Annotated in this window: 52 protein-coding genes and 1 pseudogene; 30 read left to right on the plus strand and 23 right to left on the minus strand. The window is 72.7% G+C overall.

What is annotated here, in order from left to right; all coding sequences use genetic code 11:
- Nucleotides 1-174: 174 nt before the first annotated feature.
- Nucleotides 175-1,035 carry a DUF4184 family protein gene (locus IG94_RS0104185; protein ID WP_031031161.1) on the minus strand — a complete coding sequence of 287 codons (861 nt, stop codon included), beginning with the start codon at nt 1,033-1,035 and terminating at the stop codon, nt 175-177.
- Between the two features lie 328 nt (nt 1,036-1,363).
- Here IG94_RS0104185 and IG94_RS0104190 point away from each other — a divergent pair, with 328 nt between their 5' ends.
- Nucleotides 1,364-3,139, plus strand: a complete 1,776-nt coding sequence (locus IG94_RS0104190) for a lytic transglycosylase domain-containing protein (RefSeq protein ID WP_031031164.1) — start codon at nt 1,364-1,366, stop codon at nt 3,137-3,139.
- 31 nt (nt 3,140-3,170) lie between these two features.
- Here IG94_RS0104190 and IG94_RS0104195 read toward each other — a convergent pair whose 3' ends face one another.
- Both IG94_RS0104195 and IG94_RS0104200 read right to left on the minus strand, forming a co-directional pair.
- Nucleotides 3,171-6,017, minus strand: a complete 2,847-nt coding sequence (locus IG94_RS0104195) for an ATP-dependent RNA helicase (protein WP_031031166.1) — start codon at nt 6,015-6,017, stop codon at nt 3,171-3,173.
- 85 nt (nt 6,018-6,102) lie between these two features.
- Nucleotides 6,103-7,017: a class I SAM-dependent methyltransferase gene (locus IG94_RS0104200; protein WP_107060420.1), complete on the minus strand. Its 915-nt coding sequence runs from the start codon at nt 7,015-7,017 to the stop codon at nt 6,103-6,105.
- Between the two features lie 305 nt (nt 7,018-7,322).
- Here IG94_RS0104200 and rpsA point away from each other — a divergent pair, with 305 nt between their 5' ends.
- From rpsA to IG94_RS0104225, 5 genes are all read left to right on the plus strand, one after another.
- A complete protein-coding gene (gene rpsA, locus IG94_RS0104205) occupies nt 7,323-8,840 on the plus strand; it encodes a 30S ribosomal protein S1 (RefSeq protein ID WP_031031172.1) in 1,518 nt (505 codons plus the stop codon).
- 212 nt (nt 8,841-9,052) lie between these two features.
- Nucleotides 9,053-9,991, plus strand: a complete 939-nt coding sequence (locus IG94_RS0104210) for a PAC2 family protein (protein ID WP_031031174.1) — start codon at nt 9,053-9,055, stop codon at nt 9,989-9,991.
- A 31-nt stretch (nt 9,992-10,022) separates the two neighbouring features.
- Nucleotides 10,023-10,634 (plus strand): dephospho-CoA kinase, encoded by a 612-nt coding sequence (gene coaE, locus IG94_RS0104215; protein ID WP_031031177.1) that lies wholly within the window; start codon nt 10,023-10,025, stop codon nt 10,632-10,634.
- A 49-nt stretch (nt 10,635-10,683) separates the two neighbouring features.
- Nucleotides 10,684-11,064, plus strand: a complete 381-nt coding sequence (locus IG94_RS0104220) for a tetratricopeptide repeat protein (RefSeq protein ID WP_031031181.1) — start codon at nt 10,684-10,686, stop codon at nt 11,062-11,064.
- A 136-nt stretch (nt 11,065-11,200) separates the two neighbouring features.
- Nucleotides 11,201-11,887 carry a class I SAM-dependent methyltransferase gene (locus IG94_RS0104225; protein ID WP_031031185.1) on the plus strand — a complete coding sequence of 229 codons (687 nt, stop codon included), beginning with the start codon at nt 11,201-11,203 and terminating at the stop codon, nt 11,885-11,887.
- A gap of 110 nt (nt 11,888-11,997) precedes the next feature.
- Here the strand turns inward: IG94_RS0104225 and IG94_RS0104230 are convergent, their stop codons facing one another.
- Nucleotides 11,998-12,597 (minus strand): RNA-binding S4 domain-containing protein, encoded by a 600-nt coding sequence (locus IG94_RS0104230; protein ID WP_031031187.1) that lies wholly within the window; start codon nt 12,595-12,597, stop codon nt 11,998-12,000.
- A 139-nt stretch (nt 12,598-12,736) separates the two neighbouring features.
- Here IG94_RS0104230 and IG94_RS0104235 point away from each other — a divergent pair, with 139 nt between their 5' ends.
- A complete protein-coding gene (locus IG94_RS0104235; protein WP_031031189.1) occupies nt 12,737-13,465 on the plus strand; it encodes a uracil-DNA glycosylase in 729 nt (242 codons plus the stop codon).
- 51 nt (nt 13,466-13,516) lie between these two features.
- On the plus strand, nt 13,517-14,482 hold the full coding sequence (gene pip, locus IG94_RS0104240; RefSeq protein WP_031031190.1) for a prolyl aminopeptidase: 966 nt from the start codon (nt 13,517-13,519) through the stop codon (nt 14,480-14,482).
- A 6-nt stretch (nt 14,483-14,488) separates the two neighbouring features.
- Here pip and IG94_RS0104245 read toward each other — a convergent pair whose 3' ends face one another.
- A complete protein-coding gene (locus tag IG94_RS0104245) occupies nt 14,489-15,094 on the minus strand; it encodes a TetR/AcrR family transcriptional regulator (protein ID WP_031031191.1) in 606 nt (201 codons plus the stop codon).
- A 115-nt stretch (nt 15,095-15,209) separates the two neighbouring features.
- Here IG94_RS0104245 and IG94_RS0104250 point away from each other — a divergent pair, with 115 nt between their 5' ends.
- Complete coding sequence (locus IG94_RS0104250; protein ID WP_031031195.1) at nt 15,210-16,229, plus strand: aldo/keto reductase; 1,020 nt, start codon at nt 15,210-15,212, stop codon at nt 16,227-16,229.
- 29 nt (nt 16,230-16,258) lie between these two features.
- Here IG94_RS0104250 and IG94_RS0104255 read toward each other — a convergent pair whose 3' ends face one another.
- The gene (locus IG94_RS0104255) at nt 16,259-16,840 is read right to left on the minus strand and encodes a hypothetical protein (protein WP_031031198.1); all 582 of its coding nucleotides are present in this window, start codon (nt 16,838-16,840) and stop codon (nt 16,259-16,261) included.
- 210 nt (nt 16,841-17,050) lie between these two features.
- Nucleotides 17,051-17,878, minus strand: a complete 828-nt coding sequence (locus IG94_RS0104260) for a helix-turn-helix transcriptional regulator (RefSeq protein ID WP_031031200.1) — start codon at nt 17,876-17,878, stop codon at nt 17,051-17,053.
- Between the two features lie 163 nt (nt 17,879-18,041).
- Between IG94_RS0104260 and IG94_RS0104265 the strand changes: the two genes are divergently transcribed.
- Both IG94_RS0104265 and IG94_RS0104270 read left to right on the plus strand, forming a co-directional pair.
- Nucleotides 18,042-18,242: a hypothetical protein gene (locus IG94_RS0104265; RefSeq protein WP_052410547.1), complete on the plus strand. Its 201-nt coding sequence runs from the start codon at nt 18,042-18,044 to the stop codon at nt 18,240-18,242.
- A complete protein-coding gene (locus IG94_RS0104270; RefSeq protein WP_031031203.1) occupies nt 18,242-19,084 on the plus strand; it encodes an NAD(P)H-binding protein in 843 nt (280 codons plus the stop codon). The genes IG94_RS0104265 and IG94_RS0104270 overlap by 1 nt, the downstream gene beginning before the upstream one ends.
- Before the next feature lie 75 nt (nt 19,085-19,159).
- Here IG94_RS0104270 and IG94_RS0104275 read toward each other — a convergent pair whose 3' ends face one another.
- The 4 genes from IG94_RS0104275 to IG94_RS0104290 all read right to left on the minus strand — a co-directional run bounded on the left by IG94_RS0104275 (nt 19,160) and on the right by IG94_RS0104290 (nt 22,925).
- On the minus strand, nt 19,160-20,092 hold the full coding sequence (locus IG94_RS0104275; RefSeq protein ID WP_031031205.1) for an MBL fold metallo-hydrolase: 933 nt from the start codon (nt 20,090-20,092) through the stop codon (nt 19,160-19,162).
- Nucleotides 20,089-20,850 (minus strand): TetR/AcrR family transcriptional regulator, encoded by a 762-nt coding sequence (locus tag IG94_RS0104280; protein WP_078892155.1) that lies wholly within the window; start codon nt 20,848-20,850, stop codon nt 20,089-20,091. Before IG94_RS0104280 ends, IG94_RS0104275 begins: the two co-directional genes overlap by 4 nt.
- Nucleotides 20,851-21,033: 183 nt before the next feature.
- The gene (locus IG94_RS0104285; protein ID WP_157852211.1) at nt 21,034-22,170 is read right to left on the minus strand and encodes an alpha/beta fold hydrolase; all 1,137 of its coding nucleotides are present in this window, start codon (nt 22,168-22,170) and stop codon (nt 21,034-21,036) included.
- Nucleotides 22,171-22,211: 41 nt separating this feature from the next.
- Nucleotides 22,212-22,925, minus strand: a complete 714-nt coding sequence (locus IG94_RS0104290; protein ID WP_031031209.1) for a TetR/AcrR family transcriptional regulator — start codon at nt 22,923-22,925, stop codon at nt 22,212-22,214.
- Between the two features lie 242 nt (nt 22,926-23,167).
- Between IG94_RS0104290 and IG94_RS0104295 the strand changes: the two genes are divergently transcribed.
- From IG94_RS0104295 to IG94_RS0104315, 5 genes are all read left to right on the plus strand, one after another.
- Nucleotides 23,168-23,971: a nucleotidyltransferase domain-containing protein gene (locus tag IG94_RS0104295; protein ID WP_052410548.1), complete on the plus strand. Its 804-nt coding sequence runs from the start codon at nt 23,168-23,170 to the stop codon at nt 23,969-23,971.
- Between the two features lie 193 nt (nt 23,972-24,164).
- Nucleotides 24,165-26,024, plus strand: a complete 1,860-nt coding sequence (locus IG94_RS0104300) for an FUSC family protein (RefSeq protein WP_031031212.1) — start codon at nt 24,165-24,167, stop codon at nt 26,022-26,024.
- Nucleotides 26,024-27,415, plus strand: a complete 1,392-nt coding sequence (locus IG94_RS0104305; RefSeq protein ID WP_031031213.1) for an amidohydrolase — start codon at nt 26,024-26,026, stop codon at nt 27,413-27,415. The genes IG94_RS0104300 and IG94_RS0104305 overlap by 1 nt, the downstream gene beginning before the upstream one ends.
- Before the next feature lie 146 nt (nt 27,416-27,561).
- Nucleotides 27,562-28,251, plus strand: a complete 690-nt coding sequence (locus IG94_RS0104310; RefSeq protein ID WP_031031216.1) for a DUF899 domain-containing protein — start codon at nt 27,562-27,564, stop codon at nt 28,249-28,251.
- A 150-nt stretch (nt 28,252-28,401) separates the two neighbouring features.
- Complete coding sequence (locus tag IG94_RS0104315) at nt 28,402-28,587, plus strand: hypothetical protein (RefSeq protein WP_031031220.1); 186 nt, start codon at nt 28,402-28,404, stop codon at nt 28,585-28,587.
- Between the two features lie 6 nt (nt 28,588-28,593).
- On the opposite strand, the gene IG94_RS0104320 is transcribed toward IG94_RS0104315, so the two are convergent.
- Nucleotides 28,594-29,028 carry a hypothetical protein gene (locus IG94_RS0104320; protein ID WP_031031221.1) on the minus strand — a complete coding sequence of 145 codons (435 nt, stop codon included), beginning with the start codon at nt 29,026-29,028 and terminating at the stop codon, nt 28,594-28,596.
- A complete protein-coding gene (locus IG94_RS0104325; RefSeq protein WP_031031225.1) occupies nt 29,025-29,675 on the minus strand; it encodes an ATP-binding protein in 651 nt (216 codons plus the stop codon). Before IG94_RS0104325 ends, IG94_RS0104320 begins: the two co-directional genes overlap by 4 nt.
- Before the next feature lie 389 nt (nt 29,676-30,064).
- Between IG94_RS0104325 and IG94_RS0104330 the strand changes: the two genes are divergently transcribed.
- On the plus strand, nt 30,065-30,925 hold the full coding sequence (locus IG94_RS0104330) for a helix-turn-helix domain-containing protein (protein WP_031031227.1): 861 nt from the start codon (nt 30,065-30,067) through the stop codon (nt 30,923-30,925).
- Nucleotides 30,926-31,201, plus strand: coding sequence for a DUF397 domain-containing protein (locus IG94_RS0104335; RefSeq protein WP_031031229.1), 276 nt, complete (start codon nt 30,926-30,928; stop codon nt 31,199-31,201).
- 166 nt (nt 31,202-31,367) lie between these two features.
- On the opposite strand, the gene IG94_RS0104340 is transcribed toward IG94_RS0104335, so the two are convergent.
- Nucleotides 31,368-31,847: an anthrone oxygenase family protein gene (locus IG94_RS0104340; protein ID WP_031031230.1), complete on the minus strand. Its 480-nt coding sequence runs from the start codon at nt 31,845-31,847 to the stop codon at nt 31,368-31,370.
- Between the two features lie 212 nt (nt 31,848-32,059).
- On the opposite strand from IG94_RS0104340, the gene IG94_RS0104345 reads away from it, so the two are divergent.
- Both IG94_RS0104345 and IG94_RS0104350 read left to right on the plus strand, forming a co-directional pair.
- Nucleotides 32,060-32,692: a nucleoside/nucleotide kinase family protein gene (locus IG94_RS0104345; protein ID WP_031031231.1), complete on the plus strand. Its 633-nt coding sequence runs from the start codon at nt 32,060-32,062 to the stop codon at nt 32,690-32,692.
- A gap of 66 nt (nt 32,693-32,758) precedes the next feature.
- Entirely contained in the window at nt 32,759-33,553 is a 795-nt protein-coding gene (locus IG94_RS0104350) for a methyltransferase domain-containing protein (protein WP_031031233.1), read from the plus strand.
- Between the two features lie 154 nt (nt 33,554-33,707).
- Here IG94_RS0104350 and IG94_RS0104355 read toward each other — a convergent pair whose 3' ends face one another.
- A complete protein-coding gene (locus tag IG94_RS0104355) occupies nt 33,708-34,631 on the minus strand; it encodes a carbohydrate kinase family protein (protein ID WP_031031235.1) in 924 nt (307 codons plus the stop codon).
- Nucleotides 34,628-35,536 (minus strand): pseudouridine-5'-phosphate glycosidase, encoded by a 909-nt coding sequence (locus tag IG94_RS0104360; protein WP_031031237.1) that lies wholly within the window; start codon nt 35,534-35,536, stop codon nt 34,628-34,630. Before IG94_RS0104360 ends, IG94_RS0104355 begins: the two co-directional genes overlap by 4 nt.
- A 138-nt stretch (nt 35,537-35,674) precedes the next feature.
- On the opposite strand from IG94_RS0104360, the pseudogene IG94_RS43305 reads away from it, so the two are divergent.
- Nucleotides 35,675-36,105: pseudogene (locus IG94_RS43305) on the plus strand (VOC family protein).
- A gap of 30 nt (nt 36,106-36,135) precedes the next feature.
- Here the strand turns inward: IG94_RS43305 and IG94_RS0104370 are convergent.
- Nucleotides 36,136-36,702, minus strand: a complete 567-nt coding sequence (locus tag IG94_RS0104370) for a methylated-DNA--[protein]-cysteine S-methyltransferase (protein ID WP_031031245.1) — start codon at nt 36,700-36,702, stop codon at nt 36,136-36,138.
- An 86-nt stretch (nt 36,703-36,788) separates the two neighbouring features.
- Nucleotides 36,789-37,658 carry a glycerophosphodiester phosphodiesterase gene (locus IG94_RS0104375; RefSeq protein WP_031031248.1) on the minus strand — a complete coding sequence of 290 codons (870 nt, stop codon included), beginning with the start codon at nt 37,656-37,658 and terminating at the stop codon, nt 36,789-36,791.
- A 292-nt stretch (nt 37,659-37,950) separates the two neighbouring features.
- Here IG94_RS0104375 and IG94_RS0104380 point away from each other — a divergent pair, with 292 nt between their 5' ends.
- The 7 genes from IG94_RS0104380 to aroQ all read left to right on the plus strand — a co-directional run bounded on the left by IG94_RS0104380 (nt 37,951) and on the right by aroQ (nt 47,201).
- Nucleotides 37,951-38,829, plus strand: coding sequence for an MHYT domain-containing protein (locus tag IG94_RS0104380; RefSeq protein ID WP_031031252.1), 879 nt, complete (start codon nt 37,951-37,953; stop codon nt 38,827-38,829).
- 40 nt (nt 38,830-38,869) lie between these two features.
- Nucleotides 38,870-41,026, plus strand: coding sequence for an excinuclease ABC subunit UvrB (gene uvrB, locus IG94_RS0104385; protein ID WP_031031254.1), 2,157 nt, complete (start codon nt 38,870-38,872; stop codon nt 41,024-41,026).
- A gap of 141 nt (nt 41,027-41,167) precedes the next feature.
- Nucleotides 41,168-41,746, plus strand: coding sequence for a TerD family protein (locus IG94_RS0104390; protein ID WP_031031256.1), 579 nt, complete (start codon nt 41,168-41,170; stop codon nt 41,744-41,746).
- A gap of 245 nt (nt 41,747-41,991) precedes the next feature.
- Nucleotides 41,992-44,019, plus strand: coding sequence for a TerD family protein (locus IG94_RS0104395; protein ID WP_031031259.1), 2,028 nt, complete (start codon nt 41,992-41,994; stop codon nt 44,017-44,019).
- Nucleotides 44,020-44,274: 255 nt separating this feature from the next.
- On the plus strand, nt 44,275-45,273 hold the full coding sequence (locus IG94_RS0104400; RefSeq protein WP_031031261.1) for a TerC/Alx family metal homeostasis membrane protein: 999 nt from the start codon (nt 44,275-44,277) through the stop codon (nt 45,271-45,273).
- Between the two features lie 138 nt (nt 45,274-45,411).
- On the plus strand, nt 45,412-46,512 hold the full coding sequence (locus tag IG94_RS0104405; RefSeq protein WP_031031262.1) for a calcium:cation antiporter: 1,101 nt from the start codon (nt 45,412-45,414) through the stop codon (nt 46,510-46,512).
- A gap of 215 nt (nt 46,513-46,727) precedes the next feature.
- On the plus strand, nt 46,728-47,201 hold the full coding sequence (gene aroQ, locus IG94_RS0104410; RefSeq protein ID WP_031031264.1) for a type II 3-dehydroquinate dehydratase: 474 nt from the start codon (nt 46,728-46,730) through the stop codon (nt 47,199-47,201).
- Between the two features lie 76 nt (nt 47,202-47,277).
- Here the strand turns inward: aroQ and IG94_RS0104415 are convergent, their stop codons facing one another.
- Together IG94_RS0104415 and IG94_RS0104420 are read right to left on the minus strand one after the other, a co-directional pair.
- Nucleotides 47,278-47,934: an MBL fold metallo-hydrolase gene (locus IG94_RS0104415; protein ID WP_031031266.1), complete on the minus strand. Its 657-nt coding sequence runs from the start codon at nt 47,932-47,934 to the stop codon at nt 47,278-47,280.
- Nucleotides 47,935-47,990: 56 nt separating this feature from the next.
- Nucleotides 47,991-48,677: a maleylpyruvate isomerase family mycothiol-dependent enzyme gene (locus IG94_RS0104420; protein ID WP_031031269.1), complete on the minus strand. Its 687-nt coding sequence runs from the start codon at nt 48,675-48,677 to the stop codon at nt 47,991-47,993.
- A gap of 223 nt (nt 48,678-48,900) precedes the next feature.
- On the opposite strand from IG94_RS0104420, the gene uvrA reads away from it, so the two are divergent.
- Complete coding sequence (gene uvrA, locus IG94_RS0104425; protein ID WP_031031272.1) at nt 48,901-51,924, plus strand: excinuclease ABC subunit UvrA; 3,024 nt, start codon at nt 48,901-48,903, stop codon at nt 51,922-51,924.
- Between the two features lie 99 nt (nt 51,925-52,023).
- Here the strand turns inward: uvrA and IG94_RS0104430 are convergent, their stop codons facing one another.
- Nucleotides 52,024-52,932 carry a carbohydrate kinase family protein gene (locus tag IG94_RS0104430; RefSeq protein ID WP_031031274.1) on the minus strand — a complete coding sequence of 303 codons (909 nt, stop codon included), beginning with the start codon at nt 52,930-52,932 and terminating at the stop codon, nt 52,024-52,026.
- Nucleotides 52,929-53,981 (minus strand): LacI family DNA-binding transcriptional regulator, encoded by a 1,053-nt coding sequence (locus IG94_RS0104435; protein ID WP_031031278.1) that lies wholly within the window; start codon nt 53,979-53,981, stop codon nt 52,929-52,931. Before IG94_RS0104435 ends, IG94_RS0104430 begins: the two co-directional genes overlap by 4 nt.
- Before the next feature lie 228 nt (nt 53,982-54,209).
- Here IG94_RS0104435 and IG94_RS0104440 point away from each other — a divergent pair, with 228 nt between their 5' ends.
- Nucleotides 54,210-54,635, plus strand: a complete 426-nt coding sequence (locus IG94_RS0104440; protein ID WP_031031280.1) for a Rieske (2Fe-2S) protein — start codon at nt 54,210-54,212, stop codon at nt 54,633-54,635.
- Between the two features lie 78 nt (nt 54,636-54,713).
- On the opposite strand, the gene IG94_RS0104450 is transcribed toward IG94_RS0104440, so the two are convergent.
- Nucleotides 54,714-55,664 (minus strand): hypothetical protein, encoded by a 951-nt coding sequence (locus tag IG94_RS0104450; protein ID WP_031031282.1) that lies wholly within the window; start codon nt 55,662-55,664, stop codon nt 54,714-54,716.
- Nucleotides 55,665-55,921: the final 257 nt, after the last annotated feature.

Here is a 55,921-nt window from a genome sequence, read left to right on the forward strand (position 1 = left end):
CCACCCCGGCCACCGCCCCCGCCACCCCGGGCGGCGAGCCACGCCGCACGCCCGCCTGGCGCCTGTGGGCCGACCTGGTCCGCGGCTACCTCGCCCTGGCACTCACGCTCCTGCCACGCCCGCACCCGCGCCCCGGACACACCTTCACCGTGTTCGTCGCGCCCACCGACACCCTCACCGCGCGACCGGGCGGTCCCGGTCCGGCACCGCACCGGGACCGCCCGGGCCGGTGGGGACCGGAGCCGGACGCCACACCCTGACCGCCCCGGCGTAAAACAGCAGCGCGGGGACAAGTCCCGCACCGGCCCCGAAGCACACCGACGGGATCAGCTCCCACGGCTTCGCGACGTCGCCCCAGTACTCCCACCACCGCGTCGCCCGCAGCGCCGCCCCGGCTGCCGCGCACCCGCCGAGGAGGGCCCCGGCCCACCACCGGTCCCGTACCGAGAGGCCCGGAACGCCCCGCGGCTCGGCCCGGGGCGCCCGGCGCAGCGCCCGCACCAGGAACACGGCGAGGACGACCGCGGCCACCGCCGAGCCGCCGTACTGCAGGTACCAGTACAGCGGCGAGCCCGCCATCTCCCGGCCCAGGGCCGGGAACACCCGCATCCCCCAGCGGTCCGGGTGGGTGAACGCGTCCCACCCCACGTGCGTCAGCGCGCCCAGCACGGCCGACGCGTACCACCGCCCCACCAGCCGCGGCCGCGGATGCTCCCGCCGCGTCCCGCAGCGCAGCAGAGCGGCGACCCGGCCCTGCCGGACCCGCGGCAACAGACCCACCAGCGGTTCGCGGACCAGCAGCCACACCCCCACCAGCGCCCAGGCGACGGCCACATCGACGGTGAGCACACCCGGCAGGGAGTGCGTGACGTCCCCGAACTCCATCGCCCCGGAGAGGAAACTCGCCGCGTAATAGGTCATGTCGGGTGCGAACGACCCCGCCACCAGCACGGCCGGAACCAGCCGCCACCGGCCGGTCCCGTCGCCGCGCACGGCGGGCAGCACGGCGGCTGGGTGACTCAGAGTGAATGGCAACGCAACTCCTCATATGAGCAACCGGTGAATATCGGGCGCGAACGGGTGCCCGCGCAAAGCAAGTTGCCGTAGGGTCGCCTGCGGCACCGCACCGGTCGAACAGACGAACTCCCTGGCGGGAAAGTTGTGGTGCAACCGTTGGTGCCGGCCGGTCGTCACAGAAGCACGGACACGTAGAAGCACGGACACGAAGCCGAGCACGGCACACGACGGCGCGCACCACAACTGAAGACGGCCCGCGGCCCGAGACGGCGCGCGGGGCGAACGGCGCGAGAGCCGGACACGGACGGAGACGGACGCGCGGGCGTCCACGGGAGGGGTTCACTCTATGGCGGCGCATTTCGACAGGAGGCTGCGCAAGGCGGCGGTCACCACCACCGTCGCGGCGGTCGCGGTCGCGGCGCTGTCCGCGTCCCAGGCCCCCAACGTGACGGCCGACGGGAACGGCAGACAGACCACCGCCGACAACGCGCCGACGTCCGACGCGTCCTCCCAGGAAAGCGCCACCGGCAACTCGCCGTACTACACCGACCTCCCGCCCCTCGACAGCCCGAGCCCCGCGCCGACGATCGGCACCCCCTCCTCCCGGGGCCCGTCCGAGGCCGGCATCCCCGCCACCGTCCTCGACGCGTACAAGAAGGCCGAGGCGGAGCTGCTCCAGTCCAAGCCCGGCTGCAACCTGCCGTGGCAACTCCTCGCCGCCATCGGCAAAGTGGAGTCGGGCCAGGCGCGCGGCGGTCGCGTCGACGCCGACGGCACCACCATCGGCAAGATCATCGGACCCCAGCTCGACGGCAACGGCTTCGCCCTCATCAAGGACACCGACAACGGCGTCTACGACGGCAACAGCAGCTACGACAACGCCGTCGGCCCCATGCAGTTCATCCCCTCCACCTGGGCGTGGGCGGCCCGCGACGGCAACGGCGACGGCAAGGCGGACCCCAACAACGTCTACGACGCCGCGCTCGCCGCCGGCCACTACCTGTGCCGCAACAACTGGGACCTGTCCGACCAGGGCGACCTGGCGAGCGCGATCCTCAGCTACAACAACTCGCAGGACTACCTGTCCACGGTCCTGTCGTGGCTGGAGCACTACCGCAAGGGCACCCACGAGATCCCGGACGGCACCGGCAGCCTCCCCGGCAGCCGCAGCGACGGCACCGGCTACGGCTCCGGATCCGGCTCCTCGACGGGCGCCTCGGTCGGGAGCACCGGCCCCAGGACGCCCGGTACGGGGTCGCCCAGCCCCAAGCCGAGCCCGGACAAGCCGTCGCAGCCGGACAAGCCCACCACCCCCGGCACCGGGTCCCCGAGCCCCAAGCCGCCGACCGACCCGGAGCCCCCGGCCGAGACGCCCGGCCCCACCCCCACCGACACGGTCGACCACCTCGAGAACGCCGGCGCCACCGGGCTCACCGCCATGGCGGGCGACACCTTCACCGAGAAGATCAGCACCCGCGCCGAGACCGAGGACGGGAAGGCCGTCGGCAAGGTACGCATCCGCTTCACGGTCGTCGGCGACACGGACGCCGCGTTCACCGGCGGCGAGAAGGTCGCCGCGGTCGCCACCGACGCCTCCGGCGTGGCCGTCGCGCCTGCCCTCAAGGCGGGCGAGAAGACCGGCGGGTTCACCGTCCGCGCCACCGTGATCGGCCGCTCCGTCAAGGCCCTCGACCACGAGGCCACCGTCACCGAGCGCGTCGCCGACGCCCTCGAAAGCATCACCGACACCACACTGACGTGCACGCCGGGCGGCGAGTTCGCGGACCGGGTCGAGGTGAAGGCCACCCGCAAGGGCGAGGCCGCGGACAAGGTCGCGGTCACCGCCACCCTCGTCAAGTCGGTGCTCGACCCGACGGAGAACGACAAGGGCCCCTATTTCAAGGACACCGACGACAAGCCCGTTCGCACGCTGACCGGCCTGAAGACCGACGCCAAGGGCCTGTTGAAGCTGCCGGAGCTGTACGCCGACGACACCGAGGGCACGTACGTCCTCCGCCTCACCACGGCGGGCGGCGCCGTGCGCGACATCACCCTGAACGTCGCCGAGGCCCAACCGGCGCCGGACCCGTCCGAGGACCCGGCGACCGAGCCCGAGGCGTAGACACCGCCCGGACCGCCCGGCCCGGCGGGTCTCACCTGCCGAGCCGGGCCTTCGTGTACCGCGTCGGTTCCGCCGTGGCCGGGTCCTCGGGCCACGGGTGTTTCGGGTACCGGCCGCGCAGTTCCGCCCGTACGCCGCGGTAGCCGTCCTTCCAGAACGAGGCCAGGTCGGCGGTGACCGCGGCGGGGCGGCCGGCGGGGGAGAGGAGATGGACCAGGAGCGGCACCCCCGCGATCCGGGGCGAGTCCTGCAGCCCGAACATCTCCTGCAGCTTCACCGCCAGAACGGGCTGTTCCGGGTCGCCGTAGTCGATCCGGATCCTGGACCCGCTGGGGACGGCGATCCGCTCGGGCGCGAGTTCGTCGAGCCGCGCGGCCTCTCCCGAGGCCCAGGGCAGCAGCCGTGCCAGTGCCTGACGGGCGTCGATGCGTCCGAGGTCGGCCCGTCGCCGGGCCCGGCCCAGCTCGGGCTCCAGCCACTCGTCCGCGCGCGCGAGGAGCGCGTCGTCGCAGACGTCCGGCCAGGGCTCGCCGAGATGCCACCGCAGGAACGCGAGCCGCCCACGCAGCAGCTCCGCGTCCGCCGCCCCGCGCAGCAACCCGAACCCCTCCCGCCGCAGCCCCTCCAGCAGCGCGCCCCGTACGAGACCGGGGTCGGCGCCGGTGAGCGGCCGCGCCGCCAGCTCCACCGCACCCAGCCGTTCGACCCGCCGGGCCACCACGTCGCCGTCGGCCCAGTGCACCTCGTCCCGCTCCGACAGCAGTGCTCCGGCCGCGAGCCGCGCCGTCTCCTCGTCGACCGCCGCACCGAGCTGCACGCGCGCGTGCCCCCGCCCCACGGGCCGGTCGGCGACGGCCACCGCGATCCACGGCGCCCCGCGCAGCGCCGACGACTCCGGCAGCTCCGCGCGGGTGCCGGACACCATGAGGTAGGAGCCGCCGTCCTTCCTCGCCACCCGTTCGGGGAAGGCCAGGGCGGCCACCAGCCCGGCGACCGCGTCGTCACCGGGCCGCCGGGCACCGCTGCCGTCCGCCGAGCCCGCGGTGCCCGGCGCGCTCCGGCCGTCCACCGCGTCCAGCGCGCCGCGCAGCCGCCGCACCTCGGCCCGCCACCGCGCCGCGTAGGCGTCCCCGCCGCGCCGGGCGGCCCGGAGCGTGGACACCAGATCGTCCCCGTAGTCACGCGGTGCCTCCTCGCTCAGCAGCCCCACCACCTCGGCCACCACCTCGGAATCCCCACCACGGGAACCGCCCGCGCCGGCCCCGGCGGAACGGCCGGTGCCACCCGCCGGCGCCCGGCCCGCTCCACCCCGCCCGCCGGAACGCCCACCGGCACCCGCCGCGCCCGCGCGGAGACCCCCGGCGCCGGGCGCGTCCGCACCGACCCCCCTCGTGTCCGGCCCGCCCGCACCGGCCCGACCCGTGTCGGGTCCGCCGACAACGGCCCCCCTCGTGACCGGTCCGCCCGCGTTCGCCCCGCCCCCGCCGGAGTCGCCCCCGCCGGAGTCGCCCGCGTCCGGCCCGGTGGGGGCCGGTGCCGCCGGGGTCCGTGCGTCGAGCAGTGCCCGGCCCAGCCGGGGGTGCAGGCCCAGGCGCGCCAGTCGTACGCCCCTGTCCGTGGCCCGGCCGGAGGCGTCCACCGCGCCGACCGCCGTCAGGACCGACCGGGCCGCCGTCATCGCGCCGCCCGGCGGCGGGTCGAGCAGCGCCAGACCGGAGGCGTCCGGATCGCCCCAGCAGGCCGCCTGCAACGCGAACGACGTCAGGTCGGCCACCTTGATCTCCGGCGCCGGGAAGCGCGGCAGCCGGGCGTCCTCCGCCTCCGTCCAGCACCGGTACACCACCCCCGGCGCCTCACGCCCGGCCCGCCCCGCCCGCTGCCGCGCCGCCGCCCGCGAGGCCCGCACCGTCGTCAGCGCGCTCAGCCCGCGCGCATGGTCCACCCGCGGCTCCCGCGCCAGCCCCGCGTCCACCACCGTCCGCACGCCCGGCACCGTCAGCGACGACTCGGCCACCGAGGTCGCCAGCACCACCCGGCGCCGTGCCCCGGGCGCGAGCACCGCGTCCTGCACGGCCGCCGGCGCACGACCGTGCACCTGGAGCACGTCGACGTCCGCGAGCGCCCCCAGCCGGCCCGCGACGCGGGCGATCTCGCCGACGCCCGGCAGGAAACACAGCACGTCTCCGTCCCGCTCGTCCAGCGCCCGCCGCACCACTGACGCCACGTGCGCGAGCAGCGCCGGGTCGACCCGCATCCCGTGCGGCGGCCGCACCGGGCGCACCGGTGGTGCCCACTCGACCCGCACCGGGTACGACACCCCCTCGGCCGCCACCACCGGGGCCCCGCCCAGCAGCCGGGCCCACCCCTCCGCGTCGGTCGTCGCCGAGGCGGCCACCAGCCGCAGCTCGGGCCGCAGCGTCTCGCGCACGTCCCACAGGAACGCCGCCGCCGTGTCCGCGTCCAGATGCCGCTCGTGGCACTCGTCGAGGACCACGACGTCGGCAGCCGTCAGCTCCTGGTCACGCTGGAGCCGCTGCAGCAGCACACCGGTCGTGACGACCTCCACGCGCGTGTGCGGCCCCACGACCCGCTCGCCGCGCACGGTGTAGCCGACGCTCGCGCCCGGCCGCTCGCCCAGCAGCCACGCCATCCGCCGGGCCGCCGCCCGCGCCGCGATCCGCCGCGGCTCGGCCACGACCACGCACCGCGCGGGAGCGTCGCCGTCCAGCAACCCGGCCAGGACCAGCGGCACCAGCGTCGTCTTCCCGGTGCCGGGCGGCGCGACCAGCACTGCCGTGCCGTGCCCCTCCAGGGCGTCGTGCAGCGCGGGCAGGGCGCCGCGCACGGGCAGCGCGTCCAGGGCGTCGTAACGGATCACGCCCCCAGTGTCGTACGACGGCGGAACCGCCCTCCACGCGCGCGTGCACCGCGTGGAGGGCGGTGACCGCCCGAGGCCGACCGGGTCAGTCGCGCTCGCAGACGAAGATCGCCGTGCCCGGGATCAGATGCCCGCGCAGCGGCGACCAGCCGCCCCACTCCGAGCTGTTCCAGTCCGGCCACTCCGGCTCGACCAGGTCCACGAGCCGGAACCCGGACGTCACCACGTCCCGCACCCGGTCGCCGAGCGTGCGGTGGTGCTCGACGTACACCGCGCGGCCCTCGTCGTCCTGCTCGACGTAGGGCGTGCGGTCGAAGTACGAGGCCGACACCGACAGGCCCTCGGGACCCGGCTCGTCCGGGAACGCCCAGCGCAGCGGGTGCGTGACGGAGAAGACGAAGCGGCCCCCGGGGCGCAGCACCCGGCGCACCTCGCGCAGTACCAGCCGCGGATCCGCGACGAAGGGCAGCGCCCCGTACGCCGAGCACGCCAGGTCGAACGAGTCGTCCGCGAAGGGCAGGACCGCCGCGTCGGCGCAGACCAGCGGGAAGGAGCCGCCGATGCGCAGGGCGTGCTGGAGCTGGCGGTGGGAGAGGTCCAGGGCCACCGGACGGGCGCCCTGCCCGGTGAGCCAGCGCGAGCACTGGGCGGCGCCGGCGCCGATCTCGAGGACGTCCTTGCCCTTCAGTTCCTCCGGCGGACCGAGCAGCTCGGCCTCCACCTCGTCCAGGCCCTCCGGACACCACACGAAGCGGTCGTCGCCGAGGAAGGTGCCGTGGTCGACCTGGTACTCGTCCGCGTTCCGGTCCCACCAGCCGCGGTTGGCGCGGGAACTCTCCGTGACACCGGCGGCACGCCGGGTGGCCTCCGGCTCCTCCGCTCCGGCTCCCGGAACTGCGGACAGGGCCTCGGACGCTGCGGGCTCTTGGATGACCGGCTCCCTCGTACTAGTCTGCGCACTCTTCCGCGCCGCCCGCCTCGCGCGTCGCGCACGGGACAACAGGGGTCCGTGCGGCCTCGGGGGACAGCTCTTGTGCCGGGTATGCGGCGATCCGCCCCGGGTGTGCGGCTTCGCGCATTGACCCTGCCCGACTGCCCCCGTATGCTACAAGTTGCGCTGCGGGCCTGCGCACCTCAGACGTAGCAGGTCGCGCTCGCATCTGTTGTATGTCCCCTCGGTTCTCGAGGCGTCACCTGTGTTTTGCGGTGTCGCTTCCTTGGCTGTCCGGCTTCTGCAGAGCGAAACGGGCTCCCGGCGTAAGCAGTACCTACGACTTCAATGTCCGTACCGGAGCCCTTTCCCACATGACGAGCAGCACCGAGACCACCGCCACCACCCCGCAGGTTGCGGTCAACGACATCGGTAACGAGGAAGCCTTCCTCGCCGCGATCGACGAGACGATCAAGTACTTCAACGACGGCGACATCGTCGACGGCGTCATCGTGAAGGTCGACCGGGACGAGGTCCTGCTCGACATCGGTTACAAGACCGAAGGTGTCATCCCGAGCCGCGAGCTCTCGATCAAGCACGACGTCGACCCCAACGAGGTCGTCGCCGTCGGTGACGAGATCGAGGCCCTTGTTCTCCAGAAGGAGGACAAGGAAGGCCGCCTGATTCTCTCGAAGAAGCGCGCCCAGTACGAGCGTGCCTGGGGCACCATCGAGAAGATCAAGGAAGAGGACGGCATCGTCACCGGTACCGTCATCGAGGTCGTCAAGGGTGGTCTCATCCTCGACATCGGCCTCCGCGGCTTCCTCCCGGCCTCCCTGGTCGAGATGCGCCGCGTCCGCGACCTCCAGCCCTACGTGGGCAAGGAGCTCGAGGCGAAGATCATCGAGCTGGACAAGAACCGCAACAACGTGGTCCTGTCCCGCCGCGCCTGGCTGGAGCAGACCCAGTCCGAGGTGCGCCAGACGTTCCTCACCACCCTCCAGAAGGGTCAGGTCCGTTCCGGCGTCGTCTCCTCGATCGTCAACTTCGGTGCCTTCGTGGACCTGGGTGGCGTCGACGGCCTGGTCCACGTCTCCGAGCTGTCCTGGAAGCACATCGACCACCCGTCCGAGGTTGTCGAGGTCGGCCAGGAAGTCACCGTCGAGGTCCTCGACGTCGACATGGACCGCGAGCGTGTCTCCCTGTCGCTGAAGGCGACCCAGGAAGACCCGTGGCAGCAGTTCGCCCGCACCCACCAGATCGGCCAGGTCGTGCCCGGCAAGGTCACGAAGCTGGTGCCGTTCGGTGCGTTCGTCCGCGTGGACGAGGGCATCGAGGGTCTGGTCCACATCTCCGAGCTGGCCGAGCGCCACGTGGAGATCCCGGAGCAGGTCGTCCAGGTCAACGACGAGATCTTCGTCAAGGTCATCGACATCGACCTCGAGCGCCGCCGCATCAGCCTCTCGCTGAAGCAGGCCAACGAGGCCTTCGGTGCCGACCCGTCGGCGGTCGAGTTCGACCCGACCCTGTACGGCATGGCCGCGTCCTACGACGACCAGGGCAACTACATCTACCCCGAGGGCTTCGACCCCGAGACCAACGACTGGCTCGAGGGCTACGAGACCCAGCGCGAGGCCTGGGAGACGCAGTACGCCGAGGCCCAGCAGCGCTTCGAGCAGCACCAGGCGCAGGTCATCAAGTCCCGCGAGGCGGACGAGAAGGCCGCTGCCGAGGGTGTCGACACCGCGGGTGCGGCTCAGGCCACGTCCGGCGGCGGCGGCGGTGGCGGCGGCGGCTCGTACTCCTCCGAGGGCGGCGACAACTCCGGCGCCCTGGCGTCGGACGAGGCGCTGGCCGCGCTCCGCGAGAAGCTGGCCGGCGGCCAGAGCTGAACGCGCCGTCCGCTGACGCTCAGCGGTAGGCCCAGAGGCTGACCGAGGGGCCGCACCTTTCGAGGTGCGGCCCCTCGGTGCGTGTGCGGGCCCCGGTGCCGCCGGGGCACCGCGATCACGTTCGGAGCCCGCAAGATCGGATCCCCGTCCTCCGGGAATGCCGCACCCCGCACGGGTGTTGTGACAGACGAACTCGAGGAGGGGCGGTCACTGTGCTTGATCCGCAGGACTTGTACGCGTGGGAGCCGAAGGGCCTGGCGGTCGTCGACATGGCACTCGCCCAGGAGTCGGCCGGACTGGTCATGCTGTACCACTTCGACGGATACATCGACGCCGGCGAGACCGGCGACCAGATCGTCGACCGGGTGCTCGACTCCCTGCCGCACCAGGTCGTCGCCCGCTTCGACCACGACCGGCTCGTGGACTACCGCGCGCGCCGGCCGCTGCTGACCTTCAAGCGGGACAGCTACACGGACTACGAGGACCCGACCCTGGAAGTGCGCCTCGTCCAGGACGCGACCGGCGCGCCCTTCCTGCTGCTGTCCGGCCCCGAGCCGGACGTCGAGTGGGAGCGTTTCGCCGCCGCCGTCGGACAGATCGTGGAGCGGCTCGGCGTCCGCCTCGCGGTGAGCTTCCACGGCATCCCCATGGGCGTCCCGCACACCCGGCCCGTCGGCATCACGCCCCACGGCAACCGCACCGACCTCGTACCGGGCCACCGCAGCCCGTTCGCGGAGGCCCAGGTTCCGGGCAGCGCCGAGGCGCTCGTCGAGTACCGGCTGATGCAGGCCGGCCACGACGTGCTCGGCGTCGCGGCCCACGTCCCGCACTACATCGCCCGCTCCCCGTACCCGGACGCCGCACTGACCGTCCTGGAGTCGATCACCGCGGCGACCGGCCTGGTCCTGCCCGGTATCGCGCACTCCCTGCGCTCGGACGCCCACCGCACCCAGACGGAGATCGACCGGCAGATCCAGGAGGGCGACGAGGAGCTCACGGGGCTCGTCCAGGGCCTGGAGCACCAGTACGACGCGGCCGCGGGCGCCGAGACCCGCGGCAACATGCTGGCCGAGCCCGTCGACATCCCGTCGGCGGACGAGATCGGCCGCGAGTTCGAACGGTTCCTGGCGGAGCGAGAGGGCGACGGCTGACGCGGTACCGGCACGCCCTAGGCTTCCCCTCATGCTGAGAGTTGGCCTGACCGGCGGGATCGGCGCCGGCAAGAGTGAGGTGTCGCGGCTGCTCGTCGACTGCGGGGCCGTGCTGATCGACGCGGACCGGATCGCCCGTGAGGTCGTCGAACCGGGTACCCCGGGGCTCGCCGCGGTCGTGGAGGCGTTCGGTGCGGACGTCCTCACCGAGGACGGCCGCCTGGACCGGCCGAAGCTGGGCTCGATCGTCTTCGCCGACCGGGAGAGACTGGCCGCGCTGAACTCGATCGTGCACCCCCTGGTCGGTGAGCGCTCCCGCGCCCTGGAGGAGGCCGCGGAAGCCGCCGCCGAGGACGCCGTCGTCGTCCACGACGTCCCGCTGCTCACCGAGAACGGCCTGGCGCCCCTGTACGACGTCGTGGTCGTCGTGGACGCCGACCCCGCCACCCAGCTCGACCGGCTGGTCCGGCTGCGCGGCATGAGCGAGCAGGACGCCCGGGCGCGCATGGCCGCCCAGGCGACGCGTGAGCAGCGCCGGGAGATCGCGGACCTGGTCGTCGACAACGACGTGCCGCTGGAGGAGCTGCGGCGCCGCGTGCGAGAGGTGTGGGCCGAACTCGCGCGCAGGGCCCGCACGGAATAGCGGCTCCGGCGCGGGCGTTGATCCCTTCCAGCGAGGGAAGGACTCTGCCGTGCCCGAGACCAGCGGTTCGACCGGACGTACTCCGGAGACAGACGTCATCGACTTCCGTGCCGCCGAGCAGCTGCTGGCGGCGCGGGACCCGCAGGGCGCGGTGAAACTGCTCGACGGTGTCATCGGCGCCCACCCCGAGAACACGGCCGCCCGTCTGCTGCGTGCGCGTGCCTTCTTCGCCGCCGCCCAACTGCGACCGGCTGAGCTGGAGTTCACCGTCGTCCTGGAGCGTGAGCCGGACAACGCGTTCGCGCACTTCGCCCTCGCCCGCACCTACGAGCGCCGGGGCTGTCCCGACCAGGCCCGGCGTCACTTCCGGCTGGCGGCCGCCCTGGACCCGAAGCCGGAGTACCTGCAGCAGGCGCGGTTCGACTACTGACGTCCGCGCCTGCCGGCATTCAATGTCCGTACGCACCGGACGACGGCGGCTCCCGTGTTCACTCGGCCGGGTGAACCCATGCGCGTGTGGGAACGGGTGTGCGGTCGCGGTCCGTTGGACGGGCATGGAGCTGAGAATGCGAGAGGGACACCAGGGGACGGGACCGGGAGCCATCACCCCGGACGGCTGTGCCGTCGAGCTCTATGCGCGGCTGCCCGCCGGCCCGGAGCCGGAGATCGTCGCCGGCGCCGTGCCCGCCGGCGCGCACCTCCTGGAGCTGGGCTGCGGGGTGGGACGCATGACGCACCCGCTGGTGGAGCGGGGCTTCACCGTCACCGCCGTGGACGAGTCCGCCGAGATGCTGGCGCGCGTGCGCGGGGCACGGGCCGTACGCAGCCCGATCGAGGAGCTCGACCTGGCCGAGCGCTTCGACGCGGTCGTGCTGGCGTCCTTCCTGGTGCACAGCGGGGACGCCGACGTGCGGCGGGGGCTGCTGCGCACCTGCGCGCGGCACGTCGCGAACGACGGGTGCGTACTCGTCCAGCGCGAGGGCGCGGACTATCACACGAACCTGCCGCGTGAGCGGGTGGACCCCAGCGGCTTCACCGTCCGGATCCTGTCGTCGGATCCGGTGGGGGACGGCGTCAACTCGGTCCGCGCGGAGTACGAGTTCCCGGACGCGGTCTGGACGCAGACCTTCCGGGCCCGCCCCCTGACCACGGAGGCGTTCGAGGCGGCACTGGGGGAGGCGGGGCTCGGCGTGGAGCGGTACCTGACCGACGACGGCACGTGGGCGCGGGCGGTCCCGGTGCCCCGGGGGTAGCGGGGGCCGGCGCAACGCCTCGCGGGCGCGCGGCTCGGGACAGGACGCCTGCGGGCCGGTTCACTCCGGTAAGGACGCCTGCCGGCCGGTCCAGGGGAGGGCGTCGCCGTTCAGGGCCTGGTCTCGGCGTCCCGCCGGGCGCTGGCCAGGCCCTCCAGTCCGCGCAGCCGCTCCATGTCGCGGCGGTCCCGCTTGGTCGGGCGGCCCGCACCGCGGTCGCGGATGCCGGCGGGCGCGACGGCCTCGCGGGGCGGGGGCGGCGGGGAGTTGTCGACGTAGCACTGGACGGCCACCGGGGCGCCGACGCGCTTGCGGATCAGCCGCTTCACCACGACGACGCGTTCCCGGCCCTCGTGCCGCAGGCGCACCTCGTCGCCGACGCGCACGGAGTTGGCTGGCTTCACCCGCTCGCCGTTCACCCGGACATGACCGCCGCGGCAGGCGGTCGCGCCGAGGGAGCGGGTCTTGATGAGACGGACGGCCCAGATCCAGCTGTCCACCCGGACGCTCTCGCCGTTCTGCGGCCGGGCGGCCTCGGCAGCGGCGACGGCGGCAGCGGTCTTCGGATCGGCGGTCTTCGGATTGGCGGTCTTCGGGCCGCCGGTCTCCGGGTGGGCCGTCTTCTGGTCCGGTGCCCGGCCGGCGGCAGCGGCACCGTCCTGGGACGCGGCCCTCTCGCCGCTCCTGCCCTCGTCATGCTCGGAAGCCATGGGGCCGAGCCTAACCGTCCGCACCGACCGGAGGGACCGCAATATCCAACCGCGATATCCACGGGCACCCGGGGTCGGCGGCGGGGAGCCGGGGCCGCCGCGTACCACGGTCCCGTCCGGCCGGTCTTACGGTGGACGCATGGAAACCGTCGGCCTGGACGTACTCGACCAGCGGATCGCCGGGTGCCGGGCGTGCCCCAGGCTCGTCGAGTGGCGCGAGGAGGTGGCCCGGACCAAGCGGGCGGCCTTCGCCGACTGGACGTACTGGGGCCGGCCGGTGCCGGGCTTCGGGCCGCCGGACGCGCGCCTGCTGATCGTCGGGCTCGCCCCCGCGGCCCACGGCGCCAACCGCACCGGGCGGATGTTCACCGGCGACCGTTCCGGAGACGTGCTGTACCAGGCGCTGTACGACGTGGGCCTCGCCTCGCAGCCCACCGCGATCCATGCCGACGACGGCCTGGAACTGTACGGCGTCCGCATCACCTCACCGGTGCACTGCGCCCCGCCCGCCAACAAGCCCACCCCGGCCGAACGCGACACCTGCCGTTCCTGGCTCGTCCAGGAGCTGGGACTGCTGCGGCCGACGCTGCGCGCCGTGGTGGTGCTGGGGGCCTTCGGCTGGCAGGCCACGCTGCCCGCCTTCGCGGGGGCCGGCTGGACGGTGCCCCGTCCCCGGCCGGCCTTCACGCACGGCGGACACGTGACACTGGACGCCGCGGACGGGCCCGGCCTGCGGCTCTTCGGCTGCTTCCACGTCAGCCAGCGCAATACGTTCACCGGCCGGCTCACCCCCGCGATGCTGCGCGACGTGCTGCGCACGGCGGCGGAGACGGCGGACCTCCCCGTCGCCGGACGGGACCCCCGGTAGCGCCGGGTAAAGGGGATGAGGGAGTCGGTCCGGCACCGTTACGGTGCTCCGATGAGCCTGTATCCGGAGATCGAACCGTACGACCACGGCATGCTCGACGTCGGCGACGGCAACCACGTCTACTGGGAGACCTGCGGCAACCCGCACGGCAAACCCGCGGTGGTGCTCCACGGCGGCCCGGGATCCCGCGCGAGCCCCGGACACCGGCGGTTCTTCGACCCGGCCGCCTACCGCATCGTCCTCCTCGACCAGCGCGGCGCCGGACGGTCGCGGCCCCGCGCGAGCGCCCACGACACCGACATGGGCGTCAACACGACCGCCCACCTGATGGCGGACCTGGAGCGGCTCCGCGCCCACCTGGGCATCGAACGGTGGCTGGTGTGGGGCGTGTCGTTCGGCTCGTTCCTGGGGCTGCGGTACGCGCAGACGCACCCCGGAGTGGTGACCGAGCTGGTGCTGACCGGGGTCGCGACCGGTTCCAACGCCGAAGTGGACCTCCTGACCCGGGGGTTGGGGAAGCTCTTCCCCGAGGCCTATGAACAGTTGCTCGCCGGGCTGCCGCCGGACGAACGCGAGGGCAACCACGCCGCCGCCTACCACCGGCTCCTGGAGTCCCCCGACGCCGCGGTCCGCGAGCGCGCCGCACGCGCCTGGACCGACTGGGAGACGGCGACCATCCCCGCCCCGCCCCGGTCGGTCGCCCGCTACGAGGACCCCGACTTCCGCCTGGGCTTCGCCCGTACCGTCACGCACTACTGGGGCAACGACCACTTCCTCGGCGACGGCAACGACGAGGGCGTGGTCCTCCGGGACGCCCCTCTCCTGAAGGGCGTCCCCGGCACCCTGGTCCAGGGCAGCCTCGACTTCGGCAACCTCCTCGGCACCGTCTGGCGGCTCCACCACGCCTGGCCGGACAGCGAACTGGTGCTCGTCGACGAGGCCGGGCACGACGCCGGGGCGGTGGGGGACGAGGTACTCGTCGCGGCGACGGACCGGTACGCGCGCGGCGCCGCCTGAGACCGGTCAGCCGCCGTGCGCCGGTCGCCGCCCGCCCCCGAGGAGGCCGTCGGCGAACACGGCGACCATCCGCCGGGGTTCGTACCCCGGCCGCTCCACCGGCACGGGCATGCACAGGTTGGCGACGGCGTAGAGCACGTCGTCGGCGCTGACGTCGTCGCGGACGACACCGGCGGCCACGGCGGAGTCGAGCAGCGCGGCGAGCGCGGGCCCGACCTTGGCCAGGAAGTAGCCGGGCAGTTCCTTGTAGGCGGGGTCCCCGGAGTGCAGGGCGGGGGCGAGCCCGCGCTTGCTCCCCAGGAACGTGGCGTACTGGCGCAGCCACTCCTTGAGAGCGTCGCCCGGCTCCTCCTCGGCGCCGAGCCGGGCGCCCAGCGCGGCGATGGCGTCGATCCCGCTCTCCACGACGGCCTTGACCAGGTCCGAGCGCAGCGGGAAGTGCCGGTAGAGGGTGCCCACGCCCACCCCCGCGAGGTCGGCGATCTCCTTGGCGGGCGCGTCCACGCCGGTGGTGTCGAAGACCGTGCGAGCGGCGTCGACGAGGGCGTGGAGGTTGCGCTGCGCGTCGACACGCCGGCGGCGCCCTCCCGGGGCTGGGGACGAATCGGTCATGGTGACTCCAGTTGCGTATCCGGAAAGGCTTTCCGTATCTTGTTCCGGAAAGCCCTTCCGTTTCTCTCAGTCTACGGTGCCGGGCGGCACCGGGCTGCCCTCTGGAGGATCTCTCATGCAGTACCGCACTCTCGGCCGCACCGGGATCAAGGTCAGCCCCTATGCGCTCGGCACCCTGATGTTCGCCACCCGCATGGGCAACGAACCCGAGGAGTCGGCCCGCATCATCCACCGGGCGCTGGACGCGGGGATCAACTTCCTCGACACCGCCGACGCGTACGCCGACTCCGAGGAGGTCGTCGGCAAGGCCATCGAGGGGCGCCGCGACAACGTCGTCCTCGCGACGAAGTTCGGCCGGCCGGTGGGTGAGGACCCCAACCAGCGCGGCACCTCCCGGCGCTGGATCGTGAAGGCCGTCGAGGACTCCCTGCGCCGGCTGCGGATGGACCACATCGACGTCTATCAGATTCACCGCCTGGACCCCTCCACCGACTTCGAGGAGACGCTCTCCGCGCTCACCGACCTGGTCCGCAGCGGCAAGGTCCGCGCCGTCGGGTCCTCCAACACGCCCGCCTCCGAGATGGTCGAGGCCCAGTGGGTGGCGGAGCGCCGCAACCTGGAACGCTTCCGCACCGAACAGCCGCCCTACTCCCTGCTCAACCGCGGCATCGAGCGCGAGGTCCTGCCCGTCGCCCAGCGCCACGGCATGGGCGTCCTGGTCTGGGGACCGCTCGCCCAGGGCATGCTCACCGGCCGTGTGCGCAGGAACCAGGAGAACCCCCTCCTCCGCGCCGGCCTCGCCCGGCACCTCACCGACGAACGCCGCATCGACGTCGTCGAACGGCTCATTCCGCTCGCCGAGGAGGCGGGCCTGCCGCTGACCCACCTCGCCCTGGCCTTCACCATCGCCCACCCCGGCGTCACCAGCGCCCTGGTCGGCGCCCGCACGGCGGCCCACCTCGACGACCTCGTCGCCGCCTTCGACGTCCGCCTCGACGACGACCTGCTCGCACGGATCGACGAGATCGTGCCTCCCGGCACCGACGTCACCGCGCTCGACCAGGACTACCGGCCGCCCGCTCTCCTCGACCCCCACCTGCGCCGCCGCCCGGCGACGGAGCGCGCCGCGGCCTGACTTCAGCACCCGCGGATCGCGGGCGGAACCTATTGACCGAGGTCGGGAAGCTCGTGCCCGCACACCTTCTCGGCCGCCTTCCGCCCGGCGTCCCACTGCCTCTCCGTCGGCCCGAAGTCGATGACGTAGCCGGCCCGGGGCTCGTTCTCCGCGATGTAACGCCCCACCGCGGTGCCGGCGCCCGCCCACTTCGTCAGGGCCGACCGCAGTTCCCCGTGGGCCCGCGGTGCGATCAGGCGCAGCTCGGCGGCGAAGTTCCGGTAGGTCGTCGCGGTGTCCGCCCGGACCACGGAGTCCTCCTCGTTCTCGTCGCCGAGGGCCAGGGCTCCGGCGATCAACTGGTTGCGGGCAGCCGTGTCCACCGTCCGGCAGACCTCGGCCGCGGGGCCGGCGACCGGGGACGCGGCAGCCGTCGCCGCGGACCCGGAACCCGACCGCGGGGGAGAGGGAGAAGGGGTGGGAGAGGTGGACGGGGCCGCCGACACCGGGGCCTCCTCCCGCTCCTGCGCGACCCGTTCGGAGGGGCGGGAGGAGGACTGGTCGGAGCACCCGCTCAGGGCGAGCACCAGCACCGCGGGCGCGGCGAGCGCCGCAGTGAACGACTTGCGCATGGATCGCCTTCCGTCGCCTGTGATCCGCTCCCACGAGTACAGGCCCGCCGGCCGTTGTTCAGCAGCCCCGTCGCCCGTCTGAACAACTCCCGTGGTTCCTGGGCACGGATGGTGTGGTCGCGGGTGGGAACCCGGGCTGAACCCACTGGGCGCCGCCTTGCGTAGCGCCTGCACAGGGGTGGCGTCGGCAGTCGTCCAGGGAAAGGGCAGTCAAAGGCACTTCAGCGCGGCAGCGCTGGGGCTGCCGGCTTGAGCCGTGTACATCATCAAGGAGAAATCCGAGCCGGGCAGGCTGAGGGTGTGGCGGTCGAGCTCCAGCTCGCCCAGCGTCGGGTGGCGCAGGATTTTTCGCAGGCTGGGCACGGGGCGCACATCGTGGCGACGCCAGCTGTTCGCAAAATCCGGATCGTGGGTCGCGAACTCGTTGATCAGCCCTGCGAGCACGCTGTCTCGGGGGCGCCGAACGCTGGCTGCGCGCAATTGAGCTGCTGCCTGCCGTGAGAAATCCGTCTCCGAACCGGGCGCGCCGGTGCAGAGAGTGTCACGGAATCTCGCCGAAAGGCGCGTGAGGTTGCGCTCGTCAGGGGTGAGTCGAGAGAAGTCCGTGATCAGTGCCGCGGCCGCCGCGTTCCAGGCGACGATGTCCTGCCGGTCGTTGGCAATGTAGGCGGGAATGCCGTCCAGTCTGCCGAGTAGCTCCTGGACATCCTCGGGCACACGCTCCGACGCGCCGTCGTTCTCCGCCGGCAGGACCTGACCGGCCAGGCGGGCCAGATGGTCACGCTCGGCTTCAGTGAGCTGGAGAGCCGTCGCCAGCGCGGACAGCACCTGCGGTGAGGGCCGGGGCGCCCGTGCCTGTTCCAGCCGTTCGTAGTAACTCACCGACACCTGGGCCAGGGCGGCCACCTCTTCGCGGCGGAGTCCGGGCGTGCGCCGGGCACGCGGGCTCGGCGGACGTGTCGCTCCGGCCTGCGGGTCCCCCGGTCGCAGGCCCTCGCGGCGGCGGCGTAGGAAGTCTGCGAGCCCCTCACTACTCACTCTTCCATGCTGCCACAGGCAGGGACGGACGAGCCTCGCACTGCTGGTCCGGGGTTGAGCTGTCCGTTCCGCATGCCCGCATCCGCTGTGCATGGTGGCCCGGTCGGTTTGTCGACCACGAGGAGAAGCAGTGTCCAGCACACCCGAGGGAACATTTCGCCGAATGATCGACCTGATGCCGGCCAAAGCCATGAACGCCGCCGCAGATCTGTGGGCGCCGGACGGAACAGTGGAGTGGACGGCCGCCGGCCGCACCGCGGCCACCTCACGGCCCCACCGCCTGGACCACTTCGTCGTTCTCACGGTCCGCGACGGGCTGATCGACTCGCTCGAGATCGACTCGGCCGACGGGAAGGGCGCCTGATGCCCGGAGTGCTCGTGACCGGAGGAACCGGCAGGACCGGCAAGGCGCTGGTGCGCATGCTCCGCGACGCCGGCGTGCGGGCTCGGGCCGCCAGCCGGAACCCGGCCGCAGCCGATCCCGACGCGATCCGCTTCGACTGGAGCGACCCGGCCACACATGGACCCGCGCTCGAAGGGACGGACCGGGTCTTCCTGCTTGCACCGGTGGAGAGTGTGGACCCGCTGCCACTGGTCGAACCCTTCCTGTACCGAGCGCAGCGGGCCGGCGTCCGGCGCCTCGTGATGCTCGGCTCAGCCATTGTGCTGCCCGGCGCACCGAGCGCCGTGGAGTTGGCCGCTCTGGTTCGGGCCCGGCCCGGGGGTGTTGTACTCCGCGCGTCGGGCTTCATGCAGAACTTCCTGCGCCCGCACCCACTGGCCGAGCGCATCCGTCGACTCGGTGAGATCCGCACCGCGGCCGGCGACGGCGCACTGGCGTGGGTCGACGCGCGGGACATCGCTGCCAGTGCTGCCGCGCTCCTGGCTGACCCGGGCACGGACGCTCGAAGCGATTACCTGATCACCGGTCCGCGCGGTATGAGTTATCCGCAGGCCGCGCAGATCATCACCGCGCAGACCGGCAGACGGGTTCGTGTGGAGCGTATTACGGAGGAGGAACAGGCTGCCGCCTACCGTGCCTCCGGAATGCCGGCGGAGTTCGCGGACGCCCTCGCAGCCGTCGAGCGCGGAATCCAGGAGGGACGCGAAGACCGGGTCAGCACCGCGGTGCTCGAACTGACCGGCCGTCCGCCGCGCGGCTTTGCCGAGTTCGTCTCCGACCACGCGCACGAGTGGACGCGGTAGTGCCGGAACGGCCGTTTCGGCTTCTTCGCCCCGTCACCCGGTCCGGCCTTCGGGCCGGCTTGTCGCCCACCGGGATCAGCCGCGGGGGAACGCCGCCCATTCGGTGAGGGCGAAGCCGTCGCCCTCGTGCCGGACTTCGGCGGCTCCGTGGCCCGGCCAGTGGGCCGGGACGACGAGTTCACGCAGTTCGGCGGCGCGGGAGAGGTAGGAAGCGCGGGTCCTGGCCGCGAGCTGGGGGTCGTCGCAGAAGCAACTGTTCCACCGGGGTTCGAGGACTTGGACGGGACTGTGCACCAGGTCCCCGACGAAGACGGCGCGGTCCGTGCCCGATCGCAAGGTGACGACGGACGACCCCGGGGTGTGGCCCGGTGCGGCCTCTAGCCGCAGGTTGCCGTCGATGCGGTGGGCGCCCTCCCACAGCACTGCCTGGCCGGCTCGGTGGATGGGGGCGATGCTGTCGTTGAACACGAGCTTGCTGCCCTCCCACCGGACGCGTTCGTGCTCGTCGCGCGGCGCCCGGCTGCGGCGGGCGCCCTCCGGGTCGAAGTACAGGTTGTCGGCGCGGGGGATCAGGTACGTGGCGTTGGGGAAGGTGGGGACCCATTCGCCGTCGCGCGACTCGGTGTTCCAGCCGACGTGGTCGTAGTGGATGTGCGTGTTGACGACGAGGTCGACGTCTTCGGGCGCGACGCCGGCCGCGCGCAGGCGGGCGAGGAAGTCTGTCTGCAACCCGGCGAACTGCGGAACCTGCGGGCGCTCCCGGCCGTTCCCGACGCCGGTGTCCAGCAGAATGGTCTTGCCCTCGCTGCGCAGCACCCAGGTCTGGATGTGACAGCGGTAGGCGTCATCGGCCGGGGTCCAGAAGTCCGGTTCCAGCCAGTCCCGGTTGCGGCGCCATGTCTCCTCGTCGCTGTCCGGAACGATGAAGCGGGCGGTGCGGATGGGGCCGGACCACTCGATGACGCGGGTGATCTCGACGTCGCCGAGGGTAATGCTGTCTGCGGTCATGACAGGTCCTTGAGAGTGGGTGGGGCGGACACCGCGTCGGGCACCGAGGCGACCGCCGCGCGGCGGTCGGGTCGGGCACGTCGCGCCGGAGCGTCAGCCGCGGGCGCGTAGCGGGACAGGAAGGTGAGTACCGCTTCCTCGATCACCACCTCCGAGGAGGCCTGATCGACATACTCCGCTTCGAAGGCCATGACCCTCGGCCAGACGAGGAACTCCTGGACAAGGCCCATGAACTGGCGCGCCGCCAGGTGGGTGTCCGGGCAGCGCAGGCGGTCGCTGCGGACCAGGCTGTCGAGGCAGGCGGTGAACGCGGCCACTACCGGGCCCTTCCCGAGCCGGTAGAACTCGTCCGCGATCCACGGCAGGCGGGCGGACTCGGTCACCACAAGCTGGGCGAAACGGATCTGGTCCGTCTCGGTGGCGAAGCGCCGGAGTGACTGCGCGAACCCTCGCAGGACCTGCTCGGCGCTCGCGTCGGGGTCGCACTCGGCGATCCGCGGGTCCGGGCCGGCGAACGCCGACCAGTGATGGCGGACCATCTCACGGAAGACCCTCTCCTTCGACCCGAACCGGTTGTAGACGGTCTGTCGTGAGACCCCGGCGCGCTCGGCGATCCGCTCCAGGTTGACTCCGTCGTAGCGGTCGGCGAGGAAGAGTTCCTTCGCCGCGGCGAGGATCTTCTCCTCGGAGGCGGGCCTGCGCCCGCCACGCTCCCCGGACCGGGCCCTCGGCCGGTCCGCGCTCGGCTGTCCGGCCATCTCGTCCCGCTCCTCGCTCGAATGTCAGGGTCCCGCCGGCCGACCGTAGGACGGTCGCCGTCCACGCCGGGTCCGTCCTCCCTCGGGCCGCATCCTAGACTTTACAGTACAGTCTAACTCCACATCGCATTGCTCCAGGAGCAATGCGGTGACCAGGTAATACATCGCAGGGACGGCCGGGGCCTAGGGCATCGCGTCCCTGATCCACTGGAGGATCGCCGCGTTCGTCCGGGGTGCGCTCTCGTGCAGCTGCACGTTGTGGCCACTGTCGGGCACGACGATGGCCTCGAGGTCGGCCCGTTCGGAGTAGTACGGCCCCTCATGGGCCAGCATCGACTCGCGGGTGCAGGTGCCGGTGGTGCAGTACTGGTCCTTGTCACCGACGACCAGAAGGGTCGGCACCTTGATCGAACGGGAGGGGGACTGCGCCGGCGGAAGATTCGCGCCCTCCGAGTCCGCCGCGGTGCTCACGTCCTTGAACCGCTCGTCGGCCTCGATGACGGCCGGGTCGGTGGCGGGGGCGTAGTAGAAGAACTGCCGCATGCCGGCGTTCGTCGTCCAGTAACCGGGGTCGTTGATCCTGCCGTGGAACTTGGGGTCGTCCATGGCCCTGATCTCGAACGGGACGTCTTCTCCGGGGCCCCCGCCGGACGGGTCCTCGTCCCGGACGACATGGCTCATGCCGGTGAGCACGAAGGCGTCGATGTCGCCGTCGTACTTCTCCGCCTGGGCCCAGGCCATCGACGAGCCCAGAGAATGACCGACCCACACGACCTTGTCGAACGTGCGGTTCCTAATCCCACCGCCGCGCAGCTTGGCGACCACCTGGTGGATCGCCTCGGTTCCGGAGTCGAGGGTGTAGAGCGAGCTGGGCGGCAGGGTGCTCCTGCCCGTAGCGAGCCGGTCGATGTCGAACGTGGAGAAGCCGGCGTCGAGAGCCTTTGAGACGTACGAGTAGCGGGACGACTTCACCGGCATGTCGTAGTAGGTGTGGTTGTAGGTGGAGCCCGGCACCAGCAGTTGAACGGTCCTGCTCGTGGCGGTGCCGTGACGCGGCTGACACAACTGCCCGTAGATGTGTGCCTTGCCGATCTTCTCGACCGATACCGGCACGCGGGCCTCGTAGCAGGCTGCGCCGGGGTGCCTGCTGCGCACGTCGCTCGTGGCGTTCCGTGTGAGGGCGGCGGAAGCGTGCGCGGGCGGTTCGTCCTGCGCGGCGGCGTTCACCGGCAGGGCCGCCCCGGCCGAGGCGAACGCCGCCAGTGCGAGGGCGAGTGCCCCGGCCTTCGTCTTAGCGCCGCGGCACGAGAGTGCGTTCATGTTCATCCTCCAGGGGGTCCGGAAAGGAATCAGTAAGGGCTTCATCCGGCCGTACCGCCGGGCCGGCTCAGACCGGCGAGGCCGTCGAGCACGATCGCGATACCCGTGAGGAACTGCTCCCGGTCGTCGTGCCGGCTCATCTGGCCGACGACGGCGTGCATGAACGGGTACTCCTCCGGGTCGAGTTCCTGCCACGCCGTCGCCGCCGCGCCGAAGAACTCCTCACGCTCGGGCTCGATGCCCGGGGTATCCGCGTCGGTACGCGCGTTCTGGCTGATCGCACCGAGGATGTAGTGCACGAGCGTCGAGGCGGCGTCGAACCAGGAACCCCGCGGCACGCCCAGCGAGCCCATCTGCCGGCCGATCCTCTCGAAGATCTCCACGGTCACCGGGCCGACCGGATTCCGCACGAGCTGGAGGGTCAGCCGGGTGGCGAGCCACGGATGGTCGGCGATCGCGTCGAACAGCGCCAGCGCTACGCGGCGGACCTCGTCGCCGGGGGTGGTCGCTCCTCCGTCGGGCCCGGCCGTCAAAGCCCCGGTGACCACCTCTTCCGTGACCGCGTCCAGCAGTTCGTCGCGCGTACCCACCTGGTAGTAGATCGCCCCGGAGCCGGTCGCCAGGCGCTCGGTCAGTGCCCGAACGGTCAGAGCACCCTCCCCACCCGTGTCCAGCAGTTCGAGCGCGGTCGCGACGATCTGCTGCCGGGACAGCACCTGGTTACGCCGTCGCGGACGGCTGCTACGCGTTGCCATGGCGCCAGCGTGACACGTTTGGAGCGTCAATCCAAGTTGGTGCAATGTTCCAATGTGGGTGACTGGTCCGGAACAGGCTTTGGCCCGGCTCTGCCGGGCTCCGCGCTGCAGTCCCCGGCCGAGGTCCTGGCACTCTGTCCGTCAGAGAACGAGCAGCGACACCAGGATCGATCCCCTACGGAGTCGAGCCGGGCTTCCGGGCGTCCGCCAAGCCCGGCCCGCCCCACCGACAGGAGTCCTTCATGCCCGCGCCCGCCCGCACGGACCAGGCGTTCCTCGACACCACCGCCGACCGGCTCGCCGCGCTGCCCGCGGTCCGGGCGGTCACGCTGGGGGGTTCCCGGGCCCGGGGCACCCATGGGCCGGAAAGCGACTGGGACCTGGCGGTCTACTACCGCGGAGCCTTCGACCCCGACTCCCTCCGCGCCGTCGGCTGGCCGGGAGAGGTCTCGGAGATCGGCGCGTGGGGCGGCGGCGTCTTCAACGGCGGCGCCTGGCTGACGATCGACGAGCGCCGGGTCGACGTGCACTACCGCGACCTCGACCTGGTCGAGCACGAGCTGGTGGAGGCGGAGGAGGGCCGCTTCGGCGTCGAGCCGCTGATGTTTCACCTGGCGGGCATCCCCACGTACCTCGTCGTCGCGGAACTGGCGATCAACGAGGTGCTGCGCGGTGAACTGCCCCGTCCCGCCTACCCGCAGGCCCTGCGCGTCACCGCTCCCGCACGCTGGTACGGCGCGGCCACCGCCACCCTCGCCTACGCCGAGGCCGGCCACGCTCCCAGAGGCGCCGTCACCCAGGTCGCCGGCGCCCTCGCCGTCGCCACGACCCAGACGGCACACGCGGTACTGGCGGCGCGGGGGGAGTGGGTGACGAACGAGAAGGGGCTGGTCGAGCGGGCGGGGCTGGCCGGGGTCGATGCGCTGGTGGCCGGGCTGACACCCGAGCCGCGGTCCCTGGCGCACTCGGTCGCGCGGGCCGCGGAACTGCTGGCCGCCGCCATGGAGCCGGTGTGCACCGGAGGCCGCCACGGGGGCGCAGCGTGACCGGACGGCCGCCTCCGCCCGGGTGCGTGCACCGGATCACCGCGCGTGTCCACGCCGGATCACGGGGTACCGGCTCGCCCGGCGCCGTACGCTGTCCCGACGCCGTACGCTTGACAGCGCACCGCCCAGCCCGGCCACCGTCGCCCGAAGGCTCCCCACCGCCCTCGACCCGGACGACCGGAGGCCGCGCCCCTTGTTCACCGACGCCGCCCGCGCGCTCCCGCCCTGGCTCACCCACGCCCTGAACGCCCAGCGCGGCCCCGTGCCGTGGAACGCGGTGGTCCGGGGCGCGCTGGCCGGCGGGCCGTTGCTGATCGCGGCCCTGGCCGCCGGGCGGACCTCGCTGGGGGTCGTCGCCGCCATCGCCGCCATGCTGGCCGGCATCAACGACCGGCCGGGCAGCCGCCGCACCTCCGTGGGGCGGATCGGCGTACCCGCGCTCGCCGGAGCGGCCGGGCTGCTCGTCGGGACGTACGCCGGGCCGCACCTCGGGGCCGTCGCGCTGACCCTCGTACTGACCGGCCTCGGGCTGGTCGCCGGGAGTGTCAGTGCCGTCGGACCGGTGGCGTCGGCAGCCGGGACGCAGCTGCTGGTCGGCAGCGCGGTGGGCGCCGGGATGCCGCTGCCCGACCCCGGATGGCAGAGCGTGCTGGCCTTCCTCTCCGGTGCCGGCTGGCTGCTCCTGCTGCGCCTCGTGCTGCCCACGCCCGGGTTCGCCGCCGGAGATCTGCGTATCGACTTCCGCTTCGACGGGGAACGGGCGGCCGTCGCCGACGTCTACGAGGCCGTCGCCGCACTGCTGGAGGCGGTCGGCACGGGGGACGCCGTCGCGCGGAGGGCCGGGCTCACCGCCGCCCTCGACCAGGCTCAGGACGCGCTGGCCGGGCCCCGCCTGCGGCGTCGCGCCTCGACCGCGGCCGAGCGGCGGCTGCACGCCCAGTACGCCGCCGCCCTGCCGCTGGGCGAGGCGGCGACCGCGCTGGCGTGGGCGGAGCAGGCCGTGCCCGCCCGGGCCGCCGAAGGGCCCCGGCGGCTCGCGGCGGCCGTCCGCGGCAACACCTCCGCGGGACCGCTGCCCGCGCCCAGCCGGACCGACCCCGCCCTGCGCGCCCTGGACGACGCGCTGCTGCACGCCGCGGAGGCCTTCGACCGGGGCAGGGGCCGGGACCTGCACACGCGCCGGCGCTCCGCCCGCGCGCTGACCCGGTCCGTCCTCGGCGCCGGCGGACGGGAGTACGGGCTGCGGGTCGGGCTGTGCTTCGGCGCCAGTGCCGCCGTCGCCCAGGCGCTGCACCACGGCCACTGGTACGGCTCCCACCAGCACTGGTACTGGATGCCCGCCACCGCCATCTTCCTCGTCAAGCCCGACCTCGGGCCGCTGGCGTCCCGGGTGCTGAACCGTGCGGCCGGGACCGTGCTCGGGGCGCTGCTGTTCGCCGGGTTCGCGGCCGTGCTGCCCCGGCCGGAGGGGCTCGTCGCCCTCGTCGCCGTGTGCGGCGCCCTGGTGCCGGTCGCCGCCCGGCACTTCGCCGCCCAGACCACCGTCGTCACCGTCCTCGTCCTGGCCCTGGTCATGGTGGGCGGCGAACCGCAGGCCTCCGCGGGGCGGATCGGGGAGACGCTGCTGGCCTGCGCGATCGTGCTGGTCGCGGGGCACCTGCCGTTGCCGGGCCAGCGGGGCGGCGCGGGCGTCCGGGCCGGCATCGACGCCGCGGACGCCGCGGCGCACGCCTACCTCGCACACGTACTGAGCGAGTCCGGCGACCGTGCCACCCGGTGGACGCTGCGCCGCGAGGCCTACCGCACGCTCGCCCAGGCCCGCGCCGCGATCGCCCGCGCCGGTGCCGAACTCCCCGCCCTCGCCCGGCACTCCGCCGGAACGGACGAGGTCGCCGCGGTGCTCGAACGGCTCGTCGACACCACCACCGCGTGCGCCGTGCACCTCGACGACAGCGGCCGGCTCACCCCCCGCCACACCGAACGGCTCGCCGCCCTGCGGAACGAACTCGACGAACGGCGCGGGCGCGTGGGCGGACGCCGTACGTTGACGTGATGACGCCCACACCCCATGAGAAGCCGAAGCCCGGCGCTGCCCGCGGCGAACCCGCCGACCTCGTCGTCACCGGCTGCACCGTCCTCGTCCACGACGAGCGGGAACGGATCGGGTTCGAGCAGGACGCGGCCGTCGTCGTGCGGGAGGGAGCCGTCGACGCCGTGACCACCGCCGCGGCCGGGGCCGCGGTACCCGCCGCCGAACGCATCGACGCGCGCGGCCAGGTCGCCCTCCCCGGCCTGATCAACTGCCACACGCACGCGCCCATGGCCGCCCTGCGCGGCCTCGCCGAGGACCTGCCCACCGAGGAGTGGTTCAACGACGTCGTCTGGCCCGTCGAGTCCAACCTCACGGCACGGGACGTCGTCCTGGGCACCCGGCTGGCCTGCGCCGAGATGATCCGCGCGGGGGTCACGACCTTCGCCGACAGCTACTTCCACATGGACTCCGTGGCCGCGGTCGTCGACCGGTGCGGGATGCGGGCCCAGCTGGGACAGGCCTACTTCTCCTCGCAGGGACCCGCAGGGCTGGAGGCGTCGGTCGAGTTCGCCCTGCGGCTCCGTGACGGGTCCGGCGGCCGGATCACCACCGCCCTCGCCCCGCACGCCCCTTACACCGTGACCGACGCCGATCTCGCCGAGACCGCGCGGCTCGCCCGCGCACACGGCCTGCCCGTGCACCTCCACGCCGCCGAGAACCTCGACCAGACCCACACCAGCCTCGCCCGGCACGGGGCCACCCCCATCGGGGTCCTGGAACGCACCGGCATCCTCGACACCGACGTGCTCATCGCGCACGGCACCGGCATCACCGACGCCGACCTGCCGCTCCTGGCGCGCGCGGGCGGCCGTACGGCGGTGGCGACCGCGCCCCGCGGCTACCTCAAGTTCGCCTGGCCCACCACCACACCCGTGCGCGCGCTCCGCGACATCGGCATCCCCGTCGGGCTCGCCACGGACGGCGCCGCCTCCAACAACTCGCTGGACGTGTGGGAGTCGATGGCGCTCACGTCCCTGATCCAGAAGTCCACCGAGGGCGACCCCCGCTGGCTCACCTCCCGCCAGGCACTCCACCACGCCACCGTGCAGAGCGCCCACGCGGTCGGGCTCGGGGACGCCGTCGGCCGGATCGCCCCGGGGCGGCGGGCCGACCTGATCCTCGTCGACCTCACCGGACCGCACACCCAGCCCGTGCACGACCTCGCCGCCACCCTGGTGCACAGCGCGCGCTCCGCCGACGTGCGCACGACGATCGTCGACGGGCGGGTCCTCATGCGCGACCGCGAGCTGCTCACCGTCGACGTGCCCGGGACGGTCCGGGAACTGGGAGAGCGGCTGCCGGCCCTGACCGACCGCGGCCACGGCCGGCGTATCCAGGAGTACGACACCTGAAAGGCCCTGGCCCAGGCCCTCCTGCGAAGAATTCTGCCGGGCAGCGATGAGTTCCGCCCCGCTCTTCGGTCACCACTCCGACGGCCCGCACCGCCGCGGACCGTCGCGCTCTCGGACCGGAGTACGTCGCACAGGAGGCTGGAGCCATGTCGCTGCCCGAAATCGTCACCCGCGCGGACTGGCGCGCGGCGCGCGAGGCCTTACTGGCCGAGGAGAAGGCGGCCACCCGCGCCCGTGACGCCCTCAACGCCGAACGGCGCGGACTGCCCATGGTGGAGATCGGCAAGGAGTACGTGTTCGAGGGCGGCGACGGCAAGGCGACGCTCCTCGACCTCTTCGAGAACCGCGATCAGCTCGTCGTCTACCACTTCATGTTCGCGCCCGAGTGGGAGGCCGGCTGCCGCAGCTGCTCGGCCTTCCTGGACCAGATCGGACACCTCGCGCACCTCAGGGCCCGCGGCACGTCGTTCGCGGCGGTCTCCCGGGCGCCGTATCCGAGGATCCTGCCGTTCAAGGCGCGGATGGGCTGGACCGTGCCCTGGTACTCGTCGTACGTCAGCGACTTCAACACCGACTTCGAGGTGACCCTGGAGCACGACGGAGAGCTGGTCGAGCGGCCGGGGCTCAGCTGCTTCCTGCGGGACCACGACCGGGTCTTCCACACCTACTCGACGTACGAGCGCGGTCTCGACGGGCTCGGCTCGACCACCAGCCTGCTCGACCTGACCGCGCTCGGTCGGCAGGAGGCGTGGGAGAGGCCCGAGGGGCGCGCGACGGCGCTCGGCGCGCCCGCGGGGAGTGCCGGGGTCCGGTACCACGACGAGTACGAGTACTGAGACGGAGCGGGGACGCCCGGACGGGTGAGCTGCGGCTCACGCTTTGCGGTGAACAGGTGTCAACAAGGTCTCAGTATCATCACCACGCGAGGCGTTCGCTCCATGGTTGGCGTTTGACTCTACGAGTACAGCGCTACATGGAGGTGCGGAGTGAACGGGCGAACGGTGCTCGAACGCTTTCCCGCCGGCGGACCGCGGGGATCCTGGCCGGCGGAGGAGTTCGCACAGGCGCGGCGTCTGGAGGGCCTGCCCGCCGAGGTGGTCATGGACCTGGCCTCGGACATGTTCCTGGTCGTCGTCCGCGGCGGTGAGACCGCGGGCGGCGCGGTGGCCTGAGCGTGGCTACGCGCTCACCGGCCGCGACCAGGTCGGCGTCGTGTCCGTCAGGCGGCACAGGGCCAGGTAGAGCGGAATGGGCGGCGTGTAGGGCACCGTGCCGTCCGGCCGGTGGATGAGGCGGGGCAGGCCGGGCGCGTCGGGCAGGACCGCACCGGCGGCGTACCGCGCGGGCGCGGGCCACTCCAGGGCGTAGTCGGAGTCGGACGGAACGATCCACCACCAGTGCGCCTCGTCGGCGTAGACGCACCCCACGCGTGGCAGCCGGGGCAGCACCAGGGGGCCCAGGCGGGCGGGCACCGCCACCGCGTCGCAGCCCAGCGGGGCCGTCATGCCGTCCGGCACGGGCAGCCGCAGGGGCGTGCCGGGGGCCCGTCGTCCGCGCTGGAGGCGGACCATCGTGTCCAGACCGAGCGTTCGGATGCCGGACGAAGCCCTCATAGCCATTCGGTCCCCGTTCCGCGGCGTGTCTGCCGGCTCACTCGGCGGTGTGACTCCGCCGTGTCCTCGTCGCCCGTGCCGTCGGCGGGGCCGGGCTTCGGGCGGGCGCCCCAGCCCAGGTCGGCGCGGGGTTCCGGCTGCTCGTGCGCCGCGTCGGCGCGACGCGGCAGCTCGGCCCAGACCAGCAGTCCGGGGCCCTGGTCGTGGGCCCCCCACGCGTCGCACAGGGCGTCGACGAGGAGCAGTCCTCTGCCGTGCTCGTCCTCGGGCTGCTGATCGTCCGAGGGGTGGGGCTGGCCCGGGGCGCAGCCCTCGTCGCGCACGGCTATGCGGACCTGGTCCGCGCCGTCGTGCAGCTCGCACACTATGTGGCGGCTCGCGGTGTGCACGATCGCGTTGGTCACCAGCTCGGAGACGACCAGGGCCGCTGTGTCGCAGGTGTCCTCGCACACCGCCCACCCGTTCAGCCGTGCTCGGGTCAGGCGTCTGGCCTGCGCGGGAGAACCCGGATGAGCGGCCAGCTCGAATCGAAACCGGCGCTCGGCGGAGGGCGGCCCCGAGGGGCCGGCTCCCATGGCGGCACCGAGGCCCAGGGAGCCCGCGGCGGCGTCTGTTCCTAAGGGCGCGGACGGAATCACGCTTGCCACTATCGCCCCGCCGTGCACACTTGGCAAGTGTCACTCTGAAAAATGCAGAGTGCGGTGTGACGTTCTGGATGGGCGTGGCACACTGCTCGCAACAGCACGTCGAGCGGCGCCACTTCGGATGGTCGAGTGCCTGCACAGGCTTTCGAGCGGTTCTTCGAATGGCGCCGCCGGGCTGTCCGCACCCGGACACGCCGGACTGTCCGCACAAGGACGCGCCGGGCTGTCCGTGTGCAGGGACAGCCAGGGCGGTCCGTGTGCGTGGACAGGCGGAGCGGTCCGCGTGCAGGGACAGGCAAGGCCGGTCCGTGTTCGGGCATGCCGGGCTGTCCGCGGACGAGCACAGGGACGCAGCGCCAGGGACTCTTCGGACTCTTATCAGGAGGTGGGCGGTGAGCGAGCCGCGGTCCGCGCCGACGGTCGGCCAGGTCGTACTCGGCCGACGCCTGCTGGACCTCCGGGAACGCGCCGGTCTCAAGCGGGAGGAGGCCGCCCGCATCCTGCGCGTCGCCCCCGCCACGGTCCGCCGCATGGAGATGGCCGAGGTCACCCTCAAGATCCCGTACCTCCAGCTCCTGCTGAAGGCCTACGGCGTCAGCGACGAGGAGGCCGAGGCGTTCGTCCAACTGGCCGAGGACGCCAACAAACCCGGCTGGTGGCAGCGCTTCCACGACATCCTTCCCGGCTGGTTCTCGCTGTACGTGAGCCTGGAGGGCGCGGCCGCCCTGATCCGCTCCTACGAGCCCCACTTCGTCCCCGGCGTGCTGCAGACCGAGGACTACGCGCGTGGTGTGCTCCGCTCGGGCGCCATCGGGCAGACCCGGCCCGACGACATCGAGCGCCACGTCGACCTGCGCATGCAACGCCAGGAACTGCTCACCCGCACAGACGCACCCCGGCTGTGGGTCGTGATGGACGAAACCGCGCTGCGCCGCCCCGTCGGGGGCCCGGAGGTGATGCGTGCCCAGATCGACCGGCTGCTCGAAGCCACGAAGCTGCCCAACGTGACGCTGCAGGTCGCGCCGTTCTCCGGCGGCCCGCACCCCGGTACGTACGGGCCCTTCGTGCTGTTCCGATTCGCCATGCCGGAACTCCCGGACATGGTCTACAGCGAGTACCTGACCGGCGCCGTCTACCTCGACGCGCGCGCCGAGGTGGCGACCCACCTCGAGGTCATGGACCGCATGGCGGCGCAGGCCGCCACGGCACATCGCACGAAGGAGATCCTCCGGGATTTCCGCAAGGAGCTGTGAATGAACCGCATCAAGCCCCAGCGCTCGCCACTGACCCGCGGCGAGCGGATCTACAACGGCATGCCCGCCCGGGAGCTGGGCAGCGAGGGCTGGCACAAGCCGTGGAGCGGCGGCAACGGAGGCAACTGCCTGGAGGCGATGAAGCTCGCCGACGGCCGGGTCGCCGTCCGGCAGTCCACCGACCCGGACGGGCCGGCCCTGATCTACACCTCGGCCGAGATGACAGCCTTCATCCAGGGAGCCAAGGCGGGAGAGGCGGACTTCCTGCTGTCCTGAGCACGCCCGTGTTGCTTGTTGATTCCTAAGCTGTTCGCACCGAAACCGTTGACACTGAAGCTGTTGGCACCGAGCTGATCCGATCACCCCGGCCCGCACGGCGGCCCCGCCGCCCGGACCGGGGTGACGTGCGTCCGGGACCGGCGCAGCCCGCCGGGCGGGGCGTTCAGGCGAGAGCCAGCACGTACGCCACCGCCGCGGCGGCCGAGGCACCCGCGCGCACGTGGTTCCAGGCCGTCCATTCGCGTACGTACGCCGGCCACCGCCCGGCCGCCTCGGCCGACCCCGGCTCCAGACCGAGCAGGGCGTTGTTGCGCGGGACGTTGGCTGCCGCGGTCACGCCGAACGCCCCGACCAGATACAGCGCGCTGCCCAGCAGCAGTTCCACCGCGGCTTCCTCGGGCCAGAGCACGAACGTCACCACGGCGATCACCGCCGCCAGCACCGCCGTCCCGAGGAACAGGACCATGAAGGCCGGCCGTACCGCCGCGGTGTTGATGGAGTTCATCGCGGCGACGCCCTGGGCCGGCGGCAGTGCGGCGAGGCCCTGCATGACGAAGGCCGAGAAGGCACAGAAGACACCGGCCACCAGACCGGTGCCGAGCACGCCCAGCACCGTCAGTACGAAGTACGGTCCTTCGATCATGTCGTGTCGCGTCCCATTCCTGATCCTGTGGATCTGCGAATCCGTGATCCGTTATCCCTGATTCGTGATCCCTGACCGGTTGATTCGTCGTCCCTTGCCCTTGAGGGGGCTCAAGTCAACCGCCGTACGGTGGCGGTGGCCATGGCCGGGCGGCGCCAATGTGCAGGCGGGTGTCCGGGCGGGCCGGCGTGTGCCTGACGCATCATGGGCGGGTGCGACTGGAAGCGATCACTTGGGACCGGCTCGGTGACCGGCTCGCCGAGCGCCTGCTCGACCTGGAACCCGCCGACGGCAGCGCCTGGACACGCGTCGCCCTCGACGGTGCCCCCGCCGCACGTCCCGGCGACCTCGCCGAGCGGGTCGCCGAGGCGCTGCGGGTCCGCGGCCGTCCCTCCCTCGTGGTCGGGACCGGCGGTTTCCTCCGCCCCGCCTCGCTGCGCCTGGAGTACGGGCACCAGGACGTCGAGTCCTACTACAACGGCTGGTTCGACACCGGCGCCCTGTGGCGCGAGGTCTTCGACCCCCTCGGCCCCGGCGGGAACGGGCGGATCCTGCCCGACCTGTGGGACCCGGTCACCGACCGCGCCACCCGCAGCCCCTACGTCCCGCTCCCTCCCGGCGGCGTGCTGCTGCTCCACGGCCCCTTCCTGCTGCGCCACTGGTTCCCCCTCGACCTGAGCGTCCACCTCGTCCTCACCCCCGGGGCCCTGCGCCGCCGCACCCCCGAGACCGAGCACTGGACCCTGCCCGCCTTCGAACGCTACGACGAGGAGGCCGGGCCGTCCGACGCCGCCGACGTCCTGGTGCGGGCCGACGACCCCAGGCATCCCGCCTGGAGCGGCTGACGCGCCGGGCCGTCGGCCGGAGCGTCGCCCCCTCCCGGCAAGCCGGACAACTGGGATGATCGCAGCATGACGCGAACCGACGGATACCTCCTCGACAACCGCCAGTCCGAGGCGGCGGAGCGCTTCGACGCCTTCGCCACGCTCTTCGACCCCACGACGTTCCGGCACCTGGAGCGCCTCGGTGTCGGCCCCGGCTGGCGCTGCTGGGAGGTCGGCGCCGGGGGTACCTCGGTGGTGTCGTGGCTGGCCAAGAAGGTGGGGCCGACCGGCAGGGTGCTGGCGACGGACATCGACACGTCGCGGGTCGCTCCGGTCGGCCGCCCGCCGGTCGAGGTGCGCGTGCACGACGTGGGCGCGGAGGAACCGCCGGGCGAGGGCTTCGACCTGGTGCACGCCAGGCTCGTACTCGTCCACGTCCCGGACCGGGAGAAGGCGCTGCGATCGATGATCGGGTCACTGCGCCCCGGCGGCCGCCTCCTGGTCGAGGACGCGGATCCCGCGCTGCAGCCGCTGCTCTGCCCCGACGAGCACGGACCGGAGGAGCAGCTGGCGAACCGGCTCCGGCACGGCTTCCGGCAACTGCTCTCCCGCCGCGGCGCCGACCTCTCCTACGGCCGCCGGCTGCCGCGACTGCTCAGGGAGGCCGGGCTGCGCCGCGTCGAGGCCGACGCCTACTTCCCGGTCGCCTCGTCCGCGTGCGCCGCTCTGGAGTCCGCGACGGTTCGCCAGATCCGCGACCAGCTGGTCGGCGCCGGGGTGGCGACCCACGACGACATCGACCGCCACCTCGCCAACGTCGCGTCCGGCGGCATGGACCTGGCGACGGCTCCGATGATCTCGGCGTGGGGGCGCAAGGCGTAGAGCGCACGGCATACGTCGCCGCACACGGCGCAGCCCGCCGTCCCGCGACTTCTGCCTCTACGACCGCGCCCCTCCACTCCGACGTCACCCTCACCGCCACCGCCACAGCCACCGCGTCCTCCGGCCGCCCTCCGGTCGGTCTCCGGCCTGTCGCCTACCCTCGGTCGGCCCCCGTTGGAGGTCTGCCGCCCACCCGTCCGACCGCCTTCGCACCCGCCCCGCACCCGGCGGTGGCCGCCTCCTCCAACTCCGCCCCTCTGAGCAGCGCGGCGAGGAACGCACCGGTGAAGGCGTCACCCGCCCCGGTGCTGTCCAGGGGCGACGCCCTGACGGCGGGGACCCGCGCGCTCACCGCGCCGGACCGGGCGACCAGGGCCCCCTCCGCCCCCTGCTTGGCGACCACCACCGGCACGTGCCGGCTCAGCTTCGCCGCCGCGTCCGCCGGGTCGGGCAGCCCGGTGAGCAGGTACGCCTCGGCACGGCTGGGCAGCAGGACGTCCACCTCGTCGACGAGTGCCAGGAACCGGTCGACGCCCAGCACGGCGAGGAACCCGGCCGAGGCGGGGTCCAGGCTGACCGGCACCCCGCGCGCGCCGGCCGAGGCCAGGGCGACCGACACCAGGGCACGGCCCGGCTCCGAGAACAGGAGGTAGCCCGACAGGTGCAGCCGGGCCACACCGTCGAGCAGCGCGTCCGACCAGTCGTCCGGCCCCAGCCGCAACGACGCCCCGCTGTCCGTCAGGAACGTCCGCTCGGCCGAGTCACCCGTGTCGACCAGGCAGATCACCGTCCCCGTCGGCGCCGCCGGGTCCACGGCCAGCAGCGCCCGCACGCCGCGGTCCGTCAGCTCCCGCCCGTGCCAGTCGGCCGCGTCGGCGCCGACCCGGCCCAGCAGACGCACGTCCCCGCACCCTTCGTACGCCGCCCAGCAGGCGACGTTGGCACCCGCGCCGCCGGGCAGCCGCCGGATCGAGGCCGCCGTGTCCGTGCCGGCGGCCAGCGGCCCCCGGTGCCGGGCGACGACGTCCGTGACGACGTCCCCGACCACGAGCAGGGCGCCGCCCGGTCCGGTGGTCACGCGCCGGACCAGGCCGCGGCGACGCGGGCCGCCAGCCGGACGTTTCCCCGCACCGCCGCGAGGTTGGCGCTCAGCGAGGCGCCGTCGGTGTGGCGGACCAGGTGGTCGAGGAGGAACGGGGTGACCGCCTGCCCCGAGACCCCCTCCGCCTCGCATGCCCGCAGCGCGTCGGCGAGCACGCGCGCGTGGAGGCCGGGATCGAGCTGCTCCTCCTCGGGCACGGGGTTGGCGACGACGAACGCGGACCGCGGTCCGTCCAGCGCGTCCTGGGCCCGCATGACGGCCGCCACCTGCTCCGGGCCGTCCAGCGTCCAGTCCACCGGGTGGCCGGAGTCGGACAGGTAGAAGCCGGGGAAGCGGTCCGTCCCGTAACCGGCCACCGCGACGCCCAGCGTCTCCATCCGCTGCAGGGTCGCCGGCACGTCCAGGATGGACTTCACGCCCGCGCAGACCACGGTGATCCGGGTGCGGGCCAGCAGGCCCAGATCGGCCGACTCGTCCTGCGTCACCGTCCACTCCCGGTGCACGCCGCCGAGCCCGCCGGTCGCGAAGACCCGTACGCCCGCCCCGGCCGCCAGCAGGGCGGTCGCCGACACGGTGGTCGCCCCGCTCGCGCCGGCCGCCACCGCGAGCGGCAGGTCGCGGTGGCCCAGCTTGCGGATGCCGTCCTCGTTCGCGATCCGCTCCAGCTGCCGCTCGTCCAGGCCGACGTGCGGCCGCCCGTCCAGCACGGCGATCGTCGCCGGTACGGCGCCCTCCTGCCGCACCAGGTCCTCCAGCTCCCGCGCCACCAGCAGGTTGCGCGGGCGCGGCAGGCCGTGCGCGATGATCGTGGACTCCAGGGCCACCACCGGACGCCGCGCCGCGACCGCCGCCCGCACCTCTTCCGACACCACCAGCACCACGCGCCCGCCTCCTGTCCGACTGCTCTCCCTCTGCTCCGGTCTCCCTCATCCCTGGCGGGCGGGGCACCGGGCCAAACCCCGGGCGGTGCGCGACCGGGCTCTTGCGGCTCCCCGGACCGGACCACGAGCCTGGGAACCATGACGGACAACACGACACGCCTCGACCACGTCGTCCTGTGGGTGCGCGACCCGGTCGCGGCGGCCGGCTTCTACGAGGAGAACCTGGGCCTGCGGCCCCTGCGGGTCACCGAGTACGCCGCGGGGACGGTGAGCTTCCCGTCGGTACGCCTGAACGAAGAGACCATCCTCGACCTCGCACCCCACTCCATGGCGGAACGCATGCGGGTGCTCCCGGGCGCCGACGCCAGTGCCGGGCACCCCGTCAACCACGTCTGCCTGTCCCTGTCCCGGCCCGACTTCGAGAAGCGCTGCGCACCCGCCTGGAGGAGGGGTCCGTCCCGGTCTCGGAGCTCTCGCACGACTCCTACGGCGCCCGCGGCCCGGCCCGCCGAAGCTTCTACTTCGCCGACCCGGACGGCAACATCATCGAGGCCCGGCACTACGACTAGCAGCCCCTCCCCGCCGGTGCCGTCCGCCCCTCAGAACAGCGGCTCGGGCAGCACGCCCTCCAAGGCGAGGAGCTGCCGCTTGGTGTTCACGCCGCCGCCGAAACCGCCGATGCCGCCGTCGCTCTCGACGACCCGGTGACAGGGCACGACGACCGGCAGCGGATTGGCCCCCATGGCCATGCCCACCGCCTGGGCGGCACCCGGCCGGCCCACCCGGTCGGCCAGCTCGCCGTATCCGACGACGGAGCCGTGGGGGACGCCCGAGGCCAGCTCGCGCAGCACCTGCCGGTTGAAGCCCGATATCAGGGACCAGTCCAACGGCAGCTCGAAGTCGCGCCTGCGGCCCGCGAAGTAGTCCTCCACCTGGCGTACGGCCTCGGCCAGCAGCGGGGAGCCGGGCGCCTCGACAGGGGCCGTGCCCAGCCGGGCCGCGAGCCGGTCCAGCGCCTGGTCGCGAGCCGCGCCGGTGGCATGGAACACGACGTTGACCAGGCCGTCCCGAGTGGCGGCCAGCAGCAGCGGACCGATGCCGGTGCCGACGACGCTCCACACGACCCGCTCCCCGCCCCGCCCGTGGTCCCGCCCATGACTGTCCATGCGCCAACGGTACGGCCCACCACTGACAACGCCCGGGGCGGTGACGGCCCAGACCGTCACTGCCCCGGGCGTGCGCCGGACAACCTCTACCCGACCGCGTCGCGCACCACGTCGGGCTTGTTGGTGATGATGCCGTCGACGTCGTAGTCGGCGACCCGCCGCGCGGTGTCCGCGTCGTTCACCGTCCAGGTCTGTACCTCAAGCGGCCGGCCGTGCGGCCCCTTGAACGCGTGCACCGAGGACACGTAGCTCGCGGAGAGGGAGTCGTGCGACGGGTTGATCTGGTCGGCGAACTCCGCGTACGCCGGCAGCTCCGACACCGCCGGAGTCCCGAGGAAGCCGGTCTTCACGGCCGGCTTGAGCTGGTGGACCGTGCGGATGCTGTCCGCGTCGAAGCTCTGCACCACCAGGTGGCCCGCCACGTGCCGCCGGTCGAGCCAGCCCTCGTTGGCGAGGACCTTGAGGGTCTGCTGCTCGATGCCCGGGTACAGGGCGGGGCTCTTCAGCTCCAGCAGCAGCTTCTGGTGGTTGCGCTCGAGGCGGTGCACGTACTGCTCCAGCGTCGGCACGCGCGCGCCCGCGTACTCGGGCCCGAACCAGCTTCCCGCGTCCAGCCGCGCGATCTCCTCGGCCGTGAAGTCCTTCACCTTCCAGGGCGACCGGTCGGGGAAGACCTCCTCCACGTCGGTCGTACGCTGCAGGCTCTCGTCGTGGAGGACGACGAGCTCGCCGTCCCGGGTGCGCTGGACGTCGTTCTCCACCCAGCGGATGCCCAGCTCGGCCGCCTTGTCGACGGCGGCCAGCGTGTTCTCCGGCGCATACCCGGAGGCACCCCTGTGAGCGACGACCGTCGGCCCGTCGCCGCCCGCCTCGTCGGTCCGGGCGTGCGAGAGGGGAGCCGTCAGGGCCACCCCCAGAAGAGCGGTGGTCGCGACGGCAACTGCGCGCACGTGCATGCGTACTCCTCGCATCGAGCGATCACGGACAGCACCACTGTGACACCGGAGAGTCAACGGAAGGGGGGTGCAGAATGGCCACAGCCTGAATGGAGTTGCTCAACTACGCTCACCGGGGCGGCACAACTGGGGCGGGACCGTGATTCTTTGCCGAAGAATCGTTCGACCATTCCGGTGGCAGCCCATACTCTCTGCGTCGGCCCCGGTCGTTCGCGCGGCCCCCGGGGAGGGGCGCACATCAGGAGGTTCCGGGACGCAACCGGGGCGAAGGCAGGCGGAAGGGCAGCCGCACATGCAAGACACGGTCGACGGATTCAGCTACGGAGTCGTCACCCCGCTGGTGGCCTACCTCATGGCCTGCCTCAGCGGAGCCCTCGGTCTGCGCTGCACCACCCGGGCCATGCTGGTCACCCGTTCCTGGCGCCCCGGATGGCTCGCCCTCGGCTCGGCGGCGATCGGCTCCGGCATCTGGACCATGCACTTCGTCGCCATGATGGGGTTCACGATCGAGAACACGCCGATCCGCTACGACTGGCTGATGACCTTCGCCAGCCTGGCCGTCGCCGTCGGCATGGTGGGAGTCGGGATCTTCATCGTCGGCTACCGGGGTGCGAGCGGAACGGCCCTGTTCACCGGCGGAACCGTCACCGGTCTCGGCATCGCCTCGATGCACTACCTGGGAATGGCCGGGATGCACCTGGACGGGCAGCTGGAGTACAACACGCTCACCGTCGCCCTGTCCGTCGTCATAGCCATGGCGGCCGCCACCGCCGCCCTGTGGGCCGCCGGGCAGGTCCGGGGCTTCCTGTGGAGCGTGGGAGCGGCCCTGGTGATGGGGCTGGCCGTCACGGGCATGCACTACACGGGCATGGCCGCCGTCGAGGTGCACGTCCACGGCACGACCGACCCCGCCGTCGGAGGGCAGCCCGCCGAACTGCTCGCCCCCATGCTGATCGGTCCCCTCGCCTTCCTCCTCGCCGCGGCCGTCGTCGTCCTCTTCGACCCGCTGATGGTCGTGGGCAGACCCACCCCGGTCCTCGCCGAGCGCAAGCCCGGCATCCCCGCGCACACCCAGGCCCCGCGCCGGATCCGGCACCCGGCCCACCAGCCGGGCCACCACCCGCGCCGGCCCCTCGCGCACCGGCGCCCCCGCACCCCGCAGAACCGCTGATCCGGGCCGGTTGTCAGTGCGGGGTCGTACGGTGGAACCCATGCGGCCCGTTACCCAGATCGAACGCACGGTGGCGCCCTTCGAGGTCGTCAGCCCCTACCAGCCGAACGGCGATCAGCCGACGGCCATCGCCGAGCTGGCCCGGCGCGTCGAAGCAGGCGAGAAGGACGTCGTGCTGCTCGGCGCCACGGGCACCGGCAAGTCCGCCACCACCGCGTGGATGATCGAGAAGCTCCAGCGGCCCACCCTGGTCATGGCGCCGAACAAGACGCTGGCCGCCCAGCTGGCCAACGAGTTCCGCGAGCTGCTGCCCAACAACGCCGTCGAGTACTTCGTCTCGTACTACGACTACTACCAGCCCGAGGCCTACGTCCCCCAGTCGGACACCTACATCGAGAAGGACTCCTCGATCAACGAGGAGGTGGAGCGCCTGCGCCACTCCGCGACCAACTCGCTGCTCACCCGCCGCGACGTCGTCGTGGTCGCCTCCGTCTCCTGCATCTACGGACTGGGCACCCCGCAGGAGTACGTGGACCGCATGGTCCCGCTGCGGGTCGGCGAGGAGCACGACCGGGACGAGCTGCTGCGCCGCTTCGTCGACATCCAGTACACGCGCAACGACATGGCCTTCAGCCGCGGCACCTTCCGCGTGCGCGGCGACACCATCGAGATCTTCCCGGTCTACGAGGAGCTCGCCGTCCGCATCGAGATGTTCGGCGACGAGATCGAGGCCCTCTCCACCCTCCACCCGGTCACCGGCGAGATCATCAGCGACGACGAGCAGCTGTACGTCTTCCCGGCCTCCCACTACGTCGCGGGCCCCGAGCGCCTGGAGCGCGCGGTCAACGACATCGAGAAGGAGCTTGCCGAGCGCCTGACCGAGCTGGAGAAGCAGGGCAAGCTCCTGGAGGCCCAGCGGCTGCGGATGCGCACGACGTACGACATCGAGATGCTCCGCCAGATCGGCTCCTGCTCCGGTGTGGAGAACTACTCGATGCACTTCGACGGCCGCTTGCCCGGCTCCCCGCCGAACACCCTGCTCGACTACTTCCCGGACGACTTCCTGCTGGTCATCGACGAGTCGCACGTCACCGTGCCGCAGATCGGCGCGATGTACGAGGGCGACGCCTCCCGCAAGCGCACCCTGGTCGACCACGGTTTCCGGCTGCCCTCCGCGCTCGACAACCGCCCGCTGAAGTGGGAGGAGTTCCAGGAGCGCATCGGACAGACCGTGTACCTGTCGGCGACCCCGGGCGCCTACGAGCTCTCCCGTTCCGACGGCGCCGTCGAGCAGATCATCCGCCCCACCGGCCTCGTCGACCCGGAGGTCGTCGTCAAGCCCACCGAGGGCCAGATCGACGACCTGGTGCACGAGATCCGCACGCGGACCGAGAAGGACGAGCGCGTCCTGGTCACCACCCTCACCAAGAAGATGGCCGAGGACCTCACCGACTACTTCCTGGAACTCGGCATCCAGGTCCGCTACCTGCACAGCGACGTCGACACGCTGCGCCGCGTCGAACTGCTGAGAGAGCTGCGCGCCGGTGAGTACGACGTCCTGGTCGGCATCAACCTGCTGCGTGAGGGCCTCGACCTCCCCGAGGTCTCCCTGGTGGCGATCCTCGACGCCGACAAGGAAGGCTTCCTGCGCTCCGGCACCTCCCTGATCCAGACCATCGGCCGCGCCGCGCGCAACGTCTCCGGACAGGTCCACATGTACGCCGACAAGATCACGCCGGCGATGGAGAAGGCGATCGACGAGACCAACCGCCGCCGAGAGAAGCAGGTCGCGTTCAACCAGGCCAACGGCGTCGACCCGCAGCCGCTGCGCAAGAAGATCAACGACATCGTCGCGCAGATCGCCCGCGAGGACATCGACACCGAGCAGCTGCTCGGCTCGGGCTACCGCCAGGCGAAGGACGGCAAGGGCGCCAAGGCCCCCGTCCCCGCCCTCGGCGGCCGGGCGACGGCCGACGGGGAGCCGGCCAGGGCCAGGCGGAAGGGCGGGGGCCGTGCCGAGGAGACGGTGCCGACCGACCGTCCCGCGGCGGAGCTCGCGGGGCAGATCGAGGACCTGACCACCCGCATGCGGGCGGCCGCCGCCGACCTCCAGTTCGAGATCGCGGCGCGACTGCGCGACGAAGTCTCCGAGATGAAGAAGGAACTGCGCCAGATGAAGGAGGCGGGCCTGGCCTGACGGCCGACCCGGGCCCGCGCTGTGTTGCAAGACCGACACAAAGCGCGGACCGGGGTGGGGCACTGCCAGTGCCCCTGCGTAGGGTTCGGGGCAACCGCGGGGACCGCGGCAACAGGGGACAGTTCGAGAGGGGATCAGCGCGTGACCGTCAACATGACCAAGGGTCAGGCCATCAGTCTGCAGAAGAACGACGGCGGCAGCCTGACGTCGGTGCGCATGGGTCTCGGCTGGCAGGCGGCTCCCCGGCGCGGCCTGTTCGGTTCACGCACCCGGGAGATCGACCTGGACGCCTCCGCGGTCCTCTTCGCGGACAAGCAGCCGGTCGACGTCGTCTTCTTCCGCCACCTGGTGAGCGACGACGGCTCGGTGCGGCACACCGGGGACAACCTCGTCGGCGGCGTCGGCCAGGGCGGCGACGACGAGGCGATCCTCGTCGACCTGCAGCGGGTCCCGGTCCACATCGACCAGATCGTCTTCACGGTGAACTCCTTCACCGGCCAGACCTTCCAGGAAGTGCAGAACGCGTTCTGCCGTCTGGTCGACGAGACCAACGGCCAGGAGCTCGCCCGCTACACACTGGCCGGCGGCGGCGCCTTCACGGCCCAGATCATGGCCAAGGTGCACCGGGTCGGCCAGGGCTGGTCGATGACCGCCATCGGTACCCCGGCCAACGGACGCACCTTCCAGGACCTGATGCCGGCGATCCTGCCGGTCCTCTAGGGCCCCGGCCCGGAGGTCGTCGGCGTTCGGCGAGGCGCCGCGCCGACGGCCTCTCCGCCGTGCGCCCGGACGCACTGGCCCCGGCTCATCCGCATCGACGAGACGCCGCGGCGCTCCCGCGGCCTGATCCGCCGGACAGGCCCCCGGGTCTCGCGGCCCGAACGAACGGCCGGCCCCGCCCGCGGGGCCGGCGGACGCCGCACGACGCTTCGCGGTGACGCAGGACCGACACAGGGGGACAGGCGATGACGGCCGAGCTGACGCGGGGACAGAACCATCCGCTTCCCCGGGCCCGTCTCGAGATCCGGGTCTCGGCCGGCACGCCGGTCGTGGCCGGAGCCACGCTCGGCGACGAGAACGGCACGATCCACGGCGTCGAGTGGGTGGCGCACCCGGGCGCCCCCGTACTGCCGGGGCTGGAGGTCTCCCGGCAGGCCGCCGCCGACCACCGCCTCGCCGTGGACCTGGACGCCGTGCCCGACGCCGTACACCGCGTCAGTGTGCTGCTCGCCCTGCCCGTGGCCGGGCAGGGGCCGGCCCGCTTCGGGGCCGTCGCGGCGCCGTTCACCGCGGTCACCGGTCTCGACGGCGAAGAGGTCGCCAGCTACACCCTCACCGGTCTGGAGAGCGAGTCCGCCGTGGTTGCGCTGGAGCTCTACCGGCGGCAGGGCGGCTGGAAGGTGCGCGCGGTCGGGCAGGGCTACGCGGGAGGCCTCGCCGAACTGCTCGCCGACCAGAGGCTGCCGGAGGCCCACCAGCTCGCCGGCGGCATCCACGAGGCGGTGGCGCGCGGACTGGCCCGTTCGGTACCCGCTCCTCCGGCGCGCACGGCGGACGGCGACCGCTCCCGGCCAGCCGCCCCGGCCCACGGCCCCGACCACGGCACCGCACCCCAGGGCGCCATCGGCCGCGTACCGTCCGCGTCGCCCTACGACCCGCCGGCGGCAGCCTCCGGGGCGCAGCCGGCCGACGGGCAGGGGGAGCACGGCACACAGCGGCCGTACCCGGGCGGCCCCGCCGGCGCGGACCGGCCCTCGGCCCCCGCGGGCGGAGCGATCGACTACAGCCACCCGCGCCGGCAGAGTGCGGCCCCGCCCCCTCCTCCGCCGGCCGCGCCCCCGGCCGAACCGGGGCGGCCCGCCCGTCCCGTCGCCGGTGACGCCACCGGCTGGTCCATGGAGGAGCGGCTCTACAACCAGGTGTGGGGCATGTTCGAGGACCTGGCCCGCACCACGGCTGCCTACCGCAGTGCCGTCGACTTCGCCGACTCGCGCAGGGAGAAGGAGCTCGACCAGGTCCTGTCCGACCCGCGCAGCCGGATCGGCGGGCAGGGCGACGCCGCCCGGGAGGCGGCCCGGGAGCGGTACGAACAGTTGGTCTCCCGGGCCGGGGAGGTCCTGGACCGGGACGTCGCCCAGCTGCTCGCCGAGGCCGAGGTCGTCGAGCCCGCCCTGCCGGCGGCCTACGCGCGCTGGGACAACCCGGTCTGGCACGCGTACCGCGTCCCCATGGAGATCCCGATGGCCCTGCGGCTCGGCGACCTCCACCTGCCGGAGGCGGACCGGATCCGCGTCCCGATGCTGGTCCGGCTGCCGCTGGAGCGGGGACTGTGGATCGACAGCGGCCGCTCGGCCTCGTCCGACGGCGCGGTCACCGATTCCCACGAGATGCGGCGCCTGGGCCTCGAGACGGCGGTCGCGCACGCGGCCCGGCTGCTCGCCGTCTATCCGGCGGGCGAGTTCACCGTGCACGTCATCGATCCGGCCGGCGCGGGGACACAGGCGCTGGCGCCGCTGGCGCAGGGCGGGGTGCTCGCCGCCCCGCCCGCCCGGGGCGCCGCGGGGACGGCGGACGTCCTCGGCCGCCTGACCGAGCGCGTCGACCTGGTGCAGATGGCCCTGCGCGGCGGGGCGCCCGACGCGCTTCCGCCGGGTCTCGACACCTCGCAGCAGCTCCTGATCGTCAACGACTTCCCGCACGGCTTCGACGACCGGGCGGTGAACCAGCTGCGCTACCTCGCCGACGAGGGGCCGGCCGTCGGAGTCCACCTGATGATGGTCGCCGACCGCGAGGAGTCCGCCGGGTACGGACCGCTGCTCGACCCGCTGTGGCGCTCGCTGCTGCGGCTCACCCCGGTGCCCGACGACCACCTCGCCGATCCGTGGGTCGGGCACGCCTGGACGTACGAGCCCCCGCTCGTGCCGCCCGGCAGCCAGGTGCTGCAGCAGGTGCTGGCCCAGGTCGCGGCCGCCCGCATCTCCTGGCGCAGGTGACCGCCTCCGAGCTGGTCTTTTGAGCTTTATTTGCGAATCTCTTTACCTTTTCTTGGTGATGGGGGTACTGTCGTCCGTACGGAGGGGAGTACTCCCTGCCTGCTGCGGCGTACCCGTCAATACGGATCAGGCCAGATCCCGGGGCGTCGGCCCGTGAGGTTCCGGACGTGTCACGCGTTCCGGCGCCCGGGGTGGAAGAGACCTCCGGCAGCGACGACGCTGACATCTGCCGTGTGACGTACTGCCGGAGGCGTAGTGGAAGTTTCCGTGACCCTGTGGGTCCTGACCATCGTGGGCCTCGCCGCCCTGATCTCGGTCGATTTCTTCATCGGCCGCAAGCCGCACGACGTGTCGATCAAGGAAGCCGGTATCTGGACCGGTGTCTGGATCGCCCTGGCCGGCCTCTTCGGGCTCGGCCTCCTGCTCTTCGGCGGCGGCCAGCCCGCCGGTGAGTTCTTCGCGGGCTTCATCACCGAGAAGTCCCTCAGCGTGGACAACCTCTTCGTCTTCGTCCTGATCATGGCGAAGTTCGCGGTGCCCTCGCAGTACCAGCAGCGCGTGCTCCTCATCGGTGTCCTCATAGCCCTGGTCCTGCGGGCCATCTTCATCGCCGCGGGCGCCGCGATCCTCGCCAGCTTCGCGTGGGTCTTCTACATCTTCGGCGCCTTCCTCATCTGGACCGCCTGGAAGCTCATCCAGGAGGCCCGGGCCGACGAGGAGGACGAGGAGTTCGAGGAGAACAAGCTGCTCAAGGCGGCCGAGCGCCGCTTCGGCGTCGCCGACCGGTACCACGGCACAAGGCTGTGGATCGAGGAGAACGGCAAGCGGGTCATGACCCCGATGCTGGTCGTGATGCTCGCCATCGGCACCACCGACGTCCTCTTCGCGCTCGACTCCATCCCGGCGATCTTCGGCCTGACCCAGGACCCGTACATCGTCTTCACGGCCAACGCGTTCGCCCTGATGGGGCTGCGGCAGCTGTACTTCCTCATCGGCGGGCTGCTGAAGAAGCTGGTCCACCTCTCCTACGGCCTGTCCGTGATCCTCGGCTTCATCGGCGTCAAGCTGGTGCTGCACGCCCTGCACGAATCCGGTGTGCACGTGCCCGAGATCAGCATTCCGGTCTCGCTCGGCGTGATCTGCTCCGTGCTGATCATCACCACGATCACCAGCCTGCGGGCCTCCAAGAAGCAGGCGGCGGCCGAAGCGGCCGCCGGGCACGACGACGCCTCGAAGGACAGCATCGAGGCCTGATCACCCCGGACCGGCCCCCGACCCGGAATCCGGTACGCGCAGCGGCGGGCGGCACCGAGCCGCCCGCCGCTCCCGAACCCACCGGGCGGGCCGCGGACCCGGAGTGCAGGGCCCGCCACCCTCTGCGACGATCACCGCATGGTCACCGGCTCCAGGGCGCTCCGCACGCAGTGGACGACCGTCGTCCCCCTGGTCGGGGTCGTACTTCTGGTCCTCACCTGGGGCCGCGACCTGCCCGGCCCGGTGATCGCGCTGCTGACCGTCGTCCTCGCGGCGTCCGTCCTGGCCGCCGTGCACCATGCCGAGGTGATCGCCCACCGGGTCGGTGAGCCCTTCGGTTCCCTGGTCCTCGCCGTCGCCGTCACGGTCATCGAGGTCGCGCTCATCGTGACCCTGATGGTGGACGGCGGCGACAAGAGCGCCACCCTGGCCCGGGACACGGTCTTCGCCGCCGTCATGATCACCTGCAACGGCGTCGTCGGCCTCAGCCTCCTGGTCGCCTCGCTGCGCCACGGGATCGCGGTGTTCAACCCGGAGGGCACCGGGGCCGCCCTCGCCACGGTCACGACCCTGGCCACGCTCAGCCTGGTCCTGCCGACGTTCACCACCAGCGCGCCCGGGCCCGAGTTCTCCACCGTCCAGCTGACGTTCGCCGCGCTCTCCTCCCTGGTCCTCTACGGCCTGTTCATCGCGACCCTGACCGTGCGGCACCGCGACTACTTCCAGCCGATCACCCGGCAGGGCGAAGTGATCACCGCCGAGGAGCACGCCCACGCGCCGACCCCGCGAGCGGCCCTGCTCAGCCTGGGGCTGCTGGGCCTGGCCCTGGTCGGCGTCGTCGGCCTGGCGAAGGGCGTCTCGCCGACCATCGAGGACGGTGTGCAGGCGGCCGGCCTCCACCAGGCCGTCGTGGGCGTCGTCATCGCCCTCCTGGTCCTGCTCCCCGAGACCATCGCCGCCGTCCGCTCCGCACGCCGCGACCGGGTGCAGACCAGCCTGAACCTCGCGCTCGGCTCGGCGATGGCGAGCATCGGCCTGACCATCCCGGCGGTCGCCCTCGCCTCCGTGTGGCTGACCGGCCCCCTGGTCCTCGGCCTCAGCTCCATCCACCTGGTGCTGCTCGCCCTGACCGTGGTGGTCGCCTCGCTGACGGTCGTACCGGGCCGGGCCACGCCCCTGCAGGGCGGCGTCCACCTCGTGCTGTTCGCGGCCTACCTGGAACTCGCCGTCAACCCGTGAACCCGGGGGGACACCGGTGGACGGCGGCTCCGTGCCGCACGGAGGGCGCGGCCCGGTGTGGTCCGGCACGGTCCGGTCCGGCGTGCTTCCGTGGATACGTCATCGTCGGCACGGGCGGAGGGTACGGCCCGCCGGTACGCCGGCGCACCGTGATAAACCGGGGGCCGAGCAGCGCCCGCACCAGGGCCGCCGCACCCCGACGGACCGGAGGAACCGTGCCCCGCACCCTGGCCAACGCCCCGATCATGATCCTCAACGGCCCCAACCTGAACCTGCTCGGCCGGCGCCAGCCCGAGATCTACGGCTCCGACACCCTCGCCGACATCGAGGCCCTGTGTGTGAAGGCGGCGGCGGCGCACGGCGGCACGGTGGACTTCCGGCAGTCCAACCACGAGGGAGAACTGGTCGACTGGATCCAGGAGGCCCGGACGGACCACTGCGGGATCGTGATCAACCCCGCCGCGTACTCGCACACGTCCGTCGCGATCCTGGACGCGCTCAACACCTGCGACGGGCTGCCGGTGGTGGAGGTCCACATCTCCAACATCCACCGGCGCGAGCCGTTCCGGCACCACTCCTACGTCTCGCAGCGCGCCGACGGAGTCGTCGCGGGGTGCGGCGTGCAGGGGTACGCGTTCGGGGTGGAGCGGATCGCGGCGCTGGCCGGGACGGGACGGGCGCAGGCCTGAAGCCGGGCGGGTGCGTACGCGCCCGGCGTACGCGCCGGGCGCCCGGCACGCGGTGTACGCGCCGGGCGCCCGGCGCTCACCAGCCGCGCGCGTGCCACTCCGGCAGATGGGGCCGTTCCGCGCCGAGCGACGTGTCGCCGCCGTGACCGGGGTAGACCCAGGTCTCGTCCGGGAGCGCGTCGAAGACCTTGGTCTCCACGTCGTGGATGAGGCTCGCGAACGCCTCCGGGTCCTCGAAGGTGTTGCCCACGCCGCCCGGGAAGAGGCAGTCCCCGGTGAACACGTGGGGATGCCCGTGGGGGTCGTCGTAGACGAGGACGATGGAGCCCGGCGTGTGTCCGACCAGGTGGCGTGCGGTGAGCTCCACGTCCCCCACCCGGATCGTGTCGCCGTCCCCGACCGGGACGTCGGTCGGCACCGGGATGCCCTCGGCGTCGTACCGGCCGGCGTACGTGCGGGCGCCGGTGGCGGCGACGACCTCGGCCAGCGCCTGCCAGTGGTCGCCGTGCCGGTGGGTGGTGACGACGGACGCGATGCCGTCGTCACCGATCGTGCCGAGCAGGGTGTGCGCGTCGTTGGCGGCGTCGATCAGCAGTTGTTCGTCCGTGGCCCGGCAGCGCAGCAGATAGGCGTTGTTGTTCATGGGGCCGACCGCGACCTTGGTGATCATCAGGTCCTTGAGCTCGTGCACGTCGGCGGGTCCGCCGACCGTCACCTCTCCGCTGTACGTCATGGCGGCCAGCCTAGGGCCTGCGGGGACGGCCCGGGGACGGACCGGCTACCCGGTACCTAGAGGGGCGGCAGCGCCGGCAGCCGGCCGCCCTCCACCGTGAGCACGGAGCCCTCGCGGCGGCCGGCGAGCCAGCCGAGCAGGTCGGCGGGGGCGCCGGTGACGGTCACCTCGGGGTCGTCGGCCTCCCGTCCCGTGCGCCACGCGCGCGCGCCGTCCGTCAGCCGGGTGGGCGGCACGTCCGGGTGCCCGGCGAAGCGGGCGGCGAGGAACCCGGTCTCCCGCTCGGTGAACTCGGCCGGCAGGTGCTCCAGCTCGTATCCGATGCCCAGGTCCACGTGGTGCAGTTCCACCTCGATCCAGCGCCGGAAGGGGACCCGGGAGGCGGTGTCGGTGACTCCGTTGCGCAGTTCCACCGTGCGGGACCAGTCGGCGGGCACCGCTCCGGCCTCCTGGAACCGCGCGGCGCTCTCGCGCACGTCGGCGAGCTGGACGGCGAGGGGGCGCGAGGCGTCCCGCTCGATGTCGGCGTCCCGGGCCTCGGCGGAGACGTACATGGGGCGCCCCTGGAGGACGTTCACGACGGCGTCGGCGTTGCGGGCGAGGTGGGCGAGGACGTGGCCGACGCTCCAGCCGGGCAGCCGTGACGACTCCGTCACGGACGCGTTGTGCAGTGTGCCGACCGCGGTCAGCAGCCGTTCGGTCGCGTCACGTACAGACGCCAGGTCACGGGCGTGATCAATCATGCCGCTGACCCTAGACCGGGCCACACCTTCGGGTGAAGGACCTGAACGACGTCCGCAATTCGAATGCACGTGCTATATGGTCGATGACGGCGTCGGGCATGCTGGGAAGTCGGGGTTTGTTGACAACCGGTGAATCCGACCGGCGTTGTCAGTGGCTCCCCCTAGTCTGAGGAAGACGGGGGCCCCGCCCCTGTCACTTCTCTCAAGAAAGGTGCGGACCGGCGTGGCCGACCGTCTCATCGTCCGTGGCGCGCGCGAGCACAACCTGAAGAACGTCTCGCTCGACCTGCCTCGTGACTCGCTCATCGTCTTCACGGGTCTGTCCGGGTCGGGCAAGTCCTCCCTGGCCTTCGACACCATCTTCGCCGAGGGCCAGCGGCGCTACGTGGAGTCGCTCTCCTCCTACGCCCGGCAGTTCCTCGGCCAGATGGACAAGCCCGACGTCGACTTCATCGAGGGCCTCTCCCCGGCGGTCTCCATCGACCAGAAGTCGACCTCGCGCAACCCGCGCTCCACGGTCGGCACCATCACCGAGGTCTACGACTACCTGCGCCTGCTCTTCGCCCGCATCGGCAAGCCGCACTGCCCCGAGTGCGGTCGGCCGATCTCGCGCCAGTCCCCGCAGGCCATCGTGGACAAGGTCCTGGAGCTGCCGGAGGGCAGCCGCTTCCAGGTGCTGTCGCCGCTGGTCCGGGAGCGCAAGGGCGAGTTCGTCGATCTGTTCTCCGACCTCCAGACCAAGGGGTACTCCCGCGCGCGGGTGGACGGCGAGACCGTTCAGCTGTCCAACCCGCCCACGCTGAAGAAGCAGGAGAAACACACCATTGAGGTGGTCGTCGACCGCCTCACCGTCAAGGACTCCGCCAAGCGGCGCCTGACCGACTCCGTCGAGACCGCGCTCGGCCTCTCCGGCGGCATGGTCGTGCTCGACTTCGTCGACCTCCCCGAGGACGACCCCGAGCGCGAGCGCATGTACTCGGAGCACCTGTACTGCCCGTACGACGACCTGTCCTTCGAGGAGCTGGAGCCCCGCTCCTTCTCCTTCAACTCGCCCTTCGGCGCCTGCCCCGACTGCTCCGGCATCGGTACCCGCATGGAGGTCGACCCGGAGCTGATCGTCCCCGACGAGGACAAGTCCCTCGACGAGGGCGCCATCCACCCCTGGTCGCACGGGCACACCAAGGACTACTTCGCCCGCCTCATCGGCGCCCTCGCGGACGCGCTCGGCTTCCGCACGGACATCCCCTTCGCCGGCCTGCCGCTGCGCGCCCGCCGAGCCCTGCTGAACGGTCACAAGACCCAGGTCGAGGTCCGCTACCGCAACCGGTACGGGCGCGAGCGCCGGTACACCACGGCCTTCGAGGGAGCGATCCCCTTCGTCAAGCGCCGGCACAGCGAGGCCGAGAGCGACTCCAGCCGCGAGCGCTTCGAGGGCTACATGCGGGAGGTGCCCTGCCCCACCTGCGAGGGCACCCGGCTCAAGCCCCTCGTCCTCGCGGTCACCGTCATGGGCCGGTCGATCGCCGAGGTCTCGGCGATGTCCATCAGCGACTGCGCGGACTTCCTGGGCGAGCTGAAGCTCAACGCCCGCGACAAGAAGATCGCCGAGCGCGTGCTGAAGGAGGTCAACGAACGGCTGCGCTTCCTGGTCGACGTCGGCCTCGACTACCTCTCGCTCAACCGCGCGGCGGGCACCCTGTCCGGCGGCGAGGCGCAGCGCATCCGCCTGGCCACCCAGATCGGCTCCGGACTCGTCGGCGTGCTCTACGTCCTCGACGAGCCGTCCATCGGCCTGCACCAGCGCGACAACCACCGGCTGATCGAGACCCTCGTCCGGCTCCGCGACATGGGCAACACGCTCATCGTCGTCGAGCACGACGAGGACACCATCAAGGTCGCCGACTGGATCGTCGACATCGGCCCCGGCGCGGGCGAGCACGGCGGCAAAGTCGTGCACAGCGGCTCCTTCAAGGAGCTGCTCGACAACGCCGAGTCGCAGACCGGCCTGTACCTGTCCGGCAGGAAGGCCATCCCGCTGCCCGACCTCCGGCGCCCGCACGACCCGTCCCGGCAGCTCACCGTGCACGGCGCCCGGGAGAACAACCTGCAGGACATCGACGTGTCCTTCCCGCTCGGCGTCTTCACGGCCGTCACCGGCGTCTCGGGATCCGGCAAGTCGACCCTGGTCAACGACATCCTCTACACCCACCTGGCCCGCGAGCTGAACGGCGCGAGGAACGTACCGGGCCGGCACACGCGCGTGGACGGCGACGACCTCGTCGACAAGGTCGTCCACGTCGACCAGTCGCCCATCGGCCGCACCCCGCGGTCCAACCCGGCGACGTACACCGGCGTCTTCGACCACGTCCGCAAGCTGTTCGCCGAGACGACGGAGGCGAAGGTCCGCGGCTACCTGCCCGGCCGGTTCTCCTTCAACGTCAAGGGCGGCCGCTGCGAGAACTGCGCGGGTGACGGCACGATCAAGATCGAGATGAACTTCCTCCCGGACGTCTATGTCCCGTGCGAGGTCTGCCACGGCGCCCGCTACAACCGGGAGACCCTGGAGGTCCACTACAAGGGCAAGTCCATCGCCGACGTCCTGAACATGCCGATCGAGGAGGCGACCGACTTCTTCGAGGCGGTCCCGGCGATCTCCCGGCACATGAAGACCCTCAAGGACGTCGGCCTCGGCTACGTCCGGCTCGGCCAGTCCGCGACCACTCTGTCCGGCGGTGAGGCCCAGCGCGTCAAGCTCGCCAGCGAGCTGCAGCGCCGTTCCACCGGCCGCACGGTCTACGTCCTGGACGAGCCGACCACCGGTCTGCACTTCGAGGACATCAGCAAGCTGCTGACGGTCCTGGCCGGTCTGGTCGACAAGGGCAACACGGTCATCGTCATCGAGCACAACCTCGACGTGATCAAGACCGCCGACTGGGTCGTCGACATGGGGCCCGAGGGCGGCGCCGGCGGTGGCCTGGTGGTCGCCGAGGGCACGCCCGAGCAGGTCGCCGGGGTGCCCGCCAGCCACACCGGCAAGTTCCTGCAGGACGTCCTGGGCGCCGACCGGGTCAGCGACGCGGCCTCGGTGAGGTCTCCGCGCCGGGCGGCGAAGAAGACCGCCGTCAAGAAGTCCGCCGTCAAGGACACGGAGGCCGGGGCGACGGCCGCCAAGACGGCCAGGACCGCGGCCACCAAGAAGGCGGCCAAGCCCGCCGCGAAGAAGGCGACGCGGACGAGCAAGACCTGAGCGACGGCGCCTCGGAGAGGCGAGCGCCGGGGCCCGCGGACGATCGGTTCCGCGGGCCCCGGCGCGTGGTCGTCACGGCGACAGCGGCAGCGGCGCGCGTCAGGCGCGCACCTCGTGGGCGTACGGCGGCTCCGCTCCCGCGCGGGAGCAGGTGACCGCCGCCGCGCGCGCGGCGAAGCCGAGGAGCCCCGTCCAGCCCTCCCGGCCCAGCGCGGCCACGGCCGGCGCGTCGAGCGCGTCGCGGGCCGCGAGACCGTGCAGCAGCGCGGCGTTCACCGTGTCGCCCGCGCCGATCGTGTCGACCACCTCGACCTGCTCGCCCGGCACCGTGTACTCGCCGCCGTCACCGGTGTACGCCGTGAGCCCGGCACCGCCCCGGGTGACCACCACCGCCGCCGGGCCCGCGGCGAGCCACTCCCGGGGCGTGCCGCCGAGCCATTCGGCGTCCTCGGCGGACAGCTTCAGCAGGGACACGGACGGCAGCCAGCTCCGGAACCGCTCCCGGTAGGCGTCCGGGTCGGGGATCAGCCCGGCGCGGATGTTCGGGTCGAGAGCCGTGAACACGCCCCGAGCGGCCGTCTCGCGCAGCAGCTCCTCGTACGCGCTCGCGCCCGGCTCCAGCACCAGGGAGCAGGTCCCGAAGGACACCGCCCGGGTGCCCGGCGGCAGTGCGGCGGGGACTGTGAAGAGCCGGTCCGCCGTCCCCTCCACGTAGAAGGAGTACGCGGCCGAGCCGTCCGTGTCGAGCGAGGCCACGGCGAGCGTCGTCGGCTCGGTCCCGCGCTGCACCGGCGAGACGTCCACGTCGGTCTCCCGCAGCCGCCCGAGGAGCGCCTCGCCGAAGGCGTCGCGGGAGACCCGGGAGCAGAACGCGGCGGGCGAGCCGAGACGGCCCAGGGCGACTGCCGTGTTGTACGGGCCACCGCCGAGCGCCGGCCGCAGCGCGGCGAGGGCGCCCGTGCCCTGCGGTACCAGGTCGATCAGTGCCTCACCGGCGACGACGATCACGGGAGAGTCCTTTCGTGGGCCTCGACGGTCTGCTCGGGGCAGCCGCACGAGGTGCGGTGAACGTAGGTGCAGGGCAGCCGCACGGTCCGCGCGGAACGGTCCGGCGCGGCGAGGCGCTCCAGCAGCAGCTGGACGGCCCGCGCGCCGATGTCCCTGCTGGGCTGGGCGACGGCGGTGAGCCGGGGAGCGAAGAGGTCGGCCCAGGCGAAGTCGTCGAAGCAGCAGAGCGCGAGGTCGCCGGGCACGGACAGGCCCCGGTCCCGCAGGGCCTGCAGGGCACCGATGGTCATCGCGTTGTTCGCGGTGACCAGCGCGGTGGGCGGCACCGCCAGGGACAGCAGTTCGGCCGTGGCCCGTGCACCGCCGGCCGCCTCGGAGTCGCCGTGGACCAGCAGCCGTTCGTCGAAGGGCAGCCCTGCCGCGGCGAGCCCGTGCCGGTACCCGGTGATCCGCTCGCTCGTGGTGCTGAGCCCCGGCCTGCCCGCGACCAGGCCGATCCGCCGGTGGCCGAGCTCGGCGAGGTGGCCGGCGAGCAGGGCTGTCGGCTCGGCGCTCTCGGCGCAGACCTGGTCGAAGGGCGGGGCGTCGGCGTCCTGCGGCGCGCCGACGACCCGGTCGAGGAACACGGCCGGCACCCGGTGGCGCGTGAGGTAGGCGACGAGGTCGCGCGGCTCGGCGGAGGGCGCGACGATCATGCCGTCCACGCGCCGCTCGTGCAGCAGCTGCACGACCTTGCGCTCGTGCCCGGGATCGTCGTGCGGGTCGGCGATCAGCAGGCCGTAGCCGTGCTCCAGGGCGCTCGCCTCGACACCCTGGAGGATCTCCGTGAAGTACGGGTTGCTGATCGCCGACACCGCCAGCCCGATGGAACGGGTGCGGGAGGTCACCAGGGAACGGGCGAGGGTGTTCGGCGTGTAGCCCAGCTCCTCGACGGCGTCCAGCACCGCCTGGCGGGTGCGGGGCAGCACCGGGCGGGTGTCGTTGAGCACGTGCGAGACGGTCGCCACCGAGACCCCGGCACTGCGTGCCACGTCCGCCATGGTCGCCACCGGCCTGCCCCCTTCGCTCACGTGCACGCGCGGCCCGGGCCTTCGGCCCACTGCCGCTGCGCGCCGCACCGGCCGGGACCGTACCCCATCCGACCGCCACGCGTAAACGCTTACGCAAGCGTTTACGCGCCGAGCGGCTCGGCAGCGCGCCCGGTCCACCCGGGGCCGGTGGCGGCCCCGGTCGCCGGATATCGTCGCCCTGCACGCCCCCGACCAGTGGAGACGCCCATGTCCGGCCGTACCGTCCCGAGCCGTCGTACCGTCCTGCGCTCTGCGGTCCTCACCCCTGTCGCCGGACTCGGTCCGGCCGCCTGCTCACCGGGCGACGACGGCGCGGCGCCGGCCAGGCCCACCGCGCCCGTCGAGCTGGGCGCGGACGGCGAGGTGGCCGAGGGCGCGACCAAGCTCTACCGGGACGCGAACGTCGTGGTGAGCCGGGCCGGGGACGGCTCCCTGAAGGCGTTCAGCACGGTCTGCACGCACGCCGGGTGCCCCATCGGGAAGCTGGAGGGGACGAAGCTGGTCTGCCCCTGCCACGGCAGCGAGTTCGACGCCCGGACCGGCGAGGTGCTGCACGCCCCGGCGACCACGCCGCTCGTCGAACTGCCCGTCGAGGTGAAGCGAGGCCGCATCGTCGCGAGCCCCGGCACCTGACACGTGCCCGGCACCCGACGGGAGCGGGCCGGAACCCCTGTCCCGGGCTCGGGAGCCGCTCCCCGGAGGCCGGCCCCCTCACTCCCAGTCCCAGCCGATCCCCAGCATCCCGGACCGCACCCGCGGCTCCACCAGGTGCACCGAACGGTGCCGCCCGCTCAGGGGCAGCTCGTGCCGGCCGCCGCGCGGTGCCGCCGGGGAGTGCTGAGTGAAGCGGTGGCAGCGCACCGGTACGGCCGCGGCGTCGAAGTGCACCTGGAGCGCGTACTGCCCGCCCGCGGCGCCGAACCCGCGGACGTACTCCCGCGACACTCCCGCGGTGCCGTCCTCGACGCCGTACCGGAAGAGATACGTGTCCCCGGTGCGCAGCCGGGTGTCGAAGAGCAGCTCGGCCACGAGTACGCCGGTCTCGTGGTGGGTGCGGACGCGTCCCGTGCGGCAGTTCTCCAGCGCGTGCACGGCCATCCGCGTGGGAGCGCAGCCCGGGTCGCCGTAGTGGACGGCCATGAAACGGTCGACGCCGTCGTGGTGGGCCCGGACGATGTGGTGCGACTCGCGTTCCGCCAGCTCACGGCATGATCCGATCCGGATCCGTTCGTGGTGCCCGAGGGTGTGCACCCCGCCGTCCCCCGGCGGCCGGTCCAGCTCGGCGAGCAACCGGTCCAGGACGTCCGAGGCCTCCAGACGGGCACGGTAGGAGCGGCCGGCGGGCCGCCGGCCCGCGGGCTCCTCGTCGGCCTCGGCGAGCAGGCGGATCAGCGACTCCTCGGGCAGCTGCAGTATCTCCTCGAGGGCCCGCACGGCCCGCAGCGACTCGGGGCGCTGCGGGCGCCGGGCGCCCTGCTGCCAGTAGCTCAGACTCGTGACACCCACCCGCACCCCGTGGCGCGACAGATGGTGCTGCACGCGCTGCAGCGGCAGTCCGCGCGCGGCGATCGCGGCGCGCAGGGCGACGTGGAAGGGGCCACCGCGCAGGGCCGAGTCGAGTTCCGCGGTGGCGAACTCCGCGTGCTGTGTGGCGTGCGGCATGCAGGGGCCTCCCTGTGAAATTCGCGACGGCTGGTCAGACCGTTCGCGCGGATCGGCCGGGGCCGCCCCCGCCCGAGGCGCAGAGGTCTCCACATCCGTACGCCGCGCCACAGGGCCCCGAGTCCCTCCGCATTGAAGCGTGTTGGCCCAGCCCCGACAACACCTGAAGGCCGACCGCCGCATGTCCTGGCCGAGAACGCACGGACCGGGCGTCCCGGGGGCACGCGGTGTGACCGGCCGGCCCCGTACCGTCCTCT

It is taken from the genome of Streptomyces olivaceus (assembly GCF_000721235.1).
Lineage (GTDB): Bacteria > Actinomycetota > Actinomycetes > Streptomycetales > Streptomycetaceae > Streptomyces > Streptomyces olivaceus.

What these genes read in the sequence shown, in the direction of transcription:
- IG94_RS0104190 (WP_031031164.1), top strand. Translation starts at nt 1,364, where the DNA reads ATGGCGGCGCATTTCGACAGGAGGCTGCGCAAGGCGGCGGTCACCACC.
- rpsA (WP_031031172.1), top strand. Translation starts at nt 7,323, where the DNA reads ATGACGAGCAGCACCGAGACCACCGCCACCACCCCGCAGGTTGCGGTC.
- coaE (WP_031031177.1), top strand. Translation starts at nt 10,023, where the DNA reads ATGCTGAGAGTTGGCCTGACCGGCGGGATCGGCGCCGGCAAGAGTGAG.
- IG94_RS0104225 (WP_031031185.1), top strand. Translation starts at nt 11,201, where the DNA reads ATGCGAGAGGGACACCAGGGGACGGGACCGGGAGCCATCACCCCGGAC.
- IG94_RS0104230 (WP_031031187.1), bottom strand. Translation starts at nt 12,597, where the DNA reads ATGGCTTCCGAGCATGACGAGGGCAGGAGCGGCGAGAGGGCCGCGTCC.
- IG94_RS0104235 (WP_031031189.1), top strand. Translation starts at nt 12,737, where the DNA reads ATGGAAACCGTCGGCCTGGACGTACTCGACCAGCGGATCGCCGGGTGC.
- pip (WP_031031190.1), top strand. Translation starts at nt 13,517, where the DNA reads ATGAGCCTGTATCCGGAGATCGAACCGTACGACCACGGCATGCTCGAC.
- IG94_RS0104245 (WP_031031191.1), bottom strand. Translation starts at nt 15,094, where the DNA reads ATGACCGATTCGTCCCCAGCCCCGGGAGGGCGCCGCCGGCGTGTCGAC.
- IG94_RS0104250 (WP_031031195.1), top strand. Translation starts at nt 15,210, where the DNA reads ATGCAGTACCGCACTCTCGGCCGCACCGGGATCAAGGTCAGCCCCTAT.
- IG94_RS0104255 (WP_031031198.1), bottom strand. Translation starts at nt 16,840, where the DNA reads ATGCGCAAGTCGTTCACTGCGGCGCTCGCCGCGCCCGCGGTGCTGGTG.
- IG94_RS0104265 (WP_052410547.1), top strand. Translation starts at nt 18,042, where the DNA reads ATGATCGACCTGATGCCGGCCAAAGCCATGAACGCCGCCGCAGATCTG.
- IG94_RS0104270 (WP_031031203.1), top strand. Translation starts at nt 18,242, where the DNA reads ATGCCCGGAGTGCTCGTGACCGGAGGAACCGGCAGGACCGGCAAGGCG.
- IG94_RS0104275 (WP_031031205.1), bottom strand. Translation starts at nt 20,092, where the DNA reads ATGACCGCAGACAGCATTACCCTCGGCGACGTCGAGATCACCCGCGTC.
- IG94_RS0104280 (WP_078892155.1), bottom strand. Translation starts at nt 20,850, where the DNA reads ATGGCCGGACAGCCGAGCGCGGACCGGCCGAGGGCCCGGTCCGGGGAG.
- IG94_RS0104285 (WP_157852211.1), bottom strand. Translation starts at nt 22,170, where the DNA reads ATGAACGCACTCTCGTGCCGCGGCGCTAAGACGAAGGCCGGGGCACTC.
- IG94_RS0104290 (WP_031031209.1), bottom strand. Translation starts at nt 22,925, where the DNA reads ATGGCAACGCGTAGCAGCCGTCCGCGACGGCGTAACCAGGTGCTGTCC.
- IG94_RS0104295 (WP_052410548.1), top strand. Translation starts at nt 23,168, where the DNA reads ATGCCCGCGCCCGCCCGCACGGACCAGGCGTTCCTCGACACCACCGCC.
- IG94_RS0104305 (WP_031031213.1), top strand. Translation starts at nt 26,024, where the DNA reads ATGACGCCCACACCCCATGAGAAGCCGAAGCCCGGCGCTGCCCGCGGC.
- IG94_RS0104310 (WP_031031216.1), top strand. Translation starts at nt 27,562, where the DNA reads ATGTCGCTGCCCGAAATCGTCACCCGCGCGGACTGGCGCGCGGCGCGC.
- IG94_RS0104320 (WP_031031221.1), bottom strand. Translation starts at nt 29,028, where the DNA reads ATGAGGGCTTCGTCCGGCATCCGAACGCTCGGTCTGGACACGATGGTC.
- IG94_RS0104335 (WP_031031229.1), top strand. Translation starts at nt 30,926, where the DNA reads ATGAACCGCATCAAGCCCCAGCGCTCGCCACTGACCCGCGGCGAGCGG.
- IG94_RS0104340 (WP_031031230.1), bottom strand. Translation starts at nt 31,847, where the DNA reads ATGATCGAAGGACCGTACTTCGTACTGACGGTGCTGGGCGTGCTCGGC.
- IG94_RS0104350 (WP_031031233.1), top strand. Translation starts at nt 32,759, where the DNA reads ATGACGCGAACCGACGGATACCTCCTCGACAACCGCCAGTCCGAGGCG.
- IG94_RS0104370 (WP_031031245.1), bottom strand. Translation starts at nt 36,702, where the DNA reads ATGGACAGTCATGGGCGGGACCACGGGCGGGGCGGGGAGCGGGTCGTG.
- IG94_RS0104375 (WP_031031248.1), bottom strand. Translation starts at nt 37,658, where the DNA reads ATGCACGTGCGCGCAGTTGCCGTCGCGACCACCGCTCTTCTGGGGGTG.
- IG94_RS0104380 (WP_031031252.1), top strand. Translation starts at nt 37,951, where the DNA reads ATGCAAGACACGGTCGACGGATTCAGCTACGGAGTCGTCACCCCGCTG.
- uvrB (WP_031031254.1), top strand. Translation starts at nt 38,870, where the DNA reads ATGCGGCCCGTTACCCAGATCGAACGCACGGTGGCGCCCTTCGAGGTC.
- IG94_RS0104395 (WP_031031259.1), top strand. Translation starts at nt 41,992, where the DNA reads ATGACGGCCGAGCTGACGCGGGGACAGAACCATCCGCTTCCCCGGGCC.
- IG94_RS0104405 (WP_031031262.1), top strand. Translation starts at nt 45,412, where the DNA reads ATGGTCACCGGCTCCAGGGCGCTCCGCACGCAGTGGACGACCGTCGTC.
- IG94_RS0104415 (WP_031031266.1), bottom strand. Translation starts at nt 47,934, where the DNA reads ATGACGTACAGCGGAGAGGTGACGGTCGGCGGACCCGCCGACGTGCAC.
- IG94_RS0104420 (WP_031031269.1), bottom strand. Translation starts at nt 48,677, where the DNA reads ATGATTGATCACGCCCGTGACCTGGCGTCTGTACGTGACGCGACCGAA.
- IG94_RS0104440 (WP_031031280.1), top strand. Translation starts at nt 54,210, where the DNA reads ATGTCCGGCCGTACCGTCCCGAGCCGTCGTACCGTCCTGCGCTCTGCG.
- IG94_RS0104450 (WP_031031282.1), bottom strand. Translation starts at nt 55,664, where the DNA reads ATGCCGCACGCCACACAGCACGCGGAGTTCGCCACCGCGGAACTCGAC.